Source organism: Halorientalis persicus (assembly GCF_900110215.1).
Lineage (GTDB): Archaea > Halobacteriota > Halobacteria > Halobacteriales > Haloarculaceae > Halorientalis > Halorientalis persica.
Genome location: NZ_FOCX01000001.1, coordinates 1 through 55,573, shown reverse-complemented (window position 1 = coordinate 55,573; position 55,573 = coordinate 1). Strand labels below are relative to the sequence as shown.

General features: G+C 64.6%; 58 protein-coding genes, 1 tRNA gene and 1 pseudogene (1 of these 60 cut by a window edge). 31 read left to right on the top strand and 29 right to left on the bottom strand.

Annotated elements, in window-relative coordinates; translation table 11 throughout:
* From BMX17_RS00290 to BMX17_RS00270, 5 genes are all read left to right on the top strand, one after another.
* Positions 1-636: the 3' portion of a bacterio-opsin activator domain-containing protein gene (locus tag BMX17_RS00290; protein ID WP_092656439.1), read on the top strand. Its footprint begins 987 nt before the window's first position; only the last 636 of its 1,623 coding nucleotides appear in the window; its start codon lies beyond the left edge, outside the window; it ends in the stop codon at positions 634-636.
* Between the two features lie 93 nt (positions 637-729).
* The gene (locus BMX17_RS00285) at positions 730-1,695 is read left to right on the top strand and encodes a methyl-accepting chemotaxis protein (RefSeq protein ID WP_092656437.1); all 966 of its coding nucleotides are present in this window, start codon (positions 730-732) and stop codon (positions 1,693-1,695) included.
* 44 nt (positions 1,696-1,739) lie between these two features.
* Positions 1,740-2,171 carry a DUF8009 family protein gene (locus tag BMX17_RS00280; RefSeq protein WP_092656435.1) on the top strand — a complete coding sequence of 144 codons (432 nt, stop codon included), beginning with the start codon at positions 1,740-1,742 and terminating at the stop codon, positions 2,169-2,171.
* A gap of 36 nt (positions 2,172-2,207) precedes the next feature.
* A complete protein-coding gene (locus tag BMX17_RS00275) occupies positions 2,208-2,477 on the top strand; it encodes a helix-turn-helix domain-containing protein (protein ID WP_092656432.1) in 270 nt (89 codons plus the stop codon).
* A 254-nt stretch (positions 2,478-2,731) separates the two neighbouring features.
* Positions 2,732-2,992, top strand: coding sequence for a DUF8028 family protein (locus tag BMX17_RS00270; protein WP_139203389.1), 261 nt, complete (start codon positions 2,732-2,734; stop codon positions 2,990-2,992).
* Between the two features lie 14 nt (positions 2,993-3,006).
* Here the strand turns inward: BMX17_RS00270 and BMX17_RS00265 are convergent, their stop codons facing one another.
* Positions 3,007-3,552 (bottom strand): CBS domain-containing protein, encoded by a 546-nt coding sequence (locus BMX17_RS00265; protein ID WP_170845285.1) that lies wholly within the window; start codon positions 3,550-3,552, stop codon positions 3,007-3,009.
* A gap of 119 nt (positions 3,553-3,671) precedes the next feature.
* Here BMX17_RS00265 and BMX17_RS00260 point away from each other — a divergent pair, with 119 nt between their 5' ends.
* A complete protein-coding gene (locus BMX17_RS00260) occupies positions 3,672-4,313 on the top strand; it encodes a ribonuclease HI (RefSeq protein ID WP_092656428.1) in 642 nt (213 codons plus the stop codon).
* A 42-nt stretch (positions 4,314-4,355) separates the two neighbouring features.
* Positions 4,356-4,751 carry a hypothetical protein gene (locus BMX17_RS00255; RefSeq protein ID WP_092656426.1) on the top strand — a complete coding sequence of 132 codons (396 nt, stop codon included), beginning with the start codon at positions 4,356-4,358 and terminating at the stop codon, positions 4,749-4,751.
* A gap of 209 nt (positions 4,752-4,960) precedes the next feature.
* Here BMX17_RS00255 and BMX17_RS00250 read toward each other — a convergent pair whose 3' ends face one another.
* Positions 4,961-7,219, bottom strand: a complete 2,259-nt coding sequence (locus tag BMX17_RS00250; protein WP_092656424.1) for an NADP-dependent malic enzyme — start codon at positions 7,217-7,219, stop codon at positions 4,961-4,963.
* A 119-nt stretch (positions 7,220-7,338) separates the two neighbouring features.
* Between BMX17_RS00250 and BMX17_RS00245 the strand changes: the two genes are divergently transcribed.
* Positions 7,339-7,842 (top strand): COX15/CtaA family protein, encoded by a 504-nt coding sequence (locus tag BMX17_RS00245; protein ID WP_092656421.1) that lies wholly within the window; start codon positions 7,339-7,341, stop codon positions 7,840-7,842.
* Between the two features lie 27 nt (positions 7,843-7,869).
* Here the strand turns inward: BMX17_RS00245 and BMX17_RS00240 are convergent, their stop codons facing one another.
* On the bottom strand, positions 7,870-9,378 hold the full coding sequence (locus BMX17_RS00240) for a replication factor C large subunit (protein ID WP_092656419.1): 1,509 nt from the start codon (positions 9,376-9,378) through the stop codon (positions 7,870-7,872).
* Positions 9,379-9,623: 245 nt separating this feature from the next.
* On the opposite strand from BMX17_RS00240, the gene BMX17_RS00235 reads away from it, so the two are divergent.
* On the top strand, positions 9,624-10,184 hold the full coding sequence (locus BMX17_RS00235) for a DUF7978 family protein (protein ID WP_092656417.1): 561 nt from the start codon (positions 9,624-9,626) through the stop codon (positions 10,182-10,184).
* Here BMX17_RS00235 and BMX17_RS00230 read toward each other — a convergent pair.
* Entirely contained in the window at positions 10,175-10,804 is a 630-nt protein-coding gene (locus BMX17_RS00230; protein WP_092656415.1) for a metal-dependent hydrolase, read from the bottom strand. The genes BMX17_RS00235 and BMX17_RS00230 overlap by 10 nt on opposite strands.
* A gap of 96 nt (positions 10,805-10,900) precedes the next feature.
* On the opposite strand from BMX17_RS00230, the gene BMX17_RS00225 reads away from it, so the two are divergent.
* Complete coding sequence (locus BMX17_RS00225) at positions 10,901-11,608, top strand: helix-turn-helix domain-containing protein (RefSeq protein ID WP_092656413.1); 708 nt, start codon at positions 10,901-10,903, stop codon at positions 11,606-11,608.
* A 22-nt stretch (positions 11,609-11,630) separates the two neighbouring features.
* On the opposite strand, the gene BMX17_RS00220 is transcribed toward BMX17_RS00225, so the two are convergent.
* The 7 genes from BMX17_RS00220 to BMX17_RS00190 form a co-directional block, all read right to left on the bottom strand.
* Positions 11,631-11,915 carry a hypothetical protein gene (locus tag BMX17_RS00220; protein WP_092656411.1) on the bottom strand — a complete coding sequence of 95 codons (285 nt, stop codon included), beginning with the start codon at positions 11,913-11,915 and terminating at the stop codon, positions 11,631-11,633.
* 268 nt (positions 11,916-12,183) lie between these two features.
* Complete coding sequence (locus BMX17_RS00215; protein WP_092656409.1) at positions 12,184-13,362, bottom strand: Bax inhibitor 1 family protein; 1,179 nt, start codon at positions 13,360-13,362, stop codon at positions 12,184-12,186.
* A 158-nt stretch (positions 13,363-13,520) separates the two neighbouring features.
* Positions 13,521-14,864 (bottom strand): hydroxymethylglutaryl-CoA synthase, encoded by a 1,344-nt coding sequence (gene hmgB / locus BMX17_RS00210; protein ID WP_092656407.1) that lies wholly within the window; start codon positions 14,862-14,864, stop codon positions 13,521-13,523.
* A gap of 108 nt (positions 14,865-14,972) precedes the next feature.
* Positions 14,973-17,138 (bottom strand): Ig-like domain-containing protein, encoded by a 2,166-nt coding sequence (locus BMX17_RS00205; protein ID WP_092656405.1) that lies wholly within the window; start codon positions 17,136-17,138, stop codon positions 14,973-14,975.
* 74 nt (positions 17,139-17,212) lie between these two features.
* The gene (locus tag BMX17_RS00200) at positions 17,213-17,623 is read right to left on the bottom strand and encodes a type IV pilin domain-containing protein (RefSeq protein ID WP_092656403.1); all 411 of its coding nucleotides are present in this window, start codon (positions 17,621-17,623) and stop codon (positions 17,213-17,215) included.
* 67 nt (positions 17,624-17,690) lie between these two features.
* A complete protein-coding gene (locus BMX17_RS00195) occupies positions 17,691-18,278 on the bottom strand; it encodes a DUF2150 family protein (RefSeq protein WP_092656401.1) in 588 nt (195 codons plus the stop codon).
* 135 nt (positions 18,279-18,413) lie between these two features.
* Positions 18,414-19,256 (bottom strand): TatD family hydrolase, encoded by an 843-nt coding sequence (locus BMX17_RS00190; protein ID WP_092656399.1) that lies wholly within the window; start codon positions 19,254-19,256, stop codon positions 18,414-18,416.
* Positions 19,257-19,420: 164 nt separating this feature from the next.
* Between BMX17_RS00190 and BMX17_RS00185 the strand changes: the two genes are divergently transcribed.
* Entirely contained in the window at positions 19,421-20,461 is a 1,041-nt protein-coding gene (locus BMX17_RS00185; RefSeq protein WP_092656397.1) for a sodium:calcium antiporter, read from the top strand.
* Here BMX17_RS00185 and BMX17_RS00180 read toward each other — a convergent pair.
* The 10 genes from BMX17_RS00180 to BMX17_RS00140 form a co-directional block, all read right to left on the bottom strand.
* A complete protein-coding gene (locus tag BMX17_RS00180; RefSeq protein WP_092656395.1) occupies positions 20,458-20,904 on the bottom strand; it encodes an NYN domain-containing protein in 447 nt (148 codons plus the stop codon). The genes BMX17_RS00185 and BMX17_RS00180 overlap by 4 nt on opposite strands.
* A gap of 119 nt (positions 20,905-21,023) precedes the next feature.
* Positions 21,024-21,311 carry a HalOD1 output domain-containing protein gene (locus BMX17_RS00175; protein ID WP_092656393.1) on the bottom strand — a complete coding sequence of 96 codons (288 nt, stop codon included), beginning with the start codon at positions 21,309-21,311 and terminating at the stop codon, positions 21,024-21,026.
* Positions 21,312-21,431: 120 nt separating this feature from the next.
* Positions 21,432-21,584, bottom strand: coding sequence for a hypothetical protein (locus BMX17_RS25750; protein ID WP_170845284.1), 153 nt, complete (start codon positions 21,582-21,584; stop codon positions 21,432-21,434).
* Positions 21,585-21,794: 210 nt separating this feature from the next.
* Positions 21,795-22,484 carry an urease accessory protein UreF gene (locus BMX17_RS00170; protein WP_092656391.1) on the bottom strand — a complete coding sequence of 230 codons (690 nt, stop codon included), beginning with the start codon at positions 22,482-22,484 and terminating at the stop codon, positions 21,795-21,797.
* Positions 22,481-23,071: an urease accessory protein UreE gene (locus BMX17_RS00165; RefSeq protein WP_092656389.1), complete on the bottom strand. Its 591-nt coding sequence runs from the start codon at positions 23,069-23,071 to the stop codon at positions 22,481-22,483. Before BMX17_RS00165 ends, BMX17_RS00170 begins: the two co-directional genes overlap by 4 nt.
* The gene (locus BMX17_RS00160; protein WP_092656387.1) at positions 23,071-23,958 is read right to left on the bottom strand and encodes an urease accessory protein UreD; all 888 of its coding nucleotides are present in this window, start codon (positions 23,956-23,958) and stop codon (positions 23,071-23,073) included. The genes BMX17_RS00165 and BMX17_RS00160 overlap by 1 nt, the downstream gene beginning before the upstream one ends.
* Position 23,959: 1 nt before the next feature.
* Positions 23,960-24,574 (bottom strand): urease accessory protein UreG, encoded by a 615-nt coding sequence (gene ureG / locus BMX17_RS00155; protein ID WP_092656385.1) that lies wholly within the window; start codon positions 24,572-24,574, stop codon positions 23,960-23,962.
* On the bottom strand, positions 24,571-24,933 hold the full coding sequence (locus BMX17_RS00150) for an urease subunit gamma (protein ID WP_092656383.1): 363 nt from the start codon (positions 24,931-24,933) through the stop codon (positions 24,571-24,573). Before BMX17_RS00150 ends, ureG begins: the two co-directional genes overlap by 4 nt.
* 2 nt (positions 24,934-24,935) lie before the next feature.
* Positions 24,936-26,639, bottom strand: a complete 1,704-nt coding sequence (gene ureC, locus BMX17_RS00145) for an urease subunit alpha (protein ID WP_092656381.1) — start codon at positions 26,637-26,639, stop codon at positions 24,936-24,938.
* Entirely contained in the window at positions 26,636-27,064 is a 429-nt protein-coding gene (locus tag BMX17_RS00140; RefSeq protein WP_092657112.1) for an urease subunit beta, read from the bottom strand. The genes ureC and BMX17_RS00140 overlap by 4 nt, the downstream gene beginning before the upstream one ends.
* Before the next feature lie 337 nt (positions 27,065-27,401).
* On the opposite strand from BMX17_RS00140, the gene BMX17_RS00135 reads away from it, so the two are divergent.
* The 11 genes from BMX17_RS00135 to BMX17_RS00085 all read left to right on the top strand — a co-directional run bounded on the left by BMX17_RS00135 (position 27,402) and on the right by BMX17_RS00085 (position 37,069).
* Complete coding sequence (locus BMX17_RS00135; RefSeq protein ID WP_092656379.1) at positions 27,402-28,073, top strand: urease accessory protein UreH domain-containing protein; 672 nt, start codon at positions 27,402-27,404, stop codon at positions 28,071-28,073.
* 350 nt (positions 28,074-28,423) lie between these two features.
* Complete coding sequence (locus BMX17_RS00130) at positions 28,424-29,701, top strand: urea ABC transporter substrate-binding protein (RefSeq protein ID WP_092656377.1); 1,278 nt, start codon at positions 28,424-28,426, stop codon at positions 29,699-29,701.
* A gap of 1 nt (position 29,702) precedes the next feature.
* Complete coding sequence (locus BMX17_RS00125; RefSeq protein ID WP_092656375.1) at positions 29,703-30,674, top strand: ABC transporter permease subunit; 972 nt, start codon at positions 29,703-29,705, stop codon at positions 30,672-30,674.
* Between the two features lies 1 nt (position 30,675).
* On the top strand, positions 30,676-31,800 hold the full coding sequence (locus BMX17_RS00120; RefSeq protein ID WP_092656373.1) for an ABC transporter permease subunit: 1,125 nt from the start codon (positions 30,676-30,678) through the stop codon (positions 31,798-31,800).
* The gene (locus BMX17_RS00115) at positions 31,797-32,594 is read left to right on the top strand and encodes an ABC transporter ATP-binding protein (RefSeq protein ID WP_092656371.1); all 798 of its coding nucleotides are present in this window, start codon (positions 31,797-31,799) and stop codon (positions 32,592-32,594) included. Before BMX17_RS00120 ends, BMX17_RS00115 begins: the two co-directional genes overlap by 4 nt.
* Positions 32,587-33,285 (top strand): ABC transporter ATP-binding protein, encoded by a 699-nt coding sequence (locus BMX17_RS00110; RefSeq protein WP_092656369.1) that lies wholly within the window; start codon positions 32,587-32,589, stop codon positions 33,283-33,285. Before BMX17_RS00115 ends, BMX17_RS00110 begins: the two co-directional genes overlap by 8 nt.
* Before the next feature lie 95 nt (positions 33,286-33,380).
* Positions 33,381-34,841 carry a phosphomethylpyrimidine synthase ThiC gene (gene thiC, locus BMX17_RS00105; RefSeq protein ID WP_092656367.1) on the top strand — a complete coding sequence of 487 codons (1,461 nt, stop codon included), beginning with the start codon at positions 33,381-33,383 and terminating at the stop codon, positions 34,839-34,841.
* 51 nt (positions 34,842-34,892) lie between these two features.
* Complete coding sequence (gene gcvT, locus BMX17_RS00100) at positions 34,893-35,996, top strand: glycine cleavage system aminomethyltransferase GcvT (protein ID WP_092656365.1); 1,104 nt, start codon at positions 34,893-34,895, stop codon at positions 35,994-35,996.
* A complete protein-coding gene (gene gcvH / locus BMX17_RS00095; RefSeq protein WP_092656363.1) occupies positions 35,993-36,376 on the top strand; it encodes a glycine cleavage system protein GcvH in 384 nt (127 codons plus the stop codon). The genes gcvT and gcvH overlap by 4 nt, the downstream gene beginning before the upstream one ends.
* Before the next feature lie 8 nt (positions 36,377-36,384).
* Positions 36,385-36,588, top strand: a complete 204-nt coding sequence (locus BMX17_RS00090; protein WP_092656361.1) for a hypothetical protein — start codon at positions 36,385-36,387, stop codon at positions 36,586-36,588.
* A 64-nt stretch (positions 36,589-36,652) separates the two neighbouring features.
* Positions 36,653-37,069, top strand: a complete 417-nt coding sequence (locus BMX17_RS00085; protein ID WP_092656359.1) for an SRPBCC family protein — start codon at positions 36,653-36,655, stop codon at positions 37,067-37,069.
* A gap of 72 nt (positions 37,070-37,141) precedes the next feature.
* On the opposite strand, the gene BMX17_RS00080 is transcribed toward BMX17_RS00085, so the two are convergent.
* Complete coding sequence (locus BMX17_RS00080; protein ID WP_092656357.1) at positions 37,142-39,043, bottom strand: hypothetical protein; 1,902 nt, start codon at positions 39,041-39,043, stop codon at positions 37,142-37,144.
* 409 nt (positions 39,044-39,452) lie between these two features.
* Here BMX17_RS00080 and BMX17_RS00075 point away from each other — a divergent pair, with 409 nt between their 5' ends.
* From BMX17_RS00075 to BMX17_RS00060, 4 genes are all read left to right on the top strand, one after another.
* The gene (locus BMX17_RS00075) at positions 39,453-41,315 is read left to right on the top strand and encodes a cation:proton antiporter (protein WP_092656355.1); all 1,863 of its coding nucleotides are present in this window, start codon (positions 39,453-39,455) and stop codon (positions 41,313-41,315) included.
* Positions 41,316-41,395: 80 nt separating this feature from the next.
* Positions 41,396-42,733 carry an aminomethyl-transferring glycine dehydrogenase subunit GcvPA gene (gene gcvPA / locus BMX17_RS00070; RefSeq protein ID WP_092656353.1) on the top strand — a complete coding sequence of 446 codons (1,338 nt, stop codon included), beginning with the start codon at positions 41,396-41,398 and terminating at the stop codon, positions 42,731-42,733.
* Positions 42,730-44,205, top strand: coding sequence for an aminomethyl-transferring glycine dehydrogenase subunit GcvPB (gcvPB, locus tag BMX17_RS00065; protein WP_092656351.1), 1,476 nt, complete (start codon positions 42,730-42,732; stop codon positions 44,203-44,205). The genes gcvPA and gcvPB overlap by 4 nt, the downstream gene beginning before the upstream one ends.
* Before the next feature lie 44 nt (positions 44,206-44,249).
* Positions 44,250-44,681: a CopG family ribbon-helix-helix protein gene (locus tag BMX17_RS00060; protein WP_092656349.1), complete on the top strand. Its 432-nt coding sequence runs from the start codon at positions 44,250-44,252 to the stop codon at positions 44,679-44,681.
* A 1-nt stretch (position 44,682) separates the two neighbouring features.
* Here BMX17_RS00060 and BMX17_RS00055 read toward each other — a convergent pair whose 3' ends face one another.
* The 4 genes from BMX17_RS00055 to BMX17_RS00045 all read right to left on the bottom strand — a co-directional run bounded on the left by BMX17_RS00055 (position 44,683) and on the right by BMX17_RS00045 (position 48,142).
* Positions 44,683-45,423 carry a bacteriorhodopsin gene (locus BMX17_RS00055; RefSeq protein ID WP_092656347.1) on the bottom strand — a complete coding sequence of 247 codons (741 nt, stop codon included), beginning with the start codon at positions 45,421-45,423 and terminating at the stop codon, positions 44,683-44,685.
* Positions 45,416-47,017, bottom strand: coding sequence for a methyl-accepting chemotaxis protein (locus tag BMX17_RS00050; RefSeq protein ID WP_092656345.1), 1,602 nt, complete (start codon positions 47,015-47,017; stop codon positions 45,416-45,418). Before BMX17_RS00050 ends, BMX17_RS00055 begins: the two co-directional genes overlap by 8 nt.
* Positions 47,018-47,318: 301 nt before the next feature.
* Positions 47,319-47,486, bottom strand: coding sequence for a DUF7838 family putative zinc beta-ribbon protein (locus tag BMX17_RS25745; RefSeq protein WP_170845283.1), 168 nt, complete (start codon positions 47,484-47,486; stop codon positions 47,319-47,321).
* Between the two features lie 83 nt (positions 47,487-47,569).
* Positions 47,570-48,142, bottom strand: a complete 573-nt coding sequence (locus BMX17_RS00045; RefSeq protein ID WP_092656343.1) for a rhomboid family intramembrane serine protease — start codon at positions 48,140-48,142, stop codon at positions 47,570-47,572.
* Between the two features lie 84 nt (positions 48,143-48,226).
* Between BMX17_RS00045 and BMX17_RS00040 the strand changes: the two genes are divergently transcribed.
* Entirely contained in the window at positions 48,227-48,763 is a 537-nt protein-coding gene (locus BMX17_RS00040; RefSeq protein ID WP_092656341.1) for a cob(I)yrinic acid a,c-diamide adenosyltransferase, read from the top strand.
* 12 nt (positions 48,764-48,775) lie between these two features.
* Here BMX17_RS00040 and BMX17_RS00035 read toward each other — a convergent pair whose 3' ends face one another.
* Complete coding sequence (locus BMX17_RS00035; protein WP_092656339.1) at positions 48,776-49,723, bottom strand: MBL fold metallo-hydrolase; 948 nt, start codon at positions 49,721-49,723, stop codon at positions 48,776-48,778.
* A gap of 279 nt (positions 49,724-50,002) precedes the next feature.
* On the opposite strand from BMX17_RS00035, the gene BMX17_RS00030 reads away from it, so the two are divergent.
* The 4 genes from BMX17_RS00030 (at position 50,003) to BMX17_RS00015 (ending at position 53,048) form a co-directional block, all read left to right on the top strand.
* Complete coding sequence (locus BMX17_RS00030; protein WP_092656337.1) at positions 50,003-50,269, top strand: DUF7553 family protein; 267 nt, start codon at positions 50,003-50,005, stop codon at positions 50,267-50,269.
* A 42-nt stretch (positions 50,270-50,311) separates the two neighbouring features.
* Positions 50,312-50,386: transfer RNA gene (locus BMX17_RS00025), tRNA-Val, on the top strand.
* A 294-nt stretch (positions 50,387-50,680) separates the two neighbouring features.
* On the top strand, positions 50,681-51,151 hold the full coding sequence (locus BMX17_RS26620; protein ID WP_211611253.1) for a hypothetical protein: 471 nt from the start codon (positions 50,681-50,683) through the stop codon (positions 51,149-51,151).
* A 73-nt stretch (positions 51,152-51,224) separates the two neighbouring features.
* Complete coding sequence (locus tag BMX17_RS00015; RefSeq protein ID WP_092656335.1) at positions 51,225-53,048, top strand: Rrf2 family transcriptional regulator; 1,824 nt, start codon at positions 51,225-51,227, stop codon at positions 53,046-53,048.
* 525 nt (positions 53,049-53,573) lie between these two features.
* On the opposite strand, the gene BMX17_RS00010 is transcribed toward BMX17_RS00015, so the two are convergent.
* Both BMX17_RS00010 and BMX17_RS00005 read right to left on the bottom strand, forming a co-directional pair.
* Positions 53,574-55,391 carry an Eco57I restriction-modification methylase domain-containing protein gene (locus BMX17_RS00010; protein WP_092656333.1) on the bottom strand — a complete coding sequence of 606 codons (1,818 nt, stop codon included), beginning with the start codon at positions 55,389-55,391 and terminating at the stop codon, positions 53,574-53,576.
* Between the two features lie 11 nt (positions 55,392-55,402).
* Positions 55,403-55,573: pseudogene (locus BMX17_RS00005) on the bottom strand (IS1595 family transposase); the annotation flags it as partial.

The following is a 55,573-nucleotide window of genomic DNA, read 5'->3' as shown; positions in this document are numbered from 1 at the left end:
GACGATCCGACGCTCCTGCTCAACGCCGCCTCGATCGAACTCGACTGCCGGTTCTCCTACTCCGGGTCGGTCTACGGTTCGAACGGCGCACTCCGGGAGTTCTACACCGTCGACGGGTGTGATCCCGCGACCGTCCGCGAGTTTGCGACCGATCAGGACGCCGTCACCGACGTGACGGTGCTGGCCGATCACGACGACGGCTGTCTCCTGCAACTGACGCTTTCCGGCTCGCTCGTCGGACTCCTGGTCGACAGGGGTGCCGTCACCAGGGAGGTCACCAGCGAGGACGGCGTGACGGCCTTCACCGTCGAACTCTCCCGCGAGGCCGACGCCAGGGCGCTCTTCGAGGATGTCGCGGATCGGTACGAGGGCACCGAACTCGCCGGCTATCACGAACACGAACGCCCCGTCCAGACCCGCCAGGAGTTCCGTGCCGGTCTCGAAGAGCGACTCACCGACAGACAGCTCACCGCGCTTCGGACGGCGTATTACAGCGGCTTTTTCGACTGGCCCCGCGCCGTCGACGGCGACGAACTCGCCGCGATGATGGATATCTCCCGCTCTACCTTCCACCAGCACCTCCGGGTCGCCGAGCGGAAACTGCTCGACTCCTTCTTCGAGCGCGACCGGCAGTAGCGCCGGACCTATAAACTAATCGAACACTCGATTATCAATGCTGACAGCCGGGTAGTCATCGTTTTGTTGCAAGTTGCCTTCCATCCGTCAACAATGTCCCGTGAGGCCGGTCTCGACGCTGGTATCGGCGACACCGTCGAAGACGACATCGAACAGGATATCGACCGTAACGCGGGCTACGACCACGATGCGGCCAGCGAGATCCAGACCTCGATCGCCGAACTCGAGGATTCCTCCGTCGAAATCGCCGAGCAAACCCGGGACATCTCGGAACTGGCTCGCGAGCAACATCAGGGGATGTCCGAGGTGGCCAACGAGGTCTCGACGCTGTCGGCCTCTGTCGAGGAGATCGCCTCCTCCGCCGAAGAGGTCGCCGCCGCAAGCAAGGAAGCCCGAGACCTCGCCGACGAGGGACAGGACTCGGCGGAGGAAGTCGTCGACGCGATGGAGGAGATTCAGGCGGCGGCCGACAGCGTCGCCGAGGACGTGCGGACGATCCAGGACAGCGTCCAGGAGATCGACGAGATCGTCGAGATCATCAACGATATCGCCGACCAGACGAACATCCTCGCACTGAACGCCTCCATCGAGGCCGCCCGCGCGGGGCAGGCGGGCGAGGGCTTCGCCGTCGTCGCCGACGAGATCAAAGACCTCGCCGGCGAGTCACAGACCCAGGCCGGCGAGATCGAGGCCATGATCGACGAGATTCAGGAGAACACAGAGCAGGCCGTCGGCAGCCTCGAAGAGAACAACGAGCGCATCGAGGGCGGGATCGAGTCAGTCGACGACGCCATGGACACGCTCGAAGAGATCAGCGAGACCGTCCGGGAAGTCAACAACGGGATCGAAGAGGTGGCGACGGCGACCGACGAGCAGGCCGCCTCGACAGAGGAAGTCGCCAGTATGATCGACGAATCGACCGAGAACGCGGCCGACATCGTCAGCGCCGTCGACGAGATCACCGACGAACTCGACGACCAGACCGACGAAGTGGTCGACATCAACGCGGCCATCGACGACCTGATCGCGGACGTCCAGCGGAACGCGACAGGGGACTGAGCGGCGACGGGAACGCTGAAGGCTGTGGCCCGCCACCTGTCGCTATGACCGGGTCACCCGATCCGACGGCGATCAACTCGATCGCGGTCGACGCCGAGGACGTGGTCACTGCGCTGGAGGCGGGCCGCCGGAGCGGACAGGACCCCGTCTTGCGCGTGACCCCGCCGTTCAGCGGGCGGATGCGCGCCCGACTCCACCGCGACGGTGCGACCGAGTACGACGACGAACCCGCACCGATCCACGTCGCTCCCGACGCCCTCGTCACCGAGTCCGCGCCGGTCTATCCCACGCCGGCCCAGACCGAAGACGATCTCCGCGAGGATCCGACCGTCGAGTACACGCGCGAGCGCCACCGGGAACGCCACGCCGAGGCCGTCGACGCCTGGCGCGAGGCCGTCACCGACCACTTCGTCGACACCGTCACGCTCGACACGCCGACTGGCCCCCACGAGGTCGGCGTCACCGTGCTAGGCTGACGCCACCGTTTTGACCGCCCCTGCCGAACCGTCGGTATGTCCGACGCCACGCCCGAGGCCTCGATTCTGAGCCACGGCGAACGCGAGATTGCGGCCATGCTCGAGGCGGGCAACTCCGTCGACGAGATCGCCGCGACACGGGACGAATCCGTCGACTCAGTCGAGAAGGCGGTCGACCGCATCCGGGAGAAGACCGACCGCGCTCTCGCGACGCTCCTGGCCTCACCCTTCACGGACGATGCGATCGCCGACCTCGACTCGTCGACCCGGGAACGACTGCGCACCGATCTCGATTCGTGTCGATAGTAGCCATGTGTATGGTAACCACTGACTTACCTCTCGAATCGACCCCACTCGTTCCGGCCAGTTGTGTGCGGAATAATGGCTGACTGTAACCCAACGTTACGGGCTTAGACACGAGGATAAAATTTATACGGCGATCTGCGGCCGTCGTGAAAGGTCGGTATACTGCTGGTGGTCGAGTGAAATGAGCCGAAACGGGTCGAAGGCTCGTCCGGTTATAAGGGGTCGGCTGTGCAAGCAGGTAGTAGAACGATACGATGGCCTCGTCAAGTCCCTCCAGTAACGAACGGCAACTGTTCCCGCCAGTGAGTGACGTCCGTCCCGCGCTGGCGCAGTACGGAACCGGTCTGAAAACCGGCGTGACCGGTCTCGCCTTCTGGTCCGCGATCGTCTTGCCTTTCCTCTATTTCCCGCTTTTGGCCTACGGCCTCCGGAGTAGCTCGATCGTCGGTGCGTTCGTCGGTCTGCTCGCCCTGAACGTGGTCGCGGCGGTCATCGGCCACCGCTACCACGACTGATTTGCCGCCCCGCCCTACCCCGCCTTCTCGAGTCGCTCGTCGCGAAGCGCCCGCAGTAGATCCTCGCGGGCGATGATCCCGACGACACGGCCGTCGCCGGACTGCGTCCGGTTGCCAGAGGCGCTTCGCGCCTCGCTGTCCTCGACGACCGGCAGACGATTGATGTCCCGCTCGCTGTCGGCCAGTAGCGCCAGCACGCGGTCGATATCGTCGTCGGGTGCGACCGTCACCACGTCGGCCGTCATCACGTCGCTGATCGACTTCCCGGAGTTACGAACCATGTCCAGCCCCACGTCCAGGTTGTCCCACGAGAGATCCAACCCGTAGGTGAGGCTCTCCAGGAACGGCGGGAAGCCGACGGGGATCCACAGCGTCCGGTCGGAGGGCTGGAACAGGTCGACCAGGTCGCCCTGCGTGACGATGCCGACGAGTTCGTCGCCGTCGGTGACCGGGTAGCCGTTGAACGCCGCCTGTGCCAGTTTCGTGAGGACTTCGGCCACGTCGTCGTCGGGTGCGACCGTCTCCACGTCGGTCGTCATGATGTCGCGAGCGGTGGGCATACCCGGGCGGACGGCCGGCCCGGCCGTAGGCCTTCCGGTGGGTGAACCCGCGTGCGGGCGTCCAGTCGTCGCCTCGAAAGGCCCATATATTTAAATTGTCCCGTCTCCATAGTGGAGATATGGCCGCTTACGGCCGGCCGTCCCTTCGGGACCTGTTCGACGAGTCGCCGACGCCACACATTGCACACCCGCCTCGCACCCACCACCGGGACTTCTATCTCGCCACAGACGGCTCCTACAGAGGCCGGAGTGGCGCGGTCGGGGGCGAGGACGACCCCGACGGTGGTCTCGGCGTGGTCATCGAGACACGCGACGGGGAGCGTGTGGCGCGGCTCTCGGTCGCCGACAGCGCTCCCGACAACAACGTCGCCGAGTACCGCGCACTCCATCTCGGGCTGGACGTCCTCGCGGCGCGAGCGCCCGACGACGCTCGCATCGGCGTCCTGATCGATCACGACGACCTGGCGGGCAACGTCAACCAGGCCGTCCTCGATTCCCGTGGCGCAGACTGGAACCCCGCCGTCTCCGTCCCGCGGGCCACGACCTACCACTGGCGGGGCATCCGGGCCCGGATCAACGGGTTCGACGAGATCAGGGCCGCCCGCATCTCGGGCGACGTGAACCCGGCGCATCCGCTGGCGAACGCCCCGGACCAGTACGCCCACGTCAATCACGAACCCGACCGCTGTGTCATCCCGAAGGACCCGACCGAGCAGCAGGTCCCCCCGCCGTCCCGGTCGGACCGCGGTGCCAGCGACTGACGCGGTAAGATTTATCATGCTGGCCGGTACCACGATGGGGCAATGGGGAGCGATGGGGGGTTCTGGGAGCCAGTCGGGTCAGTCGCTCAGGCTGGGGTGCTGACACTCGCGCTGACGATCTACGCCGTGGTCGAGCTGTGGGGTGGTCCGTTTCCGGACGGCCCCTTGCTCGTGTCCGTCGCCGCACTCGTCGTCGGTGTCACCCTCGGCGCGGCCTACGCCTACTTCGACACCTCACTGTTAGCCACGGACCCCCTCGACGAGTACGTCTTTCTCGTGACGGTGCTGGCCGTGGGGCTGGCAGTCGCAAGCATCCTCTCGCCGGTCGGGGTCCCCGGTGCCGTCTCCGTCGTCGTCCTCGCCTTTCTCTGGTCGGGTCTGATCGCCGAGTTCTACTTCGAGACCGAGCAACGGCTAGCGTCGCTGGGGACGGAGTGAGGCACGAGGTTTAATGGCGGATGTCCAGCATCCGCGCGCCGGCGGCGCGCCGGTCACCGTCAGAGCAGGGCTCTGACGAGCACCCACTCGCTCCCCGTGGTCGCTCGCGGGTATCCCGGGACTCGCGCGGAGCGCGAGTCCCGCCTTTTTCCCCAAGTTTTTGCTTCGGGGGGTGCGCGAAGCGCACCCCCCGACGTAAAAAGTGGTGGCTAGTAGTCGTTCTGCTGGGCGTCCACGACGGCGACGCTCGCCAGATTCACGATGTCTTTGACCTCGTCGCCGCGCTGGAGGACGTGGACGGGCTTGTCCATGCCGACGAGCATCGGGCCGATGGCCTCCGCGCCACCGAGGCGCTGGAGGAGCTTGTAGCCGATGTTCCCGGCTTCCAGATTCGGGAACACGAGGATGTTCGCTGGCTCTTCGAGGTCGGAGAACTCGTAGGTGCCGTTGAGGATATCCTCGACGACGGCGGTGTCGGCCTGCATCTCCCCGTCGACGGGGAAGTCGACCTGTGGGTCGTCACGCAGGAGATCGGCGGCCTTCCGTGGCTTGCGCGTGCCCTCGTTGTCGACGCTCCCGAAGTTCGAGTACGACAGCATGGCCGCGCGGGGTTCGATGTTGAACCGGCGGGCCAGCTCTGCAGTGTGGCAGGTGACCTCCGAGAGGACCTCGGCATCGGGGTTCTGGTTGACGGTGGTGTCGACGCAGAACACGACGCGGTTCTTGAAGGTGAGCATATAGACGCCCGCCGCGTAGTTGGCGTCCTCCGCGGTGCCGACGATCTGCAGGGGCGGCTTGAGCGCCGAGGGGTAGTTGTGCATCAGCCCGGTCAGCATGGCGTCGGCGTCACCCATCTCGACCATGACGCTGCCGAGATAGTTGCCGTCCTGGACGAGTTCGCCGGCCTCGCGGCGGGTGATCCCCTTGCGCTTGCGGAGGTCGTACAGCCGCTCGGCGTAGGGTTCGAGACTCCCCTCGCCGGGGTCGACGATCTCGGGATCGAAATCCAGCGCCAGGGTCTCCATGATCGCCCAGATGCGCTCGCGGTCGCCGATCAGGATGGGGTCGGCGATCCCCTGATCGGCCATCTGGTAGGCCGCACGGATCATCTTCTCGTCGTCACCCTCCGCGAGGACGACCCGCTTTGGCTCGTTTTTGGCCTTGTTGAGGACGACCCGCATCATCTCTCTCGATTTGCCGAGCCGGGCCTCCAGTTGCTCGACGTACTCGTCGTGTTCGATCTCGACGCGGGCGGCCCCGCTGTCCATGGCGGCCTCGGCCACGGCTGGCGCGACCTCGAAGAGGACGCGTGGGTCGAGCGGCTTCGGGATGACGTACTCCGGGCCGTACTGGAGGGGCTGATCGCCGTAGGCCTTGACGACGGCGTCGGGCACGTCCTGGCGGGCCAACTCGGCCAGCGCCTCGGCAGCGGCGCGTTTCATCTCCTCGTTGATCTCGGTGGCGCGCACGTCGAGTGCGCCCCGGAAGATGAAGGGGAACCCGAGGACGTTGTTGACCTGGTTGGGGTAATCCGAGCGGCCCGTGGCCATGATGACGGTGTCGTCGCGGGCCTGTTTGGCGTCCTCGTAGGCGATCTCGGGGTCGGGGTTGGCCATCGCGAAGATGATCGGATCCGACCCCATCGACTGGACCATCTCCTGGTCGACGATGCCGCCGACCGAGAGGCCGACGAACACGTCGGCGTCGACCATCGCATCCGCCAGATCACCCTCGGGCACGTCGCGGGCGAACTCCTTTTTGAACTCGTTGACGTCCTCGTTCTCGGCGCGGGCCTCGGTGATGATCCCCGAGGAGTCACACATCGTGATGTTCTCGCGTTTCGCGCCCAGTGAGATGTAAAAGCGCGCGGAGGCGATCGCGCTCGCACCGGCACCGGAGAAGACGATGTCCAGCTCGTCGAGCTCCTTGCCCGCGATGTCGGCGGCGTTGAGCAGTGCGGCCCCGGAGATGATCGCGGTGCCGTGCTGGTCGTCGTGGAAGATGGGGATGTCCATCTCCTCGCGGAGGCGTTCCTCGACCTCGAAACACTCGGGCGCTTTGATATCCTCGAGGTTGATCCCGCCGAACGTCGGCTCCATCGAACTGATCGAGCGGATCATCTCCTCGGTGTCTGCGTCCTCCAGTTCGATGTCGAAGACGTCGATGTCGGCGAACCGTTTGAACAGGACGCCCTTGCCTTCCATCACGGGTTTCGAGGCCTGTGCGCCGATGTCGCCCAGGCCGAGCACCGCAGTGCCGTCGGAGACGACGCCGACGAGGTTCCCCTTCGCGGTGTAGCTGTACGCGTCGTTGGGGTTGTCCCGGATCGCACGGCAGGGGGCGGCGACGCCCGGCGAGTAGGCGAGGCTCAGATCACGCTGGGTGTTGGTTGGCTTCGTCGTCGAGATCTCGATCTTCCCCGGGGGGTCCTCCCGGTGATAGTCGAGCGAATCCTCGTCTAGTCCCATGCACTAGGGGGACCTTGCCAGCGTAAAAAGGTAACCGAAAATAATGTTCGACGTTCGTCGATCCCACCGCCCGGGAACGAAAGGCCGAGCATAAGTAGACGCGACCCCGAGGGGCGAGTATGCGATTGGGCTTTCGCCACCTCGCCGCGGCGACGACCGGGATGACGTTCTCGCTCATCCTGCTCGGCGTCTACACCGGTGCCATCGGTGCGGGACTGTCCTGTGGCGCACGCTGGCCGCTCTGTAACGGGGCCGTGTTCGGCCTGTTCCCGGCGGACTGGCCGAGTTTCGTCGAGTGGTTCCACCGCTTCGTCGCGATGGTCACTGGCTTCATGATTATCGGGACGACCTACGCCGCCTGGAAACGTCAGCCCCGGACCGACATCCGCTGGGCCTCGACGATCGCCCTCGCCGTCCTGCCCGCGCAGGTCCTGCTCGGCGCGAACACGATCTGGTTCTACGGACCGGTCGCGCAGGTCCTCCACCACACCGCCGCGCTGACCATCTTCGCGGCCATGACCGCGACGACTGCCTGGGCGTTCCAGGGCACCGTGTCCACAGCCGACACCGCGACCGACGCGGACGCCGACGCCACGGCCGACGGATCGTCGGGCCCCGTCTGACTCTGCGAACTGCCTTCTTTTCCGCCGCTACATGAACTCGCCCAGCCCCGACTGCTGGTCGTCCGCGTCCGCCTCTTCCTCGGCCGACTCCGCCTCGCTGGACTCGTCCTCGCTCTCGTCGGATGCCGCGCTCGCGGTGAGCGTCGCCTGCCCGTCGCCGTCGTCGGCTTCACCGTCGTCGCCGTCAGCGGCGTCCTCGCTCTCCCCATCACCATCGGCTCCGCCAGCGCGACCGCCCTCGAACGCACCGCCGGAGTGTTCGACAGCGGCTTCCTCCCGTAGCTGTTCGGCGTCCGCCACGATGTCCTGAACCTTGTTGGTGTCCTTGCCCGACCCAGTGACGAAGGCGACGTGTTCGGCGTCGAGATCGTACCGAGCGGTCATCGCCACGGTGAGTTCGCGGTTCTTGCAGTGGTGGGTCATCGCCGCCAGGTGCGGGATGACCTCCCGGCGGGCGGTAGCCATGCTCACGCCCAGGTTCTCGGCGATCTTGCGGGCCACGTAGTCGCGTTTCTCGCGGGTCCCTCGCGACCGGCCGAGTTTCGACCAGTAACTCGGGGGGCCGTAGCGCGTCCAGCCCCCTTTCTCACCGTCCCGGGCGGCGGCGACGCCGGCGGTCATGTTGTCGCCGGCGTAGCGCCAGTAGGAGTAGTTCTGGGTCGCCCGCACCCGCCCGAGCCAGCGGTCGGCGTTGGCGAGGAAATCGTAGGCACGAGCTAGCTCCCGGCCCTCGTAGTCTTTGGGCATATTGTCCTCGATCCAGTTGATGAGGTCGTCGGGCGTCTCGTCCACGTCGTAGGACGCTTTCAGCGCTTCCTCGGCGCCGGCTTTCTTGATGACGGTGTCGAGATAGTCGAAGACGCCGTTGGTGCGGTCCCGTTCGCCGGTGACTACGTCCTCGGCCCGGAGTTCCGTGCGGCCCTGTGCGAGCGCCTGCAGGTCGTTGATCGCTCCCCGGAGGTCGCCGCTGTTGGACTCGGCGATGGCTTCCAGCGCCTCCTGCTCGAACTCGATGTCTTCCTGGCGGCACACGTCCCGGAGAACGGGGACGATCGAGCGCGCGGAGATGTCCCGGAACTCGATCTCGCGGCAGTTGTTCCGGAGCGTGTTTGACATCTCGTAGAAGTCGTTGGCGATCAGGACAACGGGCTGGCCGGCCTCCTTCACGATGGACGTGACTGCCTTCGAGCCGCCGCGGTCGACGTTGCCGTGGAAGTTGTCGGCCTCGTCGACGATGATGAGCTGTTTGCCGGAGCCGCCAAGCGTCGCGTTCTTGGCGGCGCGTCCGGCCAGCCGCTCGATGTCGTCTTTGGTCCGGGAGTCGCTGGCGTTGAGTTCGACGACGTCCCAGCCCATATCGTTTGCCAGCGCGTGAGCCGCCGAGGTCTTCCCGATCCCGGGACTGCCGTGCAGGATGGCCGCCTCCCCGTGCTGGTCCCAGCTCCGCCCCCACTCCTGCAGGGCGTCGCGGGCCTTGTCGTTGCCCCGGACCTCCGAGAGCGTCGACGGGCGGTATTTCTCGGTCCAGTCACTCATTGACGGAGGGACGAACGGACCGCGTTTAGGGGTTGCGGAGCGGGGGTTGCACTGTGTCCGGCTATGAGTACTGGACGCGAGCGTCCGGCTTTTTCGCCCACGTCGCTCGACGTTCACGGGAGCAAAACCTCCGTGAGCCAACCAGAACGCGGAGTGTTCTGGTGAGAGTGGTGCGCCTTCGGCACACCCGGAGAGAAAAAAGTGAAGCCACAAGGCTCATTCCGGCAGGTGACGACTCGAAAGATATGAGTACAGATCGGTTCGGTGGGCTGCCGCTGGGAACTGGTGCGATAGCTGGCGCGGGTGCGTACCTGCTCGGATACGTCTTCACCTACCTGCTGGTCGGGAGCGAGATTCGCGAATCGGCCGTGAATCAGGTCTTTCAGGTATTCGGTGGGGAGGACCTGACCTACGAGATCGTCGGATGGGTGTTCTACAACGCCCACTTCGTCTCGACGGTCGGCGATCTGTCCGTCCTGAGCGGCACCGGCAACCTGATCACCGAGTTCGAGGCGTTCTCCCCGATTCTGTACCTGGTGCCTGTCGCACTGCTATTCATCGCAGGTCTCGCCGTCGGCCGTCGGATTCCCGGTGAGCAGGACTACGGCGACGCTGCCGCGGCCGGCGCGACCGTCGTCGTCGGGTACCTGCCCCTGGCGGTGATCGGGGCCTTCCTGGTTCAGGTACAGTCGGGCGGTTCCTCTGTGGGGCCGGACCTCCTCCTCGGAGCTATTCTGGCTGGTCTGGTTTACCCCGCAGTCCTCGGTGCGCTGGGGAGTGTCGCCGCCTTCGCGACTCAGTCCTGACGGGCGCGCGCCCACAGGACGACGGGACTGGTGAGGACGAGCAGTAACTGCCAGCCAGACTGGGCGACGGGAAACACGCGGTCGACGGCTTCAGGTTCGGCCCCGCGGGTCGGGTCGACGCCGCTGTTGACGTGGTAGCTGTCGGTCGTGCCCAGTCGCTGGGGTCCGGGCTCGGGGCCGCCGATCTCGACGAACGTCTGAACGAGTCCCCGCTGGGTGGAGTACTCCAGTGTCCCGCCGACGGAGTAGAACTGGTCGTGCAAGGGATAGAACGGGTTCGCCCCCCACGTGGTGAACAGGTCGAGTCCGACCGCGGCGAACGTGAACGCGAGCAGCGACACCCAGGCGAGACGCGGTGCCTGCTCGCCGAAGCGGGCGGTGAGCCACGGGCGGTCGCGCCGTCGGTCGTAGTACAGCAGCCCGCCGGCGACCGTGGGTAGCAGGAGCGTGTGGAAGGCCGCGCGGTGAGCACCGGGGACGACGAGACCGACGAACACGTCCAGATCGGCGAAGATCACGACGGCGAACACGACGGCGAGGCTTCGGCGGGAGAAGGCGTCGGCGAGCAACGCGGCGGCGAGGATGCCCGCGAAGGCGAGATGGACCACCGTCGATGGCATGAGGGCTCATCGGAGCGTCCGGGCAAATCCCTTCCGGTGGCTCGACCGCTCCGCCGTGCCGGTATCTTAAAGTCCTCGAGTGCGTCCACTGGCGACATGGGCCGTGGGCCACGTCGGGAACTCGCGGAGAAGATCGCCGGCGAGATCACGCTGAGCGACGATCCGGGGGCGACCCTTCGAAAGTGGCGGACCGACTTCGACGTGTCCCAGACCGAACTGGCCGACACGCTGGAGGTCTCCTCGTCGGTAATCTCGGACTACGAGAGCGGCCGCCGGCAGAGCCCGGGGATCGGCGTCATAGAGCGCATCGTCGGCGCGTTGCTGGACATCGACGAGGCTCGCGGCGGTGGGCGTATCCGCCAGCACGCCCGCGTCCTCTCGGCGGGGTTCGACAGCGAGATCGTCCACGACCTCCGTGAGTACCCGGCGACGATCCCGATCGAGCGGTACTACGACGCTATCGGCGCGACGGAACTGGTCGAGGGCGCACAGACGACCGTCGCCGGCCACACCGTCATCGACAGCATCGAGGCGATCACCCGACTCTCCAGCGAGGAGTTCTATCGGCTCTACGGCCAGTCGACCAACCGGGCGCTCGTGTTCACGAACGTCACGCGCGGGGAGTCACCACTGGTGGCGATGCGTGTCGTCACACCGACGCCCAACGCCATCGTCCTCCACGGGCTTGACGAGGACAGTCTCTGGGAGCACGCGCCGCGACTGGCACGCATCGACGGGTTCTCACTGGCCGTGACGACGACGGACCTGCCGACGATGCTCGACGGGATGAGCGAGTTGCCCTGACGGAACTGCTCGGGGACTACGATTACGACTCGACGGACGCTCCGACCGCGTCGGCGATCGCCTGGAGGTCGGCTTTCCGGAACGTGGAGCCGTCCGCTGCCTCCAGCGACTCCGCGACCCCGACCGCCGCCCGGATTCGTCGGCGCATCTGCGTCGTCGACGGCCGCTCCGCGTCGTCGACAGCGACCCCGAGTGCCGCACAGATCGCCTGCAGTTCCTCCTTCGTGAACGACGCATCGACCTCCCGTTCGAAGCGACCTGTCGTCTCTCGAATCGCGTTCTGAATCTCGTGGACGGTCGGGCTCATGCGTGTCCACTCGCCCGTCGTCTCCCTCAAGCTTCCCACTCGGCCGCGATGACACGGGCAGACGATGCGGAGTAGATCCGACCTCGCCCCGTTCCGGGTCTCACCGTACCAGGGTCGACAGCCACCGGACCGATTCCAGTTCGCGTGAGACAGCGGTGGTCTGTATTGCGACCAGCATCCGCGGTGCTTCGCGCCAGAGATCTCCGGAGACGGTTTTGCGCCGAGTGATTCGTGGCTCCGCTACGAACCCGAGGCGGCAGACGGTGGTCTAGCAGAGGTTCTGCTGGAAATACCCCGAACCGGCCAGTCCGTCGTTCAGGTCCTGGGCCGTCGCGTCCGAGAGGAACGTGTCGTCGGCGGTGGACAGCCATCCCTCTGTGGTGTGTTTGCGACCGCCGACCTTCCCCGCGACGTTGTGAAGGAGTTCGTGTGTGATGACGTGAACTCTGGCCGGGATCTCACCGTCGGACTCGGGGGGCTGGTCGTCGACGATGCTCGAGAATCCCGGTGCACTCCCCCATCCGAGACTGCCCGTGGACTCGCCGACGAGGACCTGGTGGTATTGACAGCGCCGCGGCCCGAGGTTGCGGGCCGTATAGTAGTCTCTAATCTCCGGTCCGCCGGCGACGATCTCCTCGCCGATGGCACCGCCGTAGCCGTCGCTCCGGGTGTCGTCGATGTGAAGTGTGATCCCCGTCGATCCGTCGGGGTTCCGGACCGGCATCTCCGCCCACACCTCCGTGAGCATCTGTTTCTCCCGCTGGGTGAGTGGGTGCGTGTAACTCCCGTAGTTGATCTGGACGTACAGATCCATCCGGTCCGGGTCTGCGTTCGGGAGTTTGGCCCCGTCCGGCGTGCGCCCGCGTTCTTCCCAGCTGTCTTTTAGCCGGTCGCCGTCGGTGTCGGGCCGCGGCCGATCGTAACTGCTCGCGTCTTGCCCGCTTATGATGGTGTCGTCGGCGAGTAACTGACCGTAGTGATCGGTCACCTCTTCGGCCGAATCCTGCGGATCGCTCGTGTTCGAGAGATCACCCGAGTCGGTAATCGGGCTGTTCGCACCGATGTCACCGATCACGTACGGGAGCGCCCACACCGAGCCGATGAGAAAGAGGATGGTGACACAGAACGCGAACGCTGCCTTCCCGATGGGCGTGTTCGGTGTGACGAACCGAACGATGCGCTTCGTCCGTGGGCCGGCCCGTCGGACCGCCGCGTAGCCGACTCTGGCGAACTCGTAGGCGACGACCACGGCGACGATCATCGTCCCGAGAAAAACCGTCAGGATGAACGCCCAGTCGGGCAGTGTCTCGCTGACCCAGCGGATGCCGTCGACGACGACCCCGCCCGCCGGCGCGAGCAACCGTCCGACTCGCGTCGGGAACGCGACCAGCGCCGTGATCAGGCCGATGATCGCGCCCACGAACGCGCTCTCCGCTGGGTGTGCCATACCCCGGCGTTGTCCACCATCCGATTTGAATCCCTCGTTAATTTTATCGTTATCAATACTTTCGACCAGTTGAACGACGGGGCAGAGATACCGCGCTTGAGGGGCTAATCCGATGAAAATACCCTATCAGGTTCGAAAACAGAGGTTCGAGATGCCAATTACTCCACGTAGCGATACTTCCGCTCGCCCATCCGGCCCCAGCCGTCGAAGACGAACTCCGCGTCGGGGGTCGTGAACTCCTCGGCGTCGGCCTGGGTGTCCGTGTCGTGGTTGTGTACGTCGTGGATGTGCTCGTACTCCTCGAAGGAGATGGCGTACCGCGATTCGAGCTGTTCGTCGACGTTCAACTCGGCGATCTCGTCCTCCCAGCCCGGCTGGACGGTCTCGGCGTGAATTTCTGCCTGTGCGCCACTGCCGTACGAGCCGACGAGCAGGCGCTCGCCGGTCAGGTCCTCGCCGGCCTCCAGCGCCTGCTTGAGGCCGCTGACTCGGGCGACGTGGACCGAGCCGGTGTACCAGTTCCCGACCTCACGGGAGATCGTGAGTGTCGGATCGATCACGTCGTCGTACCAGGCCGCGTAGGTCTCGGTCTCTTTGAGCTTGTCCGTGTACTCGCTGATAGCGTCACGGAACGCCGCCTCGTCGTCGAACGCCTCGGCGCGAGGCTGGCGACCGATCTCCGCGGCCAGTTCCTCCTCGATGTGGGTGTCCCGGGTGATGTGCCGGAACCCCAGCAGCGCGGCCTTCCGGACCATCCCTGGGAACGGCGTGTGGAACGGAACGAGTGTGAAGTCCCCGGGCTCGATCTCGCCCCAGACCGACTCGAAGTCCTCGACGGCTTCGCGCATCCGCGCGAGGTACACCTGCACCGACCGCTTCCCGTCGACCGAGGGGAACTGCTGGTTCGGCTTGAGGAAGTCCGTCTCGTCTGCGCTTCCGAAGCCCTGTTCCGGGGACAGCTCCACCAGATTGGGGTCCTCGCCGATCAACAGTGCGACCGCACCCGCACCCTGGGTCGCCTCGCCCGGATCGCCGCGGGCGTACAGTGCCGTGTCCGTCGCGACGACGATTGCTTTCCGCCCGCGGTGTCGCCCCGCGCGGATCCAGTTGTACGCGTCGTCGATGCTCTGGGTGCCCGCGACGCAGGCGAACTTCCGCTCGCCCTTGTTGGCGTGGTGGAAGTCACCGTCGTACACCTGCTCCAGACAGCCCGCGATGTACGTCGAGACGGGCTTTGAGTTGTCGAAGGCACTCTCGGTCGCCACGTCGATCCGACCGATGTCGTCGGGCTCCAGCCCCTTCCGTTCCATCAGACGGTGGGCCGCGTTGGCCCCCATCGTCACGATGTCCTCGTAAGCGTCCGGGAACGAACTCGAATGGAGGCCGAGCCCCTTCGTGTACTTGCCCGGATCCTCGCCCTTCGCCGGCGCGAAGGTCTCCGCCAGATCCAGTTCGAGCTTCCCCGTCCTGATCTCCACGGCGTCGATGCCGACCGCTGTCATACCTCCATCTCCGGGAACGTGGTATAATATATTGTCGACTAAACTATCGACAGCTGTCGAAAGAAATAGGACCGGCTGGCAGAACAGATCAGTCGCCAACCGTGAACTTCACGCGGTGAACGTGAACGTATCAGTCGACCCGTCGCTGTACGTGACGGTAACCGAGATATCCTCGCTAGCGACGCTCTGACGGTTGCTTCCCCGTCTGAAGTACCGGAGTCCGAAGGTCGCTTGGCTGTTCCCGTCGATAGTGGCGAAGTTGTCGAGGGTCACAGTGTTGCCCAGTGAGTACGAGCCGGTGCTGTAGGAGCCACTGTCGGTCGTACCGACGATTTCCATCTCCGGATTAACTCCAATCCCCTCCTCGAGCGTCTGGATATTTTCGGCGCTGGTCACGTCGACGGACATCTGTTCCACAGTAACGTCCGACATGCCGGTGTTCTCTATATCAAACGCTAACGACCCCGTCAAGGTAAAGTCCGGATCCTGGCTGCCGGTCACGAAGTCCACCCGCTCTGCGGCAGTGGTTCCGCCACCGCCGCTCCCACTCCCAGTCGGCGTCACCGAGTAGGTCTTCTCGCCGAAGAGCCCGTTCTCCAGCCGATAACTCACGGTGATGTCGACCGTCTGGCCGCCCATGTCCACGTTCGTTCCACCGTCGTAGAACTCGTAGAGGTAGACCGTCATGGGCGACCCGGCAGAGACGACGGGGTTCCCGTTGTTCAGGAACCCGTCGGAGTCAACGTCGATCGTCGTTGGCAATCCGAACCCGTCATCGACGTCGACGTACCCGTTCTGTACGTCGCTGTCCACGTAGAGTTCGTTGCGCCCCGGTGCGGCCGGCGTGTTGGTTCCCACGGTGTCGTCTAACGTGTCGATGTTGGCGTTCTGCGGCGCGACGCGGATGTCCGTGATGGTCAGGTCCTGCCCGAACTCGTTGATGAACGTGGCGTTGACACCGCCGGGAACCGAGTTGCCGTCCTGCCCGTCGTAGGCAACGGCGTTCCCGTCGTAAACGAGATCCCCGCTGCCACCGCCGCCGCCCCCGAGACCGCTATCGTCAGCGTTCCGGACCGTCAACTCGACGGTCACGTTCTCGGGTGCCTGTCTGTCGAAGGTCGTGGTGTCGAGGCCGCCCGGTGGCGTGTCGAAACTGATGTTCAGTCGTTCCGTCTCCTGGGCGACCCCATCGATCTCCACGTCCGTAGCGTTGTACGCGAAGACGACCTGCCCCTCCGCGTTCGTCTCGCGCTGGGTCGGAGACACTGACGCGTCCGTGAGGGACACGCTTGCGTTTACGTCCACGCCCTCGACGGGGTTGTTATAACCGTCCCGGACCTCGACGGTGATCCGCTGGGTTCCCCCCTCCGGGACCGTCGACTCGTTGCCCGCGACCGGCAGGATGTACTCCGCCGTGGGGTCGTCGTACCCCGTTCCCATCCCCACTTTTGCCATCCGGAGGTCGTATGTCGTATCTGGTTCGAGATCGAGTTTGAGCAGTCCCCAGTCGCCGTCGACTGCCCCGCTGTCGACGGTCAGACCCCGGACGTTCGTCTCACCCGCCGTCAGGTTGCGCCACTGGGCGGCCGAGAGTCGCGTCGGAACCCGGACCGTGACGTTGTGGGAGTCGTTGCTGACCGTGACGGTCCTGGTAGACGTGCTCAGCGGTTCCGGATCCACCGAGACCGTGCCGGATCGCGTCGTCCCGAGCGACCCGTTCAGCGTCACCAGCGTGATGCGGTTCCCCCGGATCAGTTGCTGATCCGTGACGGTGATCGATCGATCGCGGCCCTCGTTGTACAGGACCGAGTTCTCGTAGATCGTTCGCGGCGCCTGATCGTAGAGATTGTAGTTCGGCGCGTACGCGAGTCCGCCGGTGTTGTAGACGTGGCTCGAACCGTTCCAGTAGTCGCCGGTCTCACCGGTGGTCGTCGCGTTGGTGATCGTCAGTTTGTATCGCTCGTCGCTCGTCCCGATAGTTCTCAGCGTTCCAGTCGCCGGCCCTGGATTCAGCGCGACCAACCGGCTCGGGTACCGGGCACCTAGATCGACCCTGATCGACCGCCCCGTATTTCCACCCGGAACCGAGACGACGGTATTTCTGACCTCCTGCAAATCGCCCTGCACATCTTGATTGTGGTTGAACTCCACCTCGCGGTTCTGATTGGGGACGACGAACGCCTGATACGTCGAAAATGCGATGATCAGCGTCGCGAACAGCAGCACGGCTCCGACCTGGATGGCTTGCCCGCGCTCGTCGTCCCGAAAGCTCACGTTCCTGACCCTTCTGGCTCCGCGAGTAAAACTCGTGTGGCTGTTCCAGTCGTCGTAACGTGGCCGTCCTCGCCTCACCCGCCGAACCGGACGGTCCCCTCTCCGACGATCTCGTTCGTCGGCCGGTGGATCACCAGCACGCGCGCGTCGGTCTCGCCGAACCCGTGCTCGCGGACCAGCGACTCTCCGAACTCGAAGCGGTCGTCCCCGTCGTCGCTCGTCAGGTTGGCCCTGTCGACCGCGAACCGCTTCGTCCGTTCGTCGCCCCTGACGACGACGTCGAGGTCAGTGGCGACGAGTCGGTCGCCGCCCATGTGGGTGATCTGCAGGTCGGTGCCGTCCCCCTCGATTCGGAGATCGGCGATCGGTGCGGACTCCTGAGCGACGTTCGAGAGCACGACGACGCTGACGATCCCGACCACCGTAACGACCACGCCGATCAGGATGACGACGCCGATAACTTCGGACTGGGCGCGGTCCGGCATACTACCGGCAGTTCTTTTCGGCCCGACTCGGAATAGTCTCGGGGGCGTATCGACGGCCGAAAGAACGTCAGTCCTCGTCCTCTTCGACGACTTCGGGGTCGCTCATCGCCGTCTGCAGACTGTCGAGGCCGTTGACCCACTCGGCGACCAGTCCGAACTCCAGTTCCTCGGCCAGTTCCATCGACAGTTCGTTGCCGTCGATGATCCGGGTGCCGGCCTGCGCGCAGTAGCCAAGCGCCGCGTCGGGGTCCTCTTCGGCCTCGGCGTCGGCGGCCGCGCGAATGTACTCCTCGATGGTCCCGTCCTCGGCGACGCCGCCGGCGACGTACTCCTCGGCAGCGTAGAAGACACAGACCAGCGAGGTCTGCACGCCGTCGACGAGCATCAGTTTCTCCTCGTCGTCCAGCTGGACCTCCGAGAGGACGATCTCCCGGATGTCCGCGAGCTTTTCGCGGGCCTCCTCGGCCTCGACGTGGCCGTCATCGTAGGCCGTGATGATCTTCGCGACGGCGATCGCCGTGTCGTCTTGCAGGTTGAGCAGGAGCCGCGCGGAGTCCTCGTCTTCCGGGTCGATCTCTTCCTCGTCGATCCGCTCGATCCAGTTTTGCCACCGCTCCTCGGTGTAAAACGTCCCCGGCGGGTCGCTTTCGCTCATACCTGCCCCTATGTACGGCCGGGGTTAAAGACTTCGAGGTCAACACACCCCGCCCGACTCCGTCTGGACTCCTCGAATCCGTCGATATCGGCTTCGTTACGACCCGTCCCGCCGATGCCGCCACGAGCGGCGAGCTCACTCCAGCGTCGCCTCGGTGTCGATGCCGTACACCCGCGCGGGCGTCTCGACGTGGGCGTTGCGGATCGCCTCGTCGTGACCCGCCTCGAGCAGCCAGCGCACGCGCCGCGGTACGGTCTTCGGTCCCAGCACCGCGCCCGGCCGGTCCGGGTCGTCGATGAAGTCCGTCTCCATCATGAACGGCTCGGCTCGCTCGACCGCGACTTCGAGTTCGTCCTTGTCGGCGAGGACGCTCGGAACGGGCCCTTCCATGCGGCCGCCCGAGTAGTGTTTCACGACGCGCTCGCGCGGGAGACCACGGTCCTCGGCCCACTCGGCGACCTCGGTGAAGTCCTCGCCACCCTCCGTGTGCAACTGGACGGCACAGCCGACCTCGCCCCCGAGTTCGAAGGCGTGTTTCATCACGTCGTTGGAGGCCTCCCACACCGCGTCCTCGACATCGTAGTGGGGCCGCCCCGATTTGATGGCCAGCGCCGGCCCGTCGGCGACGTATTCGGCGGCCACGTCTAACCCTGCTTGCATCAGATCGCGGGCTTCCTCGGGGTCGTAGCCGCGGTCCAGCAACTGCGAGATCAGCGCCGGATGCACCCCCAGCACGGGCCAGGCCCGGCCGTCCAGTACCGCCGTCGCGTCCTCGACGGCCTCGGCGGTGAGATCGAACACTTCCCGGAAATCGTCGGCGTCGTCGACCTCCACGCCGAGTCCCCAGGAGGGTTTGTTGAGGACCAGCAGGTGGGTCCCGCCGTGGTCGGCGAACTCCTCGACGGCCTCCGTGTTGCGTCCGTTGACCGGGTCCAGATGCAGGTGATCGTCCAGTACCGGCGTGTCGAGGTCGTCCATACGCCCTCTGGTCGCGCCCGGCGCAAAAACCGTTCGTCTCGGGCAACGTCGACCGCGGGAACTCCGAACTTCTTAGGTTTCTACCGGTACGACGCAGCGTCTCCCTGCCGGGGTCGTCCCGACCGGCGGAAGCCCTATTGGCCTGCCATTTGACCGTCCACCCGATGAGCGAGGCCGGCGTCTCACTGGTCGACATCGGGACCATCGTCGTGGCGACCGTTGGCATCTGGATCGGGAGCGGCTGGCTCGAAGAGGCCAGCGAGGAACTCTCGACGTACTACGGCCTCCCGCAGGTCGTTCAGGGGGCCATCGTCACCGCGGTCGGCTCCAGTTTCCCCGAGCTGGCCTCCGTCGTCTTCGCCGCCATCCTGACGGACTCCATCGAACTCGGTGTGGGGGCCATCGTCGGGTCGGCCATCTTCAACATCCTCGTGATCCCCGCGCTGTCGGGTATCGCGAAAGACGACGAGATCGAGGCCAACCGGACGCTGGTCTACAAGGAAGCGCAGTTCTATATGCTCGCGGTCTCGGTGCTGGTGATCACCTTCGCGCTGGCGGTGATCTACTACCCCGACAATACGGCGGGCGCGCCCGAACTCGCCGGCTTCGTGACCCGCCCGCTGGCGCTGATCCCCATCGGGCTCTACGGCCTCTACATCTTCATCCAGGCCCAGGACACCGGTGACCACGTGGCCGACACCGACGGGATCGAAGACATCGCGGTTCGCAAGGAGTGGGGCTTTCTGGCGGCCGGTCTCGTGGTGATCCTGATCGCCGTCGAGCGACTGGTCCACTCCGTCGACCTGATCGGGGCGACGCTGGGCGTCCCGGAGTTCATCATGGGCGTGACGATCATCGCCGCGGCGACGAGTCTCCCCGACGCACTCGTGAGCATCCGGGCGGCCAAGGACGACCGCGGGGTCGCCTCCATCGCGAACGTGCTGGGCTCGAACACGTTCGACCTGCTCGTTGCGATCCCCGTCGGCGTCCTCATCGTCGGCTCGGCCTCGATCGACTTCGCGATGGCCGTCCCGATGTTCGCCGTCCTCACGCTGGCGACCATCCTCCTCTTTACCGTCCTCCGGACCGACCTCTCGCTGACACAGCTAGAATCGTACAGCCTCCTGCTGGCCTACGTCGTCTTCGTCGTCTGGGTCGTCCTCGAATCAGCCGGCGTCATCACGGGTATCCTGCCGACGGGCTAATCCAGCGTCACGGCGTCGTGGGCAGCGGTCCGGAGCGCGTCGGACCGGCCGTACTCGCCGGGCGCGATGGCGAACGTTTCGATCCCTCGACGGGCGGCGGCCTCGACGACTGGCTTGAAGTCGGTGTCCCTGGAGGCGATGGCCAGCAGATCGATCTCGTCCTCGGCGGCCGCGGCGGTCGCGTCGACGGCCAGTTTCACGTCCACGTCGCCGCTGGTCGTGACGACCTCGAAACCGTTGGCCTCGGCGGCCTGGATCAGCCCGGACGTGGCGTTCTCGTCGAGATACAGGCGCGTGATAGCGAGTCGCCCCCGCTCGTCGGCGACCGCGCGCACGTCCGCGAGGTCCACGTCGAACTCAGAGCGCAGGACGTTCGGGCCGTCGACGAACAGGCCCACCCGCACTGGCCCGTCGCCGGCTCCCAGCCGATCCAGCAGTCCCATACCCTCTGGAGTGCGGGCCGGCGGTATACGGTTTTCGAGACGACCGCTCCGATCCCGACGGTGGCGCGCCTCGCCGGCTGGGGCATCGTCGCGGAAAACAGGGTTCGACTCGCCCGCGCTCACTCCTCGCGCGGTTCGACGATGACAGTGCCGTCGCTGTCGACCGTCACCGACTGTCCGTCCAGTGTGAACGTGACGGTAACCGTTCCGGTCCCCGACGCGAGCACGCGAGCGAGCGCGTCCGGGTCGAGGACGTCGTTGAGCAACTCCGAGAGTTCCATCCCGTCGACACCGCGCGCTTCGGCGACCGCGTTGACGACCGTCCCGGTCAGCGAATCCGGATCGTCCGGGTCCCAGGTCGTCCGGATCGGCCCCCCGTCTCCGTCGTCGTTCCGATCAGACTCCATATACTGAGCTACAGCAACCGGGTAATCAAAGGTTGTGCTTGCGAGTCGCAATCGTGCACGACCAGTCCGGTCGCGCCGCTGCCCTCCGCCAGCGACGACCGAAAAGAGTCCACCACGCGATCAGGTGAGGTCGGGCACCAGCGGCGCATCCGTCTCCGCCGCACGAGCCACGCCCCCGTCGGACGCTACGCGGCTCCCGCCGTCGGTCCGGTCGGTCGCGGCTGCGAGCTCGGGCACCATCGGATCGATTTCGTTGGATCGAGGCCGGGTCATAGTAGGCTCCGTCGTCTTCGTTTCACTCTGCGACCTCCAGTAGTATAAACCTTCATGATTTATACTGATACAGCGTCCGGTCACAGATGGGTGGGTATTCGTCGAACTCGAACGAATATTACGGCATATTTGTGTCTTAATGTCCGTCTATTCGGGTGATAAAACACGAACGTTTAGTTCTTGGCGCAGACCGGAACACCGGGGTACGGCTCAACTGAGGAACAGTCGGCGTTCAGCCCGCTCGTGTTCCGCCGACAGCACGTCGATCAGCGGTGCGAACGGGCTCAACTCGTCGACGGTTCGATCCGCGTTCGCCTCCCACGCGGTGACGATGGCGGGGCGGCTCTCGGTGACGATTCGCTGCACCTCGGTGTGACCGATTCGGAGGACGCGCTGGGCCGCCGCCACGAGGTCGGTGACGAACGAGTACCCCTGGACCATGGCCGCCTGGCGCGCGGTCATCCCGGTGCGGGCGGCCACCGCGCCGAGGACGGCCGCGTAGTTGCCCGGCGCGTCCCCGCTCTCGACGGTCCTGCCGTAGGCCGACAGGAACGGATCGTCCTCGGTGTCGGCCACCAGCGAGCACAACTGCCCGCCGGTCCGGGTCGAACTCTCGCGGAACTCCGCGGGCAACTGCACCGCCGAGCACCGCCGGTCGATCCGGCGCAGTTCGTCGTGATCGCCGACGCTCGCCGCACCGTGAGCCGCCGCGACGACCACCATGTCACAGGGCCCGATCTGCCGGTCGAGATACGTCTCCACGAGTGTCTGCAGGTCCGTGGCGTCCTCGATCTCCTCGGCAGCCACGAACTGCTCGACGCCGTAGGAGGTCGTGAACGACCCCGCTGGGAGAAACGAGTCCGCGAACTGCAGCGCCGCGACCGGGAAGTCGTCGCTCATCGCTCTGCTCCTCCCGTAGGACCCGACGCGTCGAGGGTCCGGATACCCGGCTCGTGCGTGTGGCTGTCCGGGCCGTGGTCGTGATCGTGGTCGGTGGTACCAGTCCCGTCGAACAGCGTGGGATCGACCAGCTCTCGTCGGGTCTCGGTGCCCTCGGGAGCCATCGCCGTGACTTCTTCGACGGTCCGGTCGCCGTCCGCGTCGAGCGCGATCAGGACCTCGCCGTCCCTGACCGCCAGATCCCGGTGGCGGTTGCCGATGGCGTGGCCCAGCTCGGCCGCCTGGGCCATCGCCGCGGCGTCGCCACCGTCGAGAGCGACGACCAGCGCCTCGCGGTCGGCGAACTCCACGAGGACGACCCGCTCGTCGTCGTCCACCAGTACGTCCCCAGGTGCCAGGCCGCGCTCGTCCTCGACCACGACGCCGATCTCGGTGCCCGCGTCCGTCGTCGTCCGGATCCGCGACCGGCGTCGCTCGCGCTCGTCCAGCACGACCCGCTCGATTTCCTCGGCCGGCCGGTCGTCGACCGCCGCCCGCAGGTCGGCGTCGTCCTCGACGTTCCCGAGGACCGATTCGGTGACTAGCATCAGTCCTTCCTCCGTGCCGGTGCCGGGGCACCGACGAGTGTCCGGCGGGCCTCGTCCCACGCGGCGTCGAGCGCGCCCGAGACCGCCGCCCGGTCGCCCAGCGCGCGGACCATCACGCCCGCGTCGTTCGGGAGCGCAGTCGCCCCGGCACGGGCGGTCGTCGCATCGGCGACCCGTTCGTGGAGGGGATCGGACGCGGCGTCGCCGACGACGTACAGCGTCCCCAGCACGTCGTGGTCGCCCATGACGCCCGGCCGCCGCGGGTCGCGCTCGGCCGGGTGCAGGTCGGTCGCGTCCTCGAACAGCAATCCGTCGGGGTCGCGTGCCTGCAGGCGCGTGTACGCGCGCTCGAACTCGAAGGCCTCCTCGCGTGCCAGTCGACCCGGCACGACGACCTCGCCGACGATGGCGCTCGCAGTCTCTGCCACCGAGAGCGTCGTCTCGCCACGGTAGCGGGCGTCGGCGTGCAGGATCGTCGGCTCGGGCAGGTACTCCAGATAGCCGTCATCGGCGACCGTCAGGTCCACGTCTACGCGGCCGTAGTTGCGGTCCATGCCGTGGACTTTCGTCGCGTTCCCGGTCGTGACGTGGGCCTGTGCACCCTCGCCGACGGTCACCGAGAGGTCGTGGCGGTCCCCCTGCGCGACCGCGCCGGTCGGCGACTGGAGGTAGACCGTTTCGAGGCCGGGCAGGGCCTCGTCGTGGTCCAGCCCGCCGGTCAGGTGGAAGGGGACCGTCGCGTAGTCCTGGACCAGCCGCGTCTCCCCGTCGACGGCGGCGAACGCCGCGTCCAGGCGACCTTCCTTGCCGACTGCACCGTCGGCCGCTGGGGGGAGCCGTTCGGTCGCGAACGCCTCGAAGGCGTCCTGTGGGCTCTCGGCTGCCATCTCAGGCGAACAACACCTGGCCCTGGATCGCCTCGGCCACGTCGTCGATCCCGTCCTCGGTCTTGCAGTTGGTCGTGACGACCGGGCCGTCCCGGACCTCGGTGGCGTCGTCGAGCATCAGGTCCAGGTCCGCGCCGACGTGGGGTGCCAGATCGGTCTTGTTGATCACCAGCAGATCGGCCTCGGTGACGCCCGGACCACGCTTGCGTGGGATGTCGTCGCCTTCGGCCGTCGAGATGACGTAGAGGAAGTAGTCGGCCAGTTCCGGGTTGAACGTGGCCGCGAGGTTGTCCCCGCCGCTCTCCAGCAAGACGAGATCGAGGTCGGGCTCGATCTCCAGGAACCGGTCGATCTGTTCTAAGTTCATCGACGGGTCCTCCCGGATGCCGGTGTGGGGGCAGGCCCCGGTCTCGACGCCGGCGACCAGTTCCGGCGGGATCTGGCCGGCGAACGACTCCCGGAGCACGTCCGCGTCCTCCTGTGTCAGGATGTCGTTGGCGATGACGCCGACCTGCAGGCCGTCCTCGCGCAGTCGCGGGACCAGCGCCCGGACCAGCGAGGTCTTCCCGGAGCCGACCGGTCCGCCGATGCCGACGGTTGCGACCTGTCGGCTCATGCGTTCCCCTCACTGTTACCGGCCAGTCCCATCTCCTCTGCCTGTTCGGCCGTCTCGAACCGGATCGGGTCGTGGATCGTCACGAGTTTGGTCCCGTCGGGGAAGGTCGGTTCGACCTGGACCGTGTCGATCATCTCCGGGACGCCGTCCATCACGTCCGCCTCGGTGAGCAGGGTCTGTGCCGCCGAGCGGATCTCGGCGACGCCCATCCCCTCGCGGGCGCGTTCACAGGCCCAGTCCGAGATGAGCGCGACGGATTCGGGGTGGTTCAGCTTCACGCCGCGCTCCCGGCGGCGTCGTGCGAGCTCTGCGGCCATGAAGATCGTCAGCCGTTCGCGTTCTTTGGGTGTGAGTTTCATCGTTAGAGCATATACCGCTGGGTCAGCGGAATTTCTTCGGCGGGTTCACAGCTGATCACGTCGTCGTCGACGGTGACCTCGAACGTCTCGGGGTCGACCTCGATGTCGTCCGGGCAGTAGTCGTTGCGTACCATGTCGGACTTGGCGACCGTCCGCGTGCCCGAGATCGGGACGACCCGGCTGTCGAGGCCGTACTCCTCGCCGACGCCGCGCTCGGCGGCGGCTTCGCTGACGAACGAGAGCGAGAGTTCGTGTTTGGCCTTCCCGACGGCCCCCGCACGCTCGCGCTGGACGATGGGCTCGCAGGTCATCAGCGAGCCGTTGGCCTCGCCCATGCTCGACATCACCGGGAAACCGCTCTTGAACACCATCGAGGGCTTGATGCCGAAGAACGCGGGGTCCCACAGCGCCACGTCCGCCACTTTGCCCGGTTCCAGCGAGCCGACGTACTCGTCGATGCCCGCCGTGATCGCCGGGTTGATCGTGTACTTGGCGACGTACCGAAGAATCCGCTGGTTGTCGTTGTCCGTCCCCTCGTCGCCGGGCAGGGGACCGCGCTGGCGCTTCATCTTGTCCGCGGTCTGCCAGGTGCGGGCGATGACCTCGGCCATCCGGCCCATCGCCATCGAGTCGGAGGTCATAATCGACACCGCGCCCATGTCGTGGAGCACGTCTTCGGCGGCCAGCGTCTCCGCGCGGATGCGTGACTCCGCGAAGGCCACGTCCTCGGGCACGTCGTCGTCGAGGTGGTGACAGACCATCACCATGTCCAGGTGTTCGTCGACGGTGTTCTCGGTGAACGGCATCGAGGGGTTCGTCGACGAGGGGAGCGCGTTGGGTTCCCCGACGAGTTCGATGATGTCCGGGGCGTGGCCGCCGCCGGCTCCCTCGATGTGGAACATGTGCATCGTCCGGCCGTCGATGGCGTCGAAGGTGTCTTCGACGAATCCGGACTCGTTGAGCGTGTCCGTGTGGATGGCGGTCTGCACGTCCATCTCCTCGGCCACCGAGAGGCAGGTGTCGATCACGTCCGGTGTCGACCCCCAGTCCTCGTGCATCTTCAGGCCGCAAACTCCGGCTTCGACCTGCTCACGGAGGGGCTCGGGGTCGCTGGCGTTGCCCTTCCCATAGAACCCGACGTTGACGGGCCACTCGTCGACCGCCTGCAGGAAGCGCTCGATGTTCGTCGGGCCGGTCGTGCAGGTGGTCGCGCCGCCACCGTACCCGCCGCCGATCATCGTCGTGATGCCCGACGTGAGGGCGTGTTCGTACAGGTTCTCGCTGTTGAAGTGGATGTGAATGTCGAGGCCGCCGGGGGTGGCGATCATCCCCTCGGCGTTGTACACGTCCGTCGCCGGGCCGACCACCATGTCCACGCCGTCCATCGTGTCCGGGTTGCCCGCCTTCCCGACGCCGGCGATGGCTCCATCTTTGATCCCCACGTCGGCCGAGACGATGCCGAGGACGGGATCGATCACGACCGCGTTCGTCAGCACCCAGTCCAGTGCGCCCTCCGCGGCCGTGACGCCGCTGGCCATCCCCATGCCGTCACGGAGCGTCTTCCCCCCGCCGAAGACCGCCTCGTCGCCGGGCGTCCCCAGATCCTCCGTAACCTCGGCGAACAGTTCGGTGTCACCGAGCCGAACCCGCGAGCCCTCCGTCGGGCCGTACAGGTCCGTGTACTGCCGTCTGGAAACGTCTCTCATTCCGTCGCCTCCGTGTCGGACTCACTCGTCTCGGCCTCGGACTCGCTGCCCGTATCGGCGAACCCGCGCTCCCGTGCCCGGGTCAGTGCATCGCCGGCCCCGCCGTCGCTTGTCGCCCCGTCCGTCAGTCCGTTGTGGCCGGTGACGCGCTGTTTCCCGCCGTAGGCCACGAGGTCGACCTCGCGTTCGTCGCCCGGCTCGAACCGGACCGCGGTCCCCGCCGGCACGTCCAGGCGCATCCCGAACGCCGTCTCGCGGTCGAACGCGAGCGCCCGGTTCACCTCGAAGAAATGGAAGTGCGAGCCGACCTGCACGGGCCGGTCGCCCGTGTTCGCGACTGACACCGTGGCCGTCTCGCGACCCTCGTTGATCGTGATCGGTCCCGCACCCGGCTCGACTTCGCCGGGAACCAGGTCACTGCCCATCGCGTCCACCTCTCGAAAGTATCGCTGTCGGATTGTCCATGTTCACTGGTGAATATTTAGAGCAACCACTAATCCTTGCTGGTTACGGCGAACGAAGTAACTGGATATATCCGGAATCAGTGGACGAACGGCCGACAATTTCTGAACAGTCGTCGAAATTCGGGGCATCTCCCGCCCGACAGGAGTTCCGCCTTGCGCGATTCTCTCTCGTCTCAGTGTGTGATTGTACTCTTCTAGGCGGTAGCGTGACAAATACGTCCGATTTTCGGCGGCAAAAACGACGAGAATTTTGATCGGATCGGTGGATTAATCACGCCGGTGGGTCGTGTCCGGACACATGGCAATCACTGCTGCGGCGATCACTGGCGCGGTGGTGGGGCTCCGGCACTCGCTGGAGGCGGACCACCTCGCCGCGATCTCGACGCTCGTCGACGACCGAAAGACGGACCGTCCCGGCGTGGTCGGCGCGTCCTGGGGCGTTGGACACTCCCTCCCGATCATCGCCATCGGCCTCGTGTTCGTCTTCCTCAGCGCGTCGCTTCCCGAATCCGTCACGCTGGCGTTCGAGGTACTGGCTGGCCTGATCCTCGTCTATCTCGGCCTCCGGATGTTGCTGGAGGTCGCGGGCCTGCTCACCGTCGAGCGCCACGAACACGACGGCCACGAACACACGCACGTCTCTCTCGGGAGCGTCTCCATCGGCTCGTTCCACACGCACGTCGACGGCGAGTCGTTCCTCGTCGGCATCGTTCACGGCCTGGCCGGGAGCGGGGCCATCGTCGTCGCACTCGCCGCGAGTGCCTCCTCCGTCCCCTCCTCGTTCTCGCTCCTCCTGTCGTTCTCGATCATCACCGTGGTGACGATGAGCGTGCTCTCGTACCTGTGGGGGTCCGTACTCACCACCCGCCTCCAGTCGGCGCTGAAAGTCGTCGCCGGAAGCGCGAGCTTCGTCATCGGTAGCCTGCTCGTCACGAACGAACTGCTCGGTGTCGGCCCCGTCTTGTTCTAACCGTCCACAGTCGGCGGTTTCCGTCTTTTACATCCCTCTGTATCCGTCCCCTCAACTCGCCAACCTGTGTTATCTAACAATCTCCACACTTCGAACTCATTTATGAACGAATGTTTCGGCTAATCTCGAAAACCGGACGGTGTTGCGAGCGTATTGGGATGTACCTTATACAATGTTGCATAATCTGGAGAGAATTAATACCCGTTTGGAAACTGTTATAAGTAAGTGCCAATCAGAGTCTCACGTCGAATGATGGTGGACATATATTCGGAAAAACACGGAAGTATTGGTTACAACACGAACTCATTCGCGGCCGATATGGACGCCTGTCTTTGCGGAGGTGTACTGGCGTGACGAAACGCGTCGACCGTCGGAAGTTCCTCGCTGGCGGTGCCAGTATCGCGACCGCAGGGCTGGCTGGGTGTGCCCTGATGGGGAGTGGCAGCAGCGACACGATCAAACTCGGGATCCTCGAGGACCAGTCGGGCAACTTCGCGCTGGTCGGGTCGCCAAAACACAAGGCGAGCCTGCTGGCGATCGAGGAGATCAACAATAACGGTGGCATCAACGGACAACAGATCGAATACTTCGACCCCGACCCGCAGTCGAACAACCAGCGGTATCTGGAGTTGACCCGGCGGATGATCAACCAGCGCAACGTCGACGCGCTGTGGGCCGGGTATTCGAGCGCGACCCGCGAGACCATCCGTGAGCCGGCCATCGACCCGAACGATCAGCTGTACTTCTACACGACCCAGTACGAGGGCGGGGTCTGTGACAAGAACGTCTTCGCCGTCGGGCCGACCGCCCGCCAGCAACTCGGCATCGTCCTGCCCTACCTCGTCGAGGAGTACGGTTCCGATATCTACACCATCGCGGCCGACTACAACTTCGGCCAGCTCTCGGCCGACTGGGTGAAGGTCCTGGCCGACGAGAACGACGCCAACGTGATCGGCGAGGAGTTCATCCCGCTGTCGAACTCGGAGTTCTCCTCGACCATCAGCCGGATTCAGGACGCCGACCCCGACTTCGTGATGTCGATGCTCGTCGGGTCGAACCACACCTCCTTCTACAAACAGAAGGCGTCGGCCGGACTGGACATCCCCATCGGGACCTCGACCGCGATGGCCCAGGGGTACGAACACCTGCGGCTGGACCCGCCGGCGATGTCGAACATCTACGCCGGCGTCAACTACATGGAGGAGGTTCCGACGAACCGCAACACGAAAGAGGGCGGCTTCGTCGACCGCTACTACGAGAAGTTCCCCGACGCGCCCTACCTCAACGAGGAGGCCGAGAACAACTACTTCTCGATCTACATGTACAAGCGGGCGGTCGAACAGGCCGGTACGACCGATCAAGAAGAGGTCAAGGCGGCTCTGGAGTCGGGAATCACCTACCCCGCCCCGGAAGCGCCCGACGGCGAGGAGATCAAACTGGTGCCCGAGACCCACCACGTGAACCACCATATGTGGGTGATGCGGGCCGACGAGGAACACAACGTCCAGGCCGTCGACGACCGGGTCATCGACGAGACCTTCCTCAAGGACACGGTCGGCTGTGATCTCACGAGCAAAGACGAAGAAAAACAGTACACGCCACAGGACTACTACGAGGAGGCGGGGTAGGATGGCTGTCGGTCTGGATCTCCTCGTCCAGTTCTTCCCGAACTTCGCGTCGATCGTGCTGGCGGCGACCGGGCTGGCCATCATCTTCGGGATCATGGGCATCATCAACCTCGCACACGGCGAGTTCATCATGGTCGGGGCGTTCTCGACCTCGCTCGCCTACAACGGCGGGATCCCGTTCCTGCCCATCGACGCACTGCCCGGACTCGGACGACTGATCGGCGCGATGCTGTTCGCCGCGCTGGTGACGGCGCTGTTCGGCCTGCTGGTCGAGCGGACGATCATCTCCGGTGCTATCCCGAACTGGATCGCCGAGCGCACGGTCGGGCACCCGGTCATCACGCCGCTGTACGACCGCCTGCTCGACTCGATGGTCGCGACCTGGGGGCTCAGCCTCATCATGGTCCAGACCTTCCGGAACGTGTTCGGCAACTCCCTCAGCGGAGTGCCGATCCCCTTCGGCAAACTCAGTTACGGGAACAGTTCGATCGGGCTCTACCAGGTCCTACTGGCCGGCGTCGCGGCGCTGGTGCTGGTCGGGCTCTACCTGCTCTTCGTCCGGACCGACTACGGGATGCGTGCCCGGGCGACGATCCAGAACGAGTCCATGGCCCAGTCCCTGGGCGTGAACACCGAACGGACCTACATGGCGACGTTCGCGCTGGGATCGGGCCTCGCCGGGCTGACCGGCGCGCTGTACGCGCCGCTTTTGAGCATCGAGCCTGGCCTCGGGGCGGCGTTCCTGGTCGACGCGTTCGTGGCCGTCGTCGTCGGCGGGTCGTCGGTGGTCGTCGGGACCCTGCTGTCGGGCGGCCTGCTCGGGATCGTCGACACGCTGTTCTCGAACGTCTACGGGACGTTCGCCGGCCGCATCGCGCTGTTGATCGTCGCCATCGTCCTCATCCGGTTCATCCCGGAGGGACTGAGCAGCCTCGTCGAACGACTGCGCGAACGCCGGCTGGAGGTGGACTGAGATGGCCACCGAAAGCGACGACACGGCGACCCGCGGGCCGCTGGGACGGCTCACCGCGGCCCTGCACGGGCCGAACACGATGGGCAACTCCCGGCGCTTCTGGTACCTGTTCGGCGTCGCGGTGTTGTTGTTCGTCTTCTTCCCGCTGTATATGCTCCCGTCGTCGGTCACGAATATGTCCCAGTACCTCTCGCTGGCACTGCTGGCGCTGAGCCTGGCCGTCGTCTGGGGCTACACCGGCGTGTTGAGCTTCGGCCAGGTCGCCTTCTTCGGCGTGGCCGGCTACACCTACGGCATCGTCGCGATCAACGTCACCGGTCCGCTCGGGACGATGGCTGGACTGGTCGTCGCCGTCGGAATCGCGGCCCTGTTCGCGGCCGTCCTGGGCTACTTCATGTTCTACGGCGGCGTCAGCGACGTGTACGTGACGATCCTGACGCTGGTGGTCGTGCTGGTGTTGAAGACCTTCCTCGACCAGACCGCCGGTGACGAGTGGACCATCGGCGAGGCCGCACTCGGCGGCTTCAACGGGATGCCCGGCATCCCCGACCTGGCGCTGGGCATCGGGGAGCCGTTCCTCGTCTTCGACGACTTCACGCTGTTCTACGCGGCCCTGCTCGCGGTGCTGCTGACGTACCTCGGGCTCCGCGTGTTGCTGAACAGCGACTACGGCCGCGTGATGGTCGCGGTCCGTGAGGACGAGGACCGGACCGAGATGCTCGGCTACGACGTGAAACGCGTCAAGCTCACCGTCTTCACCTTCGGCGGTGCCCTGGCCGGGCTGAGCGGCGTCCTCTACGTGACGTACTTCAACTACATCAGTCCCTCGGAGCTGAGCCTGACCGCGGCCTCCCTCCCGGTCATCTGGGTGGCCGTCGGGGGCCGGAAGACGTTGCTGGGCCCCATCGTGGCAACCATCTTCATCGAGCGGCTGGGCCTGTTCCTCTCGGTCAACGTCGGCGACTGGGCGTTCGTGATCAACGGGCTCCTGTTGCTCGTGATCGTCCTCCTGTTGCCCGAAGGGCTCGTGCCGGGGTTCCGGGACCTCGTGTCCTGGCTCGGTGACCGCCGCAGTGAGGGCGAGACCGACGACACCGCCGAGCCGACCGGGGAGGTGGTCGAATGAGCGACGCCACCGAGGGAATGGATCCCGCGGTCAAACAGACCAGCGCGGAGCTGGCGACGGGCGTCGACACTGACACCATCCTCCAGACCGACGGGCTGACCAAGCGCTTTGGCGGCCTGACGGCCATCGACGACGTGGACTTCGGCGTCGAGGCCGGCGAGTTGCGCTGTCTCATCGGCCCCAACGGTGCGGGCAAGTCGACCCTGCTGAACCTCATCACCGGGGCGCTGTCCCCCTCCGAGGGAGCGGTCTACTTCAAGGGCCACGAGATCACTGGACTCGACCCCCACGAGCGCATCCGGCACGGGCTCAGTATCAAGTTCCAGGTGCCGAGCGTCTACGAGGACCTCACGGTCCGCGAGAACGTCCGGTTGCCGATCCAGCGGCTAGCCTCCGGGACCGAGCGCGACGAGCGGATGGCCGACGCGCTGGCGGCCTCCGGTCTCGCCGACAAGGCTGACATCGAGGCCTCGGCGCTGTCCCACGGCGAACAACAGCAACTGGAGATCGGCATGGCGGCCTCGCTGGACCCCGATCTCCTCTTGCTCGACGAACCCGTCGCCGGGCTCTCGGTCGACGAGCGCGAGGAGATCGCCGACCGGATCACCCAGCTCAACGAGGAGCGATCGATTGCGTTCGTCGTGATCGAACACGACACGGACTTCGTGGCCGACATCGCCGATCACATCACCGTCCTCCACCAGGGCGAGACGTTCCGGGAGGGCTCCATCGAGGAGATCGAGGCCGATCCCGAGGTCCAGCGGATCTACCTCGGAGGTGAGACCGATGCTTGAACTCGACGGCGTCCGGGCGGGCTACGACTCGACCCCGATCCTCCGGAACGTCGATCTCTCCGTCGAGGAGGGCGAGATCGTCGGCGTGATGGGGAAAAACGGCGTCGGGAAGACGACGCTGGTCAAGACCGTCATGGGACTCGTCGAACCCGACCAGGGGACCGTCCGGTTCGACGGCCGCGACGTGACCGACACGCCGCCACACGAACGCGCGCGCTCCGGAATGGGCTACATCCCGCAGGGCCGGGAGATCTTCCCCGATCTCACCGTCGAGCAGAACCTCAGGATGGGCGAGTCCATCAACGAGGACTCCTCGGACCTGCTCTACGAGGACGTGTTCGACTACTTCCCGATCCTCGACGAGCGCCGCGACCAGAACGGCGGGACGATGAGCGGCGGCCAACAGCAGATGCTCGCCATCGCGCGGGCGCTGGTCGCCAACCCCGACCTCCTCCTGCTGGACGAACCCAGCGAGGGCATCCAGCCCTCCATCGTCGCCCAGATCAGCGAGGATATGCGCGCGATCAACGAGGACCTCGGGACCACCATCCTCTTCGTCGAACAGAACCTCTCGGTAATCCGTGACATGGCCGACCGCTGTTACGCTATGGAACGGGGCACTATCGTCGACGAACTCGGCGCGACCGACCTCGAAGACGAGGCGACCATCGCCTCGTACCTCGCGGTCTAGGCCCCCCTTCTCGCCCGCCGTTCCCCCTCGCCACAAGCGGCGCACTTACACGGTCGAAGCAAGGCTTATCACCTAGTAATATCATCTAGTGGTCGATGCCACCGACGCAGTTAGCCCGCGCTCGCGCCGGCGAGGTAACGCCGGCGATGGAGCGGGTCGCCGACCGGGAGAATCGCGAGTCGGAGTTCGTCCGCGAGCAGGTCGCCGACGGGCAGGCGGTGATCCCCGCCAACCACGGCCACGACGCGCTCGATCCGATGATCATCGGGCGGGAGTTCGCGACGAAGGTCAACGCCAACATCGGCAACAGCGAGACGACGAGCGATCTGGCGGGTGAACTCGAAAAGCTCCACGCCGCCGTCCACTACGGCGCGGACACGGTGATGGACCTCTCGACCGGATCGAACCTCGACGAGATTCGCGAAGCCAACGTCGCCCACTCCCCCGTGCCCGTCGGGACGGTGCCGATCTACGAGGCCGTCACGCAGGTCGACGAGGTGGCCGACCTCACCCCCGACCTCCTGCTCGACGTGATCGAGAAACAGGCCGAGCAGGGCGTCGATTACCAGACGATCCACGCCGGGGTGCTGGCCGAACACCTCCCGCTGACCGATGGCCGCAAGACCGGGATCGTCTCCCGTGGCGGCTCGATCCTCGCGCAGTGGATGGAGGAGAACGGCGAGCAGAACCCACTCTACACCCACTTCGAGGACATCTGTGCGATCTTCGCCGAGCACGACGTGACGTTCTCGCTCGGTGACGGCCTCCGTCCGGGGTCGCTGGCCGACGCCAGCGACGACGCGCAGTTCGCGGAACTGGACACCCTCGGGGAACTCACGCGCGTCGCGTGGGACCACGACGTGCAGGTGATGGTCGAAGGCCCGGGCCACGTCCCGATGGACGAGGTGGCCGACAACGTACAGCGCCAGCAGGAGGTCTGTGACGGCGCGCCCTTCTACCTGCTCGGCCCGCTCGTGACCGACGTTGCGCCGGGCTACGACCACATCACCAGCGCCATCGGTGCGACCGAGGCCGCCCGCGCCGGCGCGGCGATGCTCTGTTACGTCACGCCCAAGGAACACCTCGGCCTGCCCGAGGCCGAGGACGTGCGCGACGGGCTGGCGGCTTACCGCATCGCCGCCCACGCCGGCGACGTGGCCGCGGGCAAGCCAGGGGCTCGGGACTGGGACGACGCGCTCTCGGAAGCCCGCTACCAGTTCGACTGGCGGCGGCAGTTCGACCTGGCGCTGGACCCCGAGCGAGCCCGCGAGTTCCACGATCAAACCCTTCCCGGGGACAACTACAAGGAGGCCCGCTTCTGCTCGATGTGTGGCGTCGAGTTCTGCTCGATGCGGATCGACCAGGACGCACGCGACGCCGACGGCGAGATGGAGGCCATCGAGGACGAGACGGACCTGAGCGAGTCCGGGGCGGCCGAGGTGAACCTGCCGCCGACGGGGAGCCACGACACCAGCGACGTGCCCGAGTTGCCCGAGGGTATCGAGCCGGTCCACGGCGACGAGGCGGACGGCGAGGGAGCGACGGGGGACGACTGATGCGGTGTCGCAGGGGGAAGAGTTAGGTCGCTGGCCGGGGCCGATACTGGTATGACAGGACGAACACCGCCCCTGCACGCCGTCCACGGGGACGCGGGGGCGTCGTTCACGGACTTCGGCGGGTGGGAGATGCCGGTCGAGTTCGACTCCATCCGCACCGAACACGCGGCCGTCCGCGAGTCGGCCGGCATCTTCGACGTGTCACACATGGGCGAGATCGAGGTGTCCGGCCCGGACGCCGAGCGCCTCCTCCAGCGGCTCACGACCAACGACGTGACCGCGCTGGACCCCGGCGAGGCCCAGTACGCGATGGTCACCGACGAGGACGGGATCATCCTCGACGACACGGTGGTCTACAACCTCCCCGGGGATCGGGACGCGGACTACCTGTTCGTCCCCAACGCTGGCCACGACGGCCAGCTGTACGACCGGTGGGTCGACCACCGCGACGAGTGGGGACTGGACGCCACCGTCGAGAACCGGACCGAGGACTACGCGATGCTCGCGCTTCAGGGGCCCGAGGCGGAGGAACGCCTGCTCGATCCGGTCGCCGACGACCAGCGAACGGCGATCTGTGACCTCTCGCGCTTCTCGGCGATGACGGCGACCGTCGCCGGCGTCGACTGTCTGGTCGCCCGCACCGGCTACACCGGCGAGGACGGCTTCGAGGTGATCGTCCCAGCCGACGAGGTCGAGACTGTGTGGAGCCAGTTCGACTGCCAGCCCTGCGGTCTCGGGGCCCGCGACACCCTCCGCATCGAGATGGGCTTTCTCCTGTCGGGGCAGGACTTCGACCCCGAGGACAACCCCCGCAACCCCTACGAGGCCGGCGTCGGATTCACGGTCAAACTCGACACGGAGTTCGTCGGCCGGGACGCGCTGGAGCGAGTCGACGCCGAGGGCGTCGAGGAGAAGCTGACGGGATTCCGACTGGTGGATCGGGGTGTGCCCCGACAGGGCTACACCGTGCAGGATCTGGACGGTGAGGCCATCGGCACCGTCACGAGCGGGACGATGAGTCCGACGCTCGACACGCCGATCGGGCTGGCATACCTGCCCGTCGAGTACCGAAGCCCGGGCGTCAACGTCCAGGTGCTCGTCCGCGGCGAGTCGAAAAAGGCACAAACACAGGCGTTGCCATTTCTGGATAGATGAGTTTCGAGATTCCCGACGATTGCCAGTTTCTGGACTCCCACGAGTGGGCGCGCCGCGAGGATAGGACTGTGCGGATCGGCATCTCAGACTTCGCACAGGACGAACTCGGCGACGTGGTGTTCGTCGAACTCCCCGCCGAGGGTGACACGGTGACTGCGGGCGAGGACTTCGGCGTCGTCGAGAGCATCAAGGCCGTGTCGGACCTCTATGCCCCCGTCTCGGGGACCGTCGTCGCCGCCAACGACGACCTCGTCGACGCACCGGAACTGGTCAACGAGGACCCCTACGGCGACGGCTGGATGCTCGAGGTGGAACTCGACGACGAGAGCGAACTCGAAGAACTGCTCTCCCCCGAGGAGTACGACGACCAGATCGCCTGATCCACCTCATGCCCGATGCCTTGACCGGAAGACTGACGCGGAACCCGCTGGCGACGGCCATCGCGTTCGGCCTCGGGATCGCTGTCCTCGCCACGGCCGCGTTCTCGTTCCCGCCCGGCGGGCCGCCACTGTCCGCCATTCTGGCGTTTACGATCAGTCTCGGCCTCGCCCTCGGCGTGGTCACGTACGTCGGACTCTCTGCGTTCTCCTGACACGGGACGGGTCCCGCTCGTGTTCGCCACAAAGGGATTAGGGGTGCCTCGTGTAGTCCGGTGTATGGAATCAGTCAGTGTGTCTCGGACGGTCGACGCCGAGCCCGAGACGGTTCGCGAGGCGATGGCCGACGTACAGCAGTTCATGGCATCGGCGGGCTTCGACGAGGTGACCGTCGACGGCGACGACATGACCATCGTCAACGGGTTCGGCATCGCCGCCATCGAACTGGACCTCACCCTCGTCGACCGAGACGACGCCGAACTGGCCTACGAACAGGACGACGGCATCTTCGAGGAGATGTGGACGACCTACGAGGTCACCGCCGAAGATGGCGGCACGCGGGTGACGGCCACGACCGAGTTCCAGCTCGACGTGGCCGTCGTCGGTGCCGTCCTCGACGCCACCGTCATCCAGCGCCAGCGGCGGCGCGAACTGAACGCCCAGTACGACTGGCTCGAACGCGTCGTGGCCGAGTGATTCCTGTCGTCAGGTCGGCGGTCGACCGTGGACTGGACCCGGAGCAGGATCGGGTGTTCGGGCCGCGCGCTCTCAGGTACAGCGTTTCCCCACGCCGTTCCCGGTGAATTTGACGTCCCGCTTCGCGTTGCCCGAGAACTGGTTGCCGCCACAGGTGAGATTCGAGTTCGGTCCGTAGCTGATCCCGTGGTAGCCGCTATCGCGGATGGTCGAGTTCTCGATCGTCGCCGTCCCGGTGTGTCCGAAACTGTACAGCAACACGGACGCCTGGCTGTGTTCGCCGCCACGCATCCGGTTCTGTCCGGCGTTCTCGACGAGTACGTTGCGGAGCACGTTGTTCGCACTGCCGGTGATGAACGAGATCCCGTTCCAGGTCCCCGGTGTGCCGTCGACGCTGGTGAAGGTGATCTTCGCGGACCCGGCGGCGTCGGCGTTGATCGAGCCGTTCGTCCCTTTGCCGGTGAAGATGGTTACGTCCTGGTGGGACTCGATGGTCGCACCTGGTTCGACCGTCAGCGCGGCGTCGACGGGCAGGTTCCCGCTGAGTCGGTACGGAACGTCGAATCCGTGCCAGGTCGCCGCGTCCGTGAGTCTCGTCTGCGGGCCCGATTGGATAGCGATGTAACTGCCACTCCCGAAGGTCTGATCCGCTCCGACTCCGTCGACGACGTTCGCGTGCAGTTGGAGGGCCGCCGTGTTGTCCGAGAATACGCACTCGGTGACCGTGAGGTCCGTGCCGCCTGAGTCCACCTTGATGCCGGCGTTCTCGTTGCGGTTGCAGATACAGTGGTCGAACGTCGCCGTGACGTCGTCGCCCTGGACAAACACGCCACCGCTGGCGTCTGTGGCCCCGGTCCAGGGTTCACCGCCACCGGACTCCACTCTCGTGTGGACGAAATCGAGGGTCGCGCCGTTGCCGGCGAAGATGCCCTGCCAGGCCCCCGGCGAGTCGCGAGTCCCGGTGAAGATGACCCCATCGCCGCCCGAGCCGTTCGTCTCGAACGTGACGCCGTCGGCCTCGATGCCCACATCCTCCGCACACTGGACGGTGACGTTCTCCTCGACAGTGAGGTCGGCCGACAGCAGAACGTCTTTCTCGGCGTAGTAGTCGACGCCGGGGTCGACCCAGGTCCCGCTGTTCCTGACCGAGTTCTGCCCGCGACCGCCGCCGGTGATGGTGATCCTGTCGGTGTCGTTGTTCTCGACGGTGTTGTCGGCGGCGATGCCACTCACGAGATCCGAGTGAACCTGTGCCGACAGCGCGTTGTTCGCGATGCGCGTGTTCTCGACGGTCAGATCCGGGTCTTCGTAGGGTGCTCGCAGGCCTGCCCGGTCGTTGTGGCGAAGCGTCACGCCGTCGAGACTGGCCACCCCCGAACTGACCAGCAGGCCGCCCGACCTGATCGCGTACGCGCCGTGCCACTTGCTGGCCCCCGCGTACTCGAGTATCGTGTTCTGCAGACCGTTTTGGCCCGTCGATCCGTTGTTCAGCCGGATGCCCCGCCAGAACCCGCGGGTCCGGGTTTGCCCGGTGAGGATCACCGGATCCGACGCCGTCCCCGCCGTCTCGAACCCACCGTCCGATTTGACGTGGATCCCTGCATCCTGTCCGAATTCGACGTACACGCCCGCCTCGAGCGTCAGCGTCCCGTCCGTGACCGCGAGAACGCTGTCGATACGATAACACCCCTTCTCCAGTGTCACACCGCCGTTCAGGTCCGACTGGCTCAGCGTGGTGAACGAACTACAGTTTGGCGACGCGCTGTCGGTCGGTGCGTCGGCGGTCGGCTCCGATTCCGTCGATCCGAACAGGTCGCCGTCGATCTGGCACCCCGCGAATCCGACTGTCACGGCCGTCGCCCCGAGCGATCCGAGGAGACGGCGCCTGTCGAGTCGGTCAGTCCCGTCGGCTGTTTCCTCACTCGTCCGATTCGATCCGTCGGCCGTCCGCGAACTCTGTCGTTTTCCTGTCATATATCGACGACCCGGTCGTCGTCCCGGGAACGAACCGATAGGTCACACTCCCGAGGGTGGGATAATCCCCCTGTCTACACAGCTAGACTCGACCCCGTTTCGACCCCGTCTCGGCGTCCTGTGGCCGGATTCCGTCAGTGGCGTCGAAGGGACCGAGGACTGATCCGCTCGGCGTCTCGACGGCTAGACACACCCGCTCTGACCCGTCACCGTTTCCGGTAGTCGGCCGGACAGAGCGTTCCAGTCGTCGTTTCGACACTACGCCGGAGCCGCGGGTGCAAATCACTCGACAATTTGATATAGCGATATACAATTCATTCGGGCCCGATTCGGCACACAGAACCACCAGGAGAGGCGGCGAACGCAACACTTTCGACGCTGGCGTGCCGGGAACCGAACGACTACGCCGGTGTCCGCTTCGACAGAACTCATCGCGCTCGTCGTCACCGTCGTCGGTGTCGGCGTGGCCGCACAGGTGTTCTCGGACTGGCTGAGCGTGCCGAGCGTCCTGTTCTGGCTCGCGGCCGGTGTCGCCGTCGGTCCCGAGGGGCTGGGGCTGATCACGCCGAGTGCAATCGACGGCGGGGCGCTGTCGGCTATCGTCGGGCTCTCGGTCGCGATCATCGTCTTCGAGGGCGCGTTCGCGCTCAAGATCGACCGATTGCGGGAAGCGCCGCGGGAGACGCTGCGGCTGGTGACGGTCGGCGCGATCGTCTCCCACCTCGGGACCGCCCTCGTCGTTCGGTTCGCGCTTGGAACCTCGTGGGAACTGGCCCTGCTGATCGGGTCACTGTTGATCGCCACGGGGCCGACGGTCATCACGCCGATTCTGGAGGTGGTCCCCGTGCGCGAGCGCGTCGCGACGACGCTGGAGACCGAAGGGGTCGTCAACGACGTGACCGCCGCCATTCTGGCCATCGTGATGTTCGAGTACCTCCTGCTGGAGGGCGAGGGCCTGCCGACGCTGATCGGGCAGTTCGCCTACCGGCTCGGGGCGGGTGTGCTGGTGGGCGTGACCGTGGCCGGCGTCGTCTGGCTGTTGCTGGCGCGACTGGAACTGCCGACCGAGAACGCGCCCCGCAACGCGCGGCTGGTCGTGCTGGCGTCGGCGCTTTCGGCCTACGGCGTGGCCGAAGCCGGACTGGGCGTCGCCGAGTCGGGCATCGCCGCGGTCGCCAGTGCCGGGTTCCTGCTGGGCAACGTCGAGTTGCCCTACAGCGAGCAGATCGAGCAGTTCAAAGGCGACGTGACGCTCGTGGTGTTGACCTTCGTGTTCGTGGTCCTCGCGTCGCTGCTCTCGCTGTCGGACCTTCGGTCGCTCGGGATCGGTGGTATCGCCGTCGTCCTCGTGGTCGCGCTGGTGGTCCGGCCGCTGTTGGTCTTTCTCTCGACGATCGGCGGGCGGTTCACGTTCCGCGAGCGGCTGTTCGTCAGCGCCATCGGGCCGCGGGGGATCATTCCCGCCAGCGTCGTGACGCTCTTTGCCCTCCAGCTGAGCGACAGCCAGCCCGAGGTTGCGACGACGCTGGTCGGAACGGTCTTCCTCGTCATCTTCGCGACCGTGGCGTTTCAAGGGGGACTGGCCCGTCACATCGCGCAGGCACTCGACGTGATTCCGATGCGTACTATCATCGTCGGCGGCGGACGAATCGGGCAGGCGCTGGCCGACCGGCTGGAAGACCGCGGAGAAGAGGTGACCATCGTCGAACTGGATCGGGACGTGGTCGAATCGCTCCGGGAGGACGGCTACCGCGTCGAACACGGCGACGGGACCGACCGGGACGTGTTGCGGTCGGCCGGGGCCGAGAACGCGAAGGTGGTCGCGGCCGCGACGCCCAGCGACGACGTGAACCTGCTGGTCGGGCAACTGGCGCGAAACACGTACGACGTGGCGACGGTGGTCGCCCGCGTCAACCAGCCCGACAACGAGGACGCCTTCCAGGATCTGGACATCGAGGCTATCTCGACGGGAATGTCCGTCGCGTGGTCGATGGACAACGTGATCGAACGGCCGGCCATCGCGCGCTGGATGACCGAACTCGACCGGACCGGCGACGTACAGGAGGTAGAGGTCACGGCCGACGCGGCGGCCGGCCGGACCGTCGCCGACCTCGCCGCGGACCTCCCGGAGGACTGTTACGTCGGCCTCATCAGCCGTGACGACGAGAACCGCATCCCCCACGCCGACGACCGGATCGAACACGGCGATCACGTCACGTTCATCGGTCGCAGGGAAGCCGTCCACGAGGCCATCGATTTCTGTACCGCGTGAGCAACCGGGACACTCTTTTCAGCCCGGCCGTAACAGTCCCCAAGGACACAGGGCGGCCGTGCCGTCCTGCGGCAGTTACCATGACCGACAACGACACACGCGGGAGTCCGTACGCACCCCACACCCAGACGGAGACGGCGGCCATGCTCGACGCCGTCGGCGTCGACAGCGAGGAAGCACTGTTCGACATCCCCGAGGGCGTCCGATTTTCCGACGGCTTCGGCATCGAACCCGGGAGCGAGCGCGAGATTCGCCGCGAGATCGAGCGCACGCTGTCGCGCAACGAGGACCTGACGGAACTGCTCGGCCGCGGCCACTACGACCACTACGTGCCCTCGCTGGTCGACCACCTGGCGGACCGATCGGAGTTTCTCACCTCCTACACCCAGTACCAGCCCGAGGTCGCGCAGGGCTTCCTCCAGGCCCTCTTCGAGTACCAGTCCATGCTCGTCGAGCTCACGGGATTGGACGTGGCTAACTGCTCGATGTACGACGCCGCCACCGCGCTCGGCGAGGCCGCCACGCTCGCCCAGCGCGTCCGGTCGATCTCCGGCGACCGCGTTCTCGTCCCCGCCCACGTCGCGCCCGGCCGCCGGGGCGTCCTGGAGAACTACGCGGCCGGCGCTGGCGTCACCGTCGAGAGCTATCCGATGGACGACGGGGCCGTCGACACGGATGCCCTCGAAGGTCAGATCGGCGAGGGCGTGGCGATGGTGTACGCCGAGACCCCCACGGTGCGGGGCGTGATCGAGGAATCGCTGTCGGCCGTCGGTGAGGTCGCCGACGATCACGACGTCCTGTTCTGTCTCGGCTCGGACCCCGTGGCGCTCGCGCTCCTCGAAGAACCGGCGAGCGTCGGTGCGGACGTGGTGATCGGCGACGCCAGCACGCTCGGGCTGGGCCGCAGCTATGGGATGGGACTGGGGATGTTCGCGACCCGGGAGGACTACCTCCGGCAGGTCCCCGGCCGACTGGTCGGCGCGGGCGACGACGACAGCGGCCGGCGGGCCTACACCCTCACGTTGCAGACTCGCGAACAGCACATCCGGAAGGAACGCGCGACCTCGAACATCTGTACGAACCAGGCGTGGGTGGCACTGCGGACGGCGATCCACGCGGCCTGGCTCGGGCCGGACGGACTGGCCGATCTCGCCGAGGAGTGCGTGCGCTACCCGCAGGATCTGGCCGCCCGCCTCGACGAGATCGAGGGCGTGCAGGCCCCCGTTCACGACCGCCACCACTTCCGGGAGTTCCTGGCCCGGACGGACCAGCCCGCCACCGCGGTCGCGGCCGACCTGCGCGAGCGGGGCTACGCGGTCCACGACGTCGGCGAACACCTGCTAGGGATCTGCGTGACCGAGCGAACGGCCGAGACGATCGACGATTTCGTCGAGGCGATGGCGGAGGTGGCCCCATGAGCGACGACCCGGACGGAGCCGACACGAGCGACGACGCGGGGACGCTCGGGTACCAGCAGGCCCGCTGGACCGATTCCGACCAGCGCTACGAACCCCTCCTCTCGGAGAAAGACACCACCGAAGTCGAGGTGGGCGGCGACGATTCCCCGCTCCCGGACGACCTCACACGGGACTCGCTGGAACTGCCCGCCCTCTCGGAACCGGAACTGGCCCGCCACTACACCCGGCTCTCCCAGATGAACTACGGGGTCGAGAGCGGTCCCTTCCCGCTGGGGTCCTGTACGATGAAGTACAATCCCAAGTTCACCGAGGACGTGGCCGCGATTCCCGATGGTGCGGTCCACCCGGACCGACCCGACGACAGCGTGCAGGGCACCCTGGCCGTGATGGCCGGACTGCAGGACTATCTGGGTCGGATCGGCGGGATGGACGCGGTGACGCTCCAGCCGCCAGCGGGCGCGGCGGGCGAGTACGCGGGCATCCTGATCGCGAAGGCGTACCACGAGGCAAACGGCGAGGACAGGGACGAGATCGTCGTCCCGGACACCGCCCACGGCACCAACTTCGCGAGCGCGGCGCTGGCGGGCTACGACGTGGTGGAACTGCCCAGCGCGGAGGACGGGCGTGTCGATCTGGACGCCCTCGACGCGGCCGTCGGCGAGGACACAGCGGCGCTGATGCTTACCAACCCCAACACCCTCGGGCTGTTCGAGCGCGACATCGAGACGATCGCCGGGATCGTCCACGACGCGGGCGGCCTGCTCTACTACGACGGCGCGAACCTCAACGCCCTGCTGGGGCGGGCTCGCCCCGGCGACATGGGGTTCGACATCATGCACTACAACGTCCACAAGACGTTCGCGACGCCCCACGGCGGCGGCGGGCCCGGTGCCGGCCCCGTCGGCGTCAAATCCGAATTGGCCCCGTTCCTGCCGAGTCCCCACGTCCGCGAGCGGCCCGAGGGCTCCGGCTACGAACGCTACGAGCCCGAACACAGCGTCGGGAAGGTCCACGGCTTCGAGGGCAACTGGCTCGTCTTGATCAAGGCCTACGCCTACATCGCGCGGCTGGGTGATCCCGGACTCGCCGACGCAAGCGCCAAGGCCGTGCTGAACGCCAACTATCTCGCGACGCAACTCGACTACGAGGTCCCGTTCGGTCCGTTCCACCACGAGTTCGTCGCGAGCGCGGGCGAGCAGGACGCCGCCGACGTGGCCAAACGGATGCTGGACTACGGCGTTCACCCGCCGACGACGAAGTGGCCCGAGACCGTCGGCGAGGCGCTGATGACCGAACCGACCGAGATCGAGGGCAAGCGGACGCTCGACCAACTCGCGGCTGCCTTCGACGCCGTCGCTGGCGAGGACGACACGACACTCGATGCGGCCCCCACCGAGACCAGCGCCCGCCGGATCGATCAGGTCGCCGCCGCACGGACCCCGAGACTCTCCTGGCAGGCGCTGGACGAGTAGGGGTTTTACCAATCCTTAATAGCTGAGCGGCGCTGAGTTAATACATGACCGTCGTCAGCGTGTCGATGCCGGACGAACTACTCGACAGAATCGACGAGTTCGCGGACGGCCACGGGTACACCGGCCGCAGTGAAGTCGTCAGGGAAGCCGCGCGCAACCTGCTGGGGGAGTTCGAGGACCGCCGGCTGGAAGACCGGGAGCTGATGGGCGTCGTCACCGTCCTGTTCAACTACGAAACCACCAGCGTCGAGGAGCGGATGATGCACCTGCGCCACCAACACGAGGAACTGGTCCAGTCCAACGTCCACAACCACGTCGGCGACGCGTACTGCATGGAACTGTTTATCCTCGAGGGCTCACTCGAAGATATCTCTACCTTCGTAGGCAAGATCCGGGCGACGAAGGACACGCTCACGGTCGATTACTCCGTGATACCGGTCGACGGGCTAAACGAGGCGTTGAGCGGCGGGAACTGAGTCAGTCGGCGGGGTCGGGATTCGTCGATCCGCCGGCGTCGTTCGCCCCGCCGATCTCGTCGAGGAGGCCACCGGCCGCGTCGCCGATGTCGACGTTCGTGACGTTGGCAAAGAGGAAGCCGGCAAAGCCCGCGCGGATCAGGAGGTTCATGTACTGGGTCAGCACCGAACTGACGAAGTTGTCGAACAATCCGACCAGTCCCAGTACCGCCGACACGATGATCATCCCGATGAGGAACAGCAGCAGGTTCCGGGCTTTCCAGTGTAGGAGCCGCTGTTCCTCCGAAACCGACTGGGCCGCCTCCCAGATCTGATTCCGGTAGAGATACAGCAAGACGAGGTGTCCGACTACGAGGACGGCCAGCATCACCAGCGCGACCAGGCCGCCGGTGATCGCGGCGATGGTGAAGGCGGCTCGCTGGGCGAACGGGAGCGCGATCGTGATCGCGAACAGTCGCCGGTCGACGCCGGCCAACAGGGCCGCGACTGCCCACAGCGCGGGGTAGGCGATCAGGTCGCCGAGCAGACTCGGGATCGTGATCGCGTATTCGTTCACGACGACGGTGCCGATTCCCGCTGCATCGAGCGCCACTGCGATCCCCGAGATCACGACGATGCCGAGGACCGGGAGACAGTACTGCCGATACGCGTCGGGAATCCGGCGGAGCCACAGCACGAGCCCTGCGATTACGACGGCGTAGACGGCGGCGCTGGCGGCGTAAACCGTCGCGGCGCTAATCATCGCTACCACCCACGCTGGAAGCCGCGTGGTTCGCGTCGCCCATCCCGTGGTCGGTCGCGTCGTCCACGTTCCGGGTCTCGAACTCCGCAAGCCGGCGCTGGAGGTCCGCGGTCCGACTCGCGAGGTCGTCCGCGCGCCCGCGAACGTCCTGCATGGTTTCGGCGGTCTCGTCGGCGGTGTCGGCCAGCGAGTGTGAGCGCTCGGCCACGTCGGCCGCCGCCTCGCGCACGTCGCCGACGGTCGCGGCTACTTCCTCGGTGGCGGCCGCACCGTCCTCGGTCGCGCGGGCGATCTCGCCCATCGCGCTGTCCACGTCGGTGACGGTGTCGATCAACTCTTCGAGCGTCTCGCCCGTCTCCGTGACGCTGTCGACGCTCGTGTCGATCCGCTCGCGCGTGGCCGCCATCTCGTCGGTGACGGTATTCACGTCCGCCCGTGCACCGGTGATGATGTCCTCGATCTCGTCGATGGAGTCCTGGGTCTCCTCGGCGAGTTCCTTGACTTCGTCGGCGACGACGGCGAACCCGTCGCCGGCCTCGCCGGATCGTGCTGCCTCGATGTTGGCGTTGAGCGCGAGGATGTTGGTCTGTTCGGCGATCTCGTCGATCAGATCCGTGGTCGCCGCCACGTCCTCCATCCGGTCGTCGAGTGCGCCGACCTGTTCGCCCAGGCGCTGGACCGCGTCTTCGACCTCGCGGATGGCATCGACGGCTTGCTCGGCTCGTTCGACACCCGTCTCGCCGACTTCGGTCGCGTCAGCGGCCTGCCGTGCGACCTCGTCCGTCGTCGAGGCGACCTCCTCGATCGACGCCGAGAGATCGTTGGCCTCGCTGACGGCCGCGTCCAGCCGCTCGGCCTGGTCGCCGATGTCCTCGGCGAGGTCACGGATGTCCGTCGCCAGCGTGGCGTTGAGGTCCTCGACCGTCGCGGCGTCGTCGGCGACCGCCTCGCTGGCCTGCTGGACCTCGGCCGCGAAGTCCTGGATGTCCTCGACCGTCACGGAGAGGCCGTCGGCCATCTCCTCGTAGGCGACGAGGATGCGCTCGATGGCCTCCACGTCGGCGTCGTCGTCGAGGTATCGAGTGAAATTGCCGTCGGCGGCCGCGGTCATCGCGTCGCCGATCTCGTCGGCCCGGTCGAGCAGCGTCTCGGTCAACTCTTCTGCGTCCCGTTTGGCCTGTTCGGCCTCCTTTCTGGCCTGTTCGGCTTCTTCGCGGGCCTGTTCTGATTCCTCGAATGCCGAGTCCAGCGACAGTCGCATATCGTCGAGGGTGGCCGCCAGTTCGCCGAACTCGTCGGGGCGGTCGGACTCGGGGGTCACGTCGAGGTCGCCGTCCTCGATGGCCTCGGCCACCTCGGTCAGCCGGCGGAGTTCGACGCCGACGTTGCCGCCGAGGACGATACCCAGCAAGCCCAGGTTCAATACGATGACGAACATGGTGCCGGCGAGCGCCGACACCGCGGCCCCGGTGGTCGCCGCGTGGTAGGTGAAGATCGTACCCAACACGAGCGTCACAGCCAGCGTCGCGGCCAGCGAGACACCGACCCGCTGACTGTATTGCGAGGCGATACGGTTCGTGAACGATTCAGACATTGCGTTGTCCTTTCGTAGTAGCTTGTTTACGGGTTTCGGCGATTTCAGCGCTCGATGTACGCGCGGTATCAGCACCCGGCTGCCCGTCTTAGGGGAATTCCGTGGATTTGTTATCGCGATATCTCATTTATTTCAGCACGACACCCGGCCGCATTCGCTGGTCGTCACGGCGACACCGCTTCTCGGATCTGGTTGGGATTCCGGCGGCTGCGGCGCTGTGACGGGTGTGGCGGTCCCTCGGAACGGGGTACGATAGTGCAGCGGCTCCGCGATGGCTCCGGACGGAATCGAAAACGAGCGGTTACGCTTCTGCGCCGGTGTCGATGCTGTCGATCTGGACGAAGCCGTAGTCACAGTCCGGGCAGTGCCACTTGACCTTCTGGCCGAGGTGGAGCTCCGTGCTCGCCGCCCGGTAGAAGGTCTTTTCCTCGCCACAGTTCGGACAGGACCGCTCGAGTTCCATGGCCATACGCGACGGTTCCACGGCGGGATAGTTCAACGTCCCGGTTTCTGGGGGCGATAAACGGCTGACAGCTATATCGAATTGGATCGCTACACACGTAACAGGTGTGCTCGACCGGCTAGCAATCCGACGAACAGGCCCGTGAAGTGTGCGATCAGTGCTGCGCGGGCCGAGCCAGTGGCTAGCGTGACGACTCCGGCGACGAGCAGGAGGGCGAGCAACCGGGCGCGCCCGGAGAGTTCGATCCCGGCGACGACGGTGTCGGTCAGTCGGTTGCCCGTCAACAGGTAGCCCACGAACGCGAAGATGGCACCGCTCGCACCGAGGACGCCGGTTCCGGCACCGAACGCGGCCCCGAGCGTGATCTGTGTGATCCCGGCGAGTGCGCCGGTCCCGACGAAGAAGGCGTGATAGCGCAGACGCGTCGTCGCGCGTTCGAGAATGGCCCCGGTGACCAGGAGTCCGAGCGAGTTCGCCAGCAGGTGCTGGAGGGTCATGTGCGCGTAGACGCTCGTCACGAGCGTCCACGGGTGGGCGGTGACCGGCGGCGTCAGCACGAACAGCGTGCCGAACAGCCCGAGCGGGATCGCGACCCACTCCAGCAGGAAGACCACGACGAAGGCAGTGAGCGTCGTGACGGTCGGGCTCCGGCCGAGGACCATACCAGTAGTGGGGACCCCAGGTCAGTAAACTCCGTCGCCGCCGGCGTCGGGGAGCTATAAGACACTGGCGGCCCCAGTGGACGTATGAAGATCTACACCGGTCGCGGTGACGAGGGAATGACCGACCTCCGGAACATGGACCGGGTGTCCAAGGCCAGCCCGCGGATCGAGGCCTACGGGACCGTCGACGAGGTCAACGCCCTGGTCGGTGTCGTGCGGCCCACGGGCTACGACGACGTGGACGACCAGTTGCGGTCGATCCAGAACCACCTCCACGTCGTTCAGGCCGACTTCGCCAACCCCGATCCCGACGAGGAGGACCCACAGATCACCGACGAGCACGTCGAGGAGCTGGAGGCGTGGATGGACGACTACGACGACGAACTCGACCCCCTGGAGCGGTTCATCCTCCCCAGCGGGAGCGAACCCGGCGCGAAACTCCACCAGGCCCGGGCGGTCTGTCGCCGCGCGGAACGCCGGGCGGTCACCTTCGCCTCCGAGGAAGCCGGCGTCAACGACGCCGCCATCGTCTACCTCAACAGGCTCTCCGATTGCCTGTTCACGCTCGCCCGCGTGGTCAACAAACGCGAGGGCGTCCCCGAGGAGAGCCCGACCTACTGACCGACGGCCGACCTACACCGGTTCGTAGACGAGGACGCCGCCCCGATCCCGTATCGTCACCTCGCCTCTGTCTTCGAGTACGTCCAGATGGCCGACGGCCTCACTCATGCCGGCAAAGGACTCCGTGACGGGGAGATCGCCGAACAGCCCATCCATCACGTCGACGGGCGTGGTCGGACCGTCCACGAGATCGTGGACGTTGTCCGTCCGTTCTTCGTGTGCCTCACGGATCTCCCCGATCCGCGCACTCGGCGCGTCGATCACCTCGCGGTGACCCGGGAGCAGGCGGTCGTAGTTCCGGTCGCGCAGGCGGTCCAGTGATCGATTGTACGAGGGGAGGACACGCGGACGCTCGTCACGTCCGTCTCCCGGCGGGAGGAGGAAGGGATTCGGTGTGATGTCGGGGAGGACGTGATCCCCGACGACGGCGCGGCGCTCACCGTCGAGGTCGTAAGAGAGGATGCACTCGCCGTCGGCGTGGCCGAGCACTTCGTCGACTTCGAGGACGGTATCCTGTACGACGAGGGTATCGCCCGAGACGATCTCCCGATCGGTCGCCACGTCGGGTGCGTAGCGGAGGTACACCTCCGGGAGGCCAGTGACGGTCTCGGCGGTCGAGCGCGCCATCCCACAGCGCTCGAAGAAGTCGGTGAAGAACGTGCGCTCGCGCTCGAACCGCCCCGCGAAATCGCCGACGATCCGGGCGGCGTCGGGGGTGGCGACGACCGACGCTCCGGCCTCGCGGAACCGGTTTGCCAACCCGAAGTGATCGGGGTGTGGGTGGGTGACGAGGACGCGCTGGATGTCGGCCGGGGCTAACCCTCGCTCTTCGAGGGCGTCGAGCAAGTGCGACCAGGCCTCCTCGCTGTCCGGGCCGGGATCGATCAGCGTCCGACCGGCGAGGTAGGCGTTGACCGCCCCGACCTGAAACGGCGTCGGAACGGTGAGGCGTGTGAACATGGGAACCCGTACCCGCCGGTGGAACAATAGGGTTGTGACGAAAAGCCGGCCGACGAGGGTATGCCCACGGTCACCTCGACGGCCGAATGCATGGTGGACGCGTTGTTGGGACAGACGCGTGGCCGACCCCCCGACGGGGTTCCAGCCGGTTTTAGGTATGCCTAAAAGATTGAAAAAGCTTGTGGTCGGTCACTTCCTGGCGAGGCATCGGACTGGAGTCCGGCGGTCTGGACCTGTAGTGCCACAACCCTTTTCTCTGTCCTCGGCGTAGCAACGAATATGAACAAACACTTCGAAGACGCGCAATACTACCTCAAACGTGCAGGCGAGACGGCCAAAAAAGGAGTCGTCGAGGAACTGGAGCCGATTCAGGACCGGATCGACAACCTCACCGGCGGCGACGACGAGGCCGAACCGGAGGCGAGTCGACTGGCGGACATTCGGGCCGACCTGAAAGAACTTCAGGGGAAAGCCGAAGGCGAAGCCAAAGAGGCGATCGCGGACGCCCGTGAGAAAATCGAGACCTACCGGCAGACGGAAGCCTGAGAGGTAACCCTTAAGTCCGGCGCAGGGGTAGCACCGAGCGCCGGGTTGGTGATCTAGTCCGGTTATGATATCTCCTTCACACGGAGAAAGCCGGCGGTTCAAATCCGCCCCAACCCATCCCGCTCCTTTCGTCGCGCGAAGTACCGAACCGCCAGACAGCACCGCATGGGCGTTACACCCCTGAACCAAGTCTGCAAGTTGGCGGCTAATTCTGTGTGAAACCGCAAGACGTGAATCGGTTCACCTACAAGTAGCATCTCCAGATACAACAAGCTTCCTACTATTCACAAGTAGAAGTCCCAAAACGACGAAAAGCCCCCGACTCTACTGCCCGCTCAATGGGTTGTTACTTAGCAATAAAGTAGACCAAAGCAGGATTTCGCCCTGGGTTACATATGGGGAGGGGCTCGTTTGAGTAAGGGAATGGTACATCTGAAGGTTGGCGCGATCTTCGAGGCGACCATTGATCGGATTAGCAATTCGGGAAACGCAGTCATCGAGGGGGATTCCACCGAGGCATTTGCACTACTCAAATCCGGATCTTGGGAAGAGGAAGATACGGTGAAGGTGAAGATCACGTCAGAGAATGGTAATATATACACCGCGGTCCCGATGTTCAAGGAGGCAGGAGCGAAAGCCCCACCCCTTCATCATGACGGGAAGTCAGCAGGACAAACGCGAAGTCTGAGTGACGCATTCGATTCAATTGAGGATCGAGAATTCAATCCGAAGACACACGGAGCACCTGAGCTAAATTCCAATAAGTCAAGCGAAGGCCAACAGACATCCTCAAAGCCGGGTTCAGACTCAGAGAAGTCTCTTCGTGACATAGCAAAAAGCCTCGATGAGTCGGAGTCTACCGATACACAAGACACCGAATGACAAATCTTTACCCGACCCGTCTCGCCGGTTAAGTATCGCAAGCGATTCTATATCCGAGAAACCGACTTCCGAGTTGACCATCTCTGACGTTCGTGATCGCCTCGATGAGCTGATTCATGGAGGCTTCGAGCAAAACGGAACAACACTGGTTGAAGCTCTCCCTACTATAGGGAAGAGCCAGCACATCGTAGAGTGGGCTGAAACAACGGGTGAAGATCTAACGATATTCACGGCTCGACATGAGTTATACGGTCAGTATGAGGAGTGGTGTCGAGAACGGGGCTTGGATTACCGGATTCTCCCTGCCTTCCAACATGAGTGCGAGACAATGGGTGAAAACGAACCCATCGAGGTGGAGGTAAATGAGGTCTATGAATCAGGAATCACGGGCGCAGAACTTCATCGAAACGCTGAACGATACTTTGGAGAGCAACTCCCCTGTCAACGTGATGGCCGCTGTTCGTACATGGAGAAACGTGACTTCGTTCCAGAGAACTACGATGTTCTCATTGGACACTATCTCCAGGCCCACAATGATGACTACCTCGAAGATCGGTACGTGGCCTTTGACGAGTTCCCAGGAGACGCGTACTTCTTTGAACCGCGACACAATGAAGCAACGCGTGCGATTACTAACTACTTAGAGGCTGAGCAAGACCTCCCGTTCGATACCTGGAAGCGTCTGTACTATCACCGTGGGGATTCTGAATACGAAGACGAAGTAGAAGCGTGGAAGAGTGACTTAGGATTCTACTCACACAAAGATACTCGATATATACTTCAGCGAAAACCAGGATTCCATGCTAATGCGCCTCTCTTGACCCACGCTGCCCTTGAGTTCGACTTGCTGGATAACGACTGGGAGTATGCAACTCTTGGATCTGGCCGGAGAGCTGTCCGAAGCTCTGAGGACGAATGGACGATACTCAACCCACCACCGATCCACCGGGCAAAAAGTGTCGTTGCGCTCGATGGAACACCAACAGTAACGAAATGGCGACTGATCCTCGGTGGCGACTGGATCAATCACGAGGAGGTCCTCGACACACCTGAGGAAAAACGCCACTACCTCGAAGAAATTCTCGGCCTTACGATAATTCAAACCACGGCTGATTCAAAGCCATATCATAGTGGAGACTATGTTAATGTAGATTCAGACGGGGCGTTACTGGAAAGTATTCATGAGAAGGAGGGGACCCGTTCAGCAGTGATAACCTCGAAAGCGGCCGAAGAGTTGTATAGCGCATCCGGTGTTGACAACCACATAGGGATCAGTGAACACTACAACAATCTGATCGGGAGTAATCAGTTTAAGGGAGTACAGCTTGGCTCTGTTATCGGAAGCCCTCACCCACCAGAGGACGAGGCTGTTCAACGATGGGCCGCCCTTGATGGGGAGAGCGTCGAACGACAGGAATACGAGGATGGAACAACCAAGCGTGGGACTTATCTCGACTTTGGGCCATTTGGCAACGCACTCTTTCAGGACGTAGTCCACAATGAGATACTCCAGGCAGTGATGCGGTTTGGACGGACCCCTGGCAAGGATGAGCCGGGAGCAACTGTGTACGTACACACATTCTGGCTTCCTGATTGGGTGATTCCCGAGAAGCAGTTGCAGGTCAAAACTTGGTCCGATGGAATGAATGAAGTCGTTACTGCGCTCCAGGAGTCGGAAAAATGGCCAAGCGGGGAATGGACGAACAAGGAGATCGCGGAATCCATCTCTATTGGAGTTCGGCAGGTAAGCAAGCTGATGCAAGAATTAGATGAGGAAGGATATGTAGCGCATCGTCGTGGTGGTCGAGGGAACGCATATCACTGGTCGAATATTAGATTAGATGACTTCTCCGAATTTGGAAAAGTGGAGGATGTTTCCGAACTCTCACGTACTTAGTCTCTACGTGAAACTTCGAAAAGACCGCAGAATTTCTGCCCATCGAGGGGGTGACAGCTCTATTAGTATTTTTATCTACTGTTCTAATTGGACTCGATTAGTGTTCTAATTCCAGCTCATTGAGGCGAGAGTAAGAGCCGGAAAAGCAACTCAGACGGCTGAAAACACCCTCGATGCATTGAAACTCTCGGGAAGATCTCGAAGAACGTACCTGAGATAGAGATCACCGATAGATACTCCAAATGAATAGTATTCTGGACGAACACGGCAAGGAGACACCCCCGCCCTCAATGGGTTGATGTTCGTTTCAGAACACTTCGAGGTAATCCTCGATAACCTCTTGCTCTTCTTCCGTGAGATCGAACAAGTCGTACACTGTTTGGCCGATCTCCGCTTCGAGGTCGTCAATGTTCGTCTCTTCCACTGTCTGGCGGTCTGGTTCCAACCCCTCAATGAAGCAAATCAAGAATAGTGAACGGGACGACTCAAATCACGGCGGAGGGATCGGTCTTGAGGATCTCCGGATTAATCCAACGGATTCCCGTAGAGGCGGGCTACAATATGGTCCGTCACATCATCTATTTTGGCTGATTCGCTGTTGTATTCCTTCTCAGTTCGCTTGTTTTCCATGAACGTCTCCATATCCACGTGTGATTGATTTGTATCGGGGAGTTTGATATCCTTCACCCGGTCAATCATAGAGTCGCGGGTGTTTGCGTCGCGCTTCAGGCCTGACTGGTTCCGTAGATCACTGTTTTCGTATGCTTGTGGGAGGAATTCCGAGAGTAGAAGTGCATCCTCCTCATCGAGATTCGTGAATCGCAGTGCTGGGATGTATTCCTGTTCGTCTTCCACGATGTACCCGTGTTGGTCTGTTTCGTGCTTTTCGGGGTATTCTGGCTTGTATTTCGGACAGATTTCAACAGTTACCGAGTAGATATCCGGAGCGATTTTTTCGGGTGTGCTACACCGAATGCCGTTGATTTTTGGCGATCCTTTTTCTGTCTCGTCAACGGTTTCGGGTAACACCGTTCCACGACTTTCGGAAGTTGGCTGGATTTGCCCGAGGTCACCGACTCGTTCTCCTTCGACGTACGGTTGGATGAAGTCCACAAGGCTGGTGTTTAGTTCATCCCGTAGGCCGATAATGCGGGTGTGTTCCTTGGCCAGATAGACCAGCATATCATGGGCAATATCCCGTATCACGTACCGTTCTGACTCCTCAGATTCGCTGTCTTCGGACTCTTCTCCTTCTTCCTCATCGTCGGATGTCTCGTCCTCCGGTTCGTGGAGGATGTGTGTGTCGGTAAAGTCGGTAATGGTGCTGCTGTCGATGTCGCCGTTGAGGAACTCTTCCACCTTCTCTTGGAGTTCTCCGACTACCTGTTCCCGTTCGTCTTCTTGGGTGTCGAAATCGACGATTGGGATGGGGATGGAATCGTAGTATTCGGAAGCCAGGTTGTTGTCGATAAAACAAGTCCAGAAGTAGTGGTCTGTTAGGCCGGAGGAGACGATGGCGAGCAGGTAGTAGATACTCTCCTCGTTCTCGCTCCGCGGCAGGATTGTGATAGTTGAGTTGAAACCTATGTATTTGTTGAGATCGATGGTAGAGACAATTCGATCATCCATCTGTGAGTTCCTGATTGCGTTGGCGATGATTTTCTCATCGGCCTTCCAATACTTCTCATCACGGGGTGCATCCAGCGCATCCCGATCATATCGCACGTACTCATCGCCCCAGACGTACCCATATCGGTGGATATCATCGCCCCGTAGGATTTTGCGATATACGTTACCGTCGTCTTGCGGAGACTCGGTGAGGAATTCGCTGTTGTTGCCAGTCCGGAGTCCCTGTTGTGTATCTGCGATATTCCCGAGTTCGGTCGTTCTGTCCGTTTCGAGGTAGCCTTCCACCCATTCTGCCGGGCGAATCAACAGCGGGTTCCACGGGAGGTATTCAACCACTTCTGACGGGAACTCTCGGAGGCTGTCGTTTGCTTCCGGGAGGTCATCTGGGTGGATTGTCGTGCTTTCGAGCGTTTGTTCGTCGTTCTCCTCCCGGTTTCGGTTCGGCTCAGCATACAGGATCATCGGCTCGTTCGTCGCATCTTCGAATACGTCGTCGGTGAAGTCGATGATGCGGATGTAGTCCGATTCATCGAGCAGTTTGCGACGGGTATCCTCGAACGACTGGTTGTTCAGCAGGGTGTGGGGGATAATGTACGAGAACCGGCCATTGTTCCGTGTTGCGTCGAGTCCTTGATCGACGAATACTGCGTACAGGTCGTATCGGAACTGGTAGGTGTCTGTGTACGCCTTCTCGTAGTCGCTCTTGTGAAGCACGTTGTTGATTTTTAGAGGACGGCGTCGAGAGCATATTTGAGTGCTTCGTCACCTGGTTTTCTGTAGAGTTCGCGGCGGAGCTGAAAGGCTTTGAGATACGGCGTTAGCTTGTCTTTTGACACTCCTCGGTGGGGCGAGAGCCACCGTCGCGTCAGCGACGCGTGGCTCTCGCAGGTGTTGAC

Bases quoted from the DNA above. Each gene is read 5' to 3' on its own strand.
- BMX17_RS00285 (WP_092656437.1), top strand. From the start codon at position 730: ATGTCCCGTGAGGCCGGTCTCGACGCTGGTATCGGCGACACCGTCGAA.
- BMX17_RS00280 (WP_092656435.1), top strand. From the start codon at position 1,740: ATGACCGGGTCACCCGATCCGACGGCGATCAACTCGATCGCGGTCGAC.
- BMX17_RS00275 (WP_092656432.1), top strand. From the start codon at position 2,208: ATGTCCGACGCCACGCCCGAGGCCTCGATTCTGAGCCACGGCGAACGC.
- BMX17_RS00270 (WP_139203389.1), top strand. From the start codon at position 2,732: ATGGCCTCGTCAAGTCCCTCCAGTAACGAACGGCAACTGTTCCCGCCA.
- BMX17_RS00265 (WP_170845285.1), bottom strand. From the start codon at position 3,552: ATGCCCACCGCTCGCGACATCATGACGACCGACGTGGAGACGGTCGCA.
- BMX17_RS00260 (WP_092656428.1), top strand. From the start codon at position 3,672: ATGGCCGCTTACGGCCGGCCGTCCCTTCGGGACCTGTTCGACGAGTCG.
- BMX17_RS00255 (WP_092656426.1), top strand. From the start codon at position 4,356: ATGGGGAGCGATGGGGGGTTCTGGGAGCCAGTCGGGTCAGTCGCTCAG.
- BMX17_RS00250 (WP_092656424.1), bottom strand. From the start codon at position 7,219: ATGGGACTAGACGAGGATTCGCTCGACTATCACCGGGAGGACCCCCCG.
- BMX17_RS00245 (WP_092656421.1), top strand. From the start codon at position 7,339: ATGCGATTGGGCTTTCGCCACCTCGCCGCGGCGACGACCGGGATGACG.
- BMX17_RS00240 (WP_092656419.1), bottom strand. From the start codon at position 9,378: ATGAGTGACTGGACCGAGAAATACCGCCCGTCGACGCTCTCGGAGGTC.
- BMX17_RS00235 (WP_092656417.1), top strand. From the start codon at position 9,624: ATGAGTACAGATCGGTTCGGTGGGCTGCCGCTGGGAACTGGTGCGATA.
- BMX17_RS00230 (WP_092656415.1), bottom strand. From the start codon at position 10,804: ATGCCATCGACGGTGGTCCATCTCGCCTTCGCGGGCATCCTCGCCGCC.
- BMX17_RS00225 (WP_092656413.1), top strand. From the start codon at position 10,901: ATGGGCCGTGGGCCACGTCGGGAACTCGCGGAGAAGATCGCCGGCGAG.
- BMX17_RS00220 (WP_092656411.1), bottom strand. From the start codon at position 11,915: ATGAGCCCGACCGTCCACGAGATTCAGAACGCGATTCGAGAGACGACA.
- BMX17_RS00215 (WP_092656409.1), bottom strand. From the start codon at position 13,362: ATGGCACACCCAGCGGAGAGCGCGTTCGTGGGCGCGATCATCGGCCTG.
- hmgB (WP_092656407.1), bottom strand. From the start codon at position 14,864: ATGACAGCGGTCGGCATCGACGCCGTGGAGATCAGGACGGGGAAGCTC.
- BMX17_RS00200 (WP_092656403.1), bottom strand. From the start codon at position 17,623: ATGCCGGACCGCGCCCAGTCCGAAGTTATCGGCGTCGTCATCCTGATC.
- BMX17_RS00195 (WP_092656401.1), bottom strand. From the start codon at position 18,278: ATGAGCGAAAGCGACCCGCCGGGGACGTTTTACACCGAGGAGCGGTGG.
- BMX17_RS00190 (WP_092656399.1), bottom strand. From the start codon at position 19,256: ATGGACGACCTCGACACGCCGGTACTGGACGATCACCTGCATCTGGAC.
- BMX17_RS00185 (WP_092656397.1), top strand. From the start codon at position 19,421: ATGAGCGAGGCCGGCGTCTCACTGGTCGACATCGGGACCATCGTCGTG.
- BMX17_RS00180 (WP_092656395.1), bottom strand. From the start codon at position 20,904: ATGGGACTGCTGGATCGGCTGGGAGCCGGCGACGGGCCAGTGCGGGTG.
- BMX17_RS00175 (WP_092656393.1), bottom strand. From the start codon at position 21,311: ATGGAGTCTGATCGGAACGACGACGGAGACGGGGGGCCGATCCGGACG.
- BMX17_RS25750 (WP_170845284.1), bottom strand. From the start codon at position 21,584: ATGACCCGGCCTCGATCCAACGAAATCGATCCGATGGTGCCCGAGCTC.
- BMX17_RS00170 (WP_092656391.1), bottom strand. From the start codon at position 22,484: ATGAGCGACGACTTCCCGGTCGCGGCGCTGCAGTTCGCGGACTCGTTT.
- BMX17_RS00165 (WP_092656389.1), bottom strand. From the start codon at position 23,071: ATGCTAGTCACCGAATCGGTCCTCGGGAACGTCGAGGACGACGCCGAC.
- BMX17_RS00160 (WP_092656387.1), bottom strand. From the start codon at position 23,958: ATGGCAGCCGAGAGCCCACAGGACGCCTTCGAGGCGTTCGCGACCGAA.
- ureG (WP_092656385.1), bottom strand. From the start codon at position 24,574: ATGAGCCGACAGGTCGCAACCGTCGGCATCGGCGGACCGGTCGGCTCC.
- BMX17_RS00150 (WP_092656383.1), bottom strand. From the start codon at position 24,933: ATGAAACTCACACCCAAAGAACGCGAACGGCTGACGATCTTCATGGCC.
- ureC (WP_092656381.1), bottom strand. From the start codon at position 26,639: ATGAGAGACGTTTCCAGACGGCAGTACACGGACCTGTACGGCCCGACG.
- BMX17_RS00140 (WP_092657112.1), bottom strand. From the start codon at position 27,064: ATGGGCAGTGACCTGGTTCCCGGCGAAGTCGAGCCGGGTGCGGGACCG.
- BMX17_RS00135 (WP_092656379.1), top strand. From the start codon at position 27,402: ATGGCAATCACTGCTGCGGCGATCACTGGCGCGGTGGTGGGGCTCCGG.
- BMX17_RS00125 (WP_092656375.1), top strand. From the start codon at position 29,703: ATGGCTGTCGGTCTGGATCTCCTCGTCCAGTTCTTCCCGAACTTCGCG.
- BMX17_RS00120 (WP_092656373.1), top strand. From the start codon at position 30,676: ATGGCCACCGAAAGCGACGACACGGCGACCCGCGGGCCGCTGGGACGG.
- BMX17_RS00115 (WP_092656371.1), top strand. From the start codon at position 31,797: ATGAGCGACGCCACCGAGGGAATGGATCCCGCGGTCAAACAGACCAGC.
- BMX17_RS00110 (WP_092656369.1), top strand. From the start codon at position 32,587: ATGCTTGAACTCGACGGCGTCCGGGCGGGCTACGACTCGACCCCGATC.
- thiC (WP_092656367.1), top strand. From the start codon at position 33,381: ATGCCACCGACGCAGTTAGCCCGCGCTCGCGCCGGCGAGGTAACGCCG.
- gcvT (WP_092656365.1), top strand. From the start codon at position 34,893: ATGACAGGACGAACACCGCCCCTGCACGCCGTCCACGGGGACGCGGGG.
- gcvH (WP_092656363.1), top strand. From the start codon at position 35,993: ATGAGTTTCGAGATTCCCGACGATTGCCAGTTTCTGGACTCCCACGAG.
- BMX17_RS00090 (WP_092656361.1), top strand. From the start codon at position 36,385: ATGCCCGATGCCTTGACCGGAAGACTGACGCGGAACCCGCTGGCGACG.
- BMX17_RS00085 (WP_092656359.1), top strand. From the start codon at position 36,653: ATGGAATCAGTCAGTGTGTCTCGGACGGTCGACGCCGAGCCCGAGACG.
- BMX17_RS00080 (WP_092656357.1), bottom strand. From the start codon at position 39,043: ATGACAGGAAAACGACAGAGTTCGCGGACGGCCGACGGATCGAATCGG.
- gcvPA (WP_092656353.1), top strand. From the start codon at position 41,396: ATGACCGACAACGACACACGCGGGAGTCCGTACGCACCCCACACCCAG.
- gcvPB (WP_092656351.1), top strand. From the start codon at position 42,730: ATGAGCGACGACCCGGACGGAGCCGACACGAGCGACGACGCGGGGACG.
- BMX17_RS00060 (WP_092656349.1), top strand. From the start codon at position 44,250: ATGACCGTCGTCAGCGTGTCGATGCCGGACGAACTACTCGACAGAATC.
- BMX17_RS00055 (WP_092656347.1), bottom strand. From the start codon at position 45,423: ATGATTAGCGCCGCGACGGTTTACGCCGCCAGCGCCGCCGTCTACGCC.
- BMX17_RS00050 (WP_092656345.1), bottom strand. From the start codon at position 47,017: ATGTCTGAATCGTTCACGAACCGTATCGCCTCGCAATACAGTCAGCGG.
- BMX17_RS25745 (WP_170845283.1), bottom strand. From the start codon at position 47,486: ATGGCCATGGAACTCGAGCGGTCCTGTCCGAACTGTGGCGAGGAAAAG.
- BMX17_RS00045 (WP_092656343.1), bottom strand. From the start codon at position 48,142: ATGGTCCTCGGCCGGAGCCCGACCGTCACGACGCTCACTGCCTTCGTC.
- BMX17_RS00040 (WP_092656341.1), top strand. From the start codon at position 48,227: ATGAAGATCTACACCGGTCGCGGTGACGAGGGAATGACCGACCTCCGG.
- BMX17_RS00035 (WP_092656339.1), bottom strand. From the start codon at position 49,723: ATGTTCACACGCCTCACCGTTCCGACGCCGTTTCAGGTCGGGGCGGTC.
- BMX17_RS00030 (WP_092656337.1), top strand. From the start codon at position 50,003: ATGAACAAACACTTCGAAGACGCGCAATACTACCTCAAACGTGCAGGC.